Here is a 57,671-nt window from a genome sequence, read left to right on the forward strand (position 1 = left end):
GAAAAAACCCTATATGGATTGTTATTCCATGTCATAGAGTAATTGGTTCGGACGGTTCTTTAACGGGATATGCTGGCGGTGTTTGGCGTAAAAAATGGTTATTAGAACACGAAAGTGGTACTAAACAGCAAACCTTATTTTAGTCTTAGGAAACTAGTTCAAATTTCGTTTTTCAACAAAAAACTTTTTCAATAGAAAACTACATTCCTCTTCTAAAACTCCGGATACTACTTTTGTTTTTGGATGTAATTTAGTTTGTAAAACACTGTATCCTAATTTAGGTTCACTTGCTCCATAAACAATTTTACCTATCTGTGTCCAATAACTAGCTCCTGCACACATTTGACACGGCTCTAATGTTACATAAAGCGTACAATCTTTTAAATACTTTCCTCCTAAATAATCTGCTGCTGCAGTAAAAGCTTGCATTTCTGCATGTGCAGTTACATCATTAAGCACTTCTGTTAAATTATGTGCTCTTGCAATAATTTGGTCTTTATGAGTAATTACCGCACCTACAGGAACTTCTCCTTTATCAAATGCAATCTGAGCCTCTTGTAAAGCTCTTTTCATGAAATAGGTGTCATCAAACGGGTTTATCATGCCTTTTGCTTTCTTTTTTTGGTATAGATATCTGCAATTGTTGGTTGGGTTCTATCTGATTGAATTAATTCAAACACATCATCTTTTTTAACAAAACCTGTTTGTAAAACCTTAAAATATACGCCACTCATTGTTGTATTCCAAAATTGCTTTACAATTTTCATATCATTAAATCGAACTCCTAACTTCATGCAAGGCTGACGTGGTTTGGTTACTTCTAAAATTACTTCTCCCACTTTATATTGGTCTCCCACATGAATTGCTGTTTCTTCTAAATCAGATAGTGTCAAATTCTCTCCAAACATCCCCATTTCCCAATTTAAATCAGGGTACTCTTTTTTAAAGTGATCATAGTGTTTTAAAGAATAGGCATATACGGCTTGGTCAACTCCTCCATGGTATTTTCTATCACAAATTACATCTTCTCTAACCTCTTCTTTATCTAAAAAAATAGGTTGATCAACCGAATACTTAAATATTCCTGTGGTAACCTTTTTACCTTTCCAATCTATCTCTTTTCTCTCTCCTAAATTTACAGATACTATCTTCATATAAATCGTTTTTCACAAAGTTAGACAAATAAAATAGCTATTTTTGATAAAATTTTCTGATTTGATTTCAATTACAACGCAAACCAATAAAAAAGTATATTTTGCCTCTGACCAACATTTAGGTGCACCTACACCTGAGGAAAGTTTTCCACGCGAACAAAAGTTTGTTCAATGGTTGAATGAAGTAAAAAAAGACGCTGAAGCTATTTTTTTACTCGGTGATTTATTTGATTTCTGGTTTGAATATAAAACTGTTGTCCCTAAGGGCTTTGTTCGTGTTTTAGGGAAATTAGCGGAAATTAAGGACAGTGGCGTTCCTATTTATTTTTTTGTTGGAAACCATGACTTATGGATGTCAGATTATTTTGAAAAAGAGTTAAACATTCCGGTATATCATAAACCTCAAGAGTTTTTGATTAATGGAAAAATTTGTTTGATTGGACATGGAGACGGATTAGGTCCTCACGACAAAGGTTATAAACGTATGAAAAAGGTTTTTACATTTAAACCTTTTCAATGGATGTTTCGATGGTTACACCCTGATTTAGGTGTTAAACTAGGACAATATATGTCGGTAAAAAACAAATTGATTTCTGGAGATGAAGATGCTAGGTTTTTGGGAGAAGAGAATGAATGGCTTGTGCAATATTGCAAACGCAAATTAGAAACCAAAAAGTATCATTATTTTATATTTGGTCATAGACATCTTCCACTAGAAATAAAACTAGAGGAAAATAGTTACTATATAAACACAGGAGATTGGGTAAAGTATTTTACTTATGGTGTTTTTGAAAATGACACTTTAAACTTAAAAGAATACTCTTTATAAACAAAAAAGCATCTATTAAATAGATGCTTTTTTTGGTATTATATCTTGATTAAATTCCTAATTCACTAAATGGAGTTGGGAAGGCATCAAGTATATTATCTCCTGCTCTATCTAAAGGAACATAGGTTGTGTTCAATCTATTCAAACGTCTTAGATCTACCCATCTATGTCCTTCCCCTAGTAGAGAATATCTTCTTTGTATTAATACTTCTTCTGTCAAATCATTGTCAGTTGTTCCTCCTGAATAATTTGCTAAACCAGCAGCATTTCGCACTACATTAATTGCAGTAACCACCTCCGTATTATTTGTTCCAATATTGGCTTCAGCATACATTAAAATAAGCTCTTCATTTCTTATCAAATAAACCGGATCAGTATTACTCTTGTAAACTGCAATTTGGTGAGTTCCTGACAATCCATCAAACGAAGCAGGAGCACTTAATAAAAATGATTTATTTGTTACACGGGTGTCACCAGCTTCTGCATCCGCTATCCAACTATTATGAATAACAAATTCTTGTCCAGATTGCCCTAAAACGTAAAATAAACTATTTAATATATCATTACCAGTAGCACCAAATACATGTGCTACTCCTTTATTTAAACTTCCATTTAAATCAAAGAATGATTGATTCAATAAAGTCAACGCTTTAGCCTTATCATCTTGATACAAAGCAACTCTTGCAGCTAATGCTCTATTAAATTCTAAAAAGGTCGAAGGTGTATTAAAACCTGTATAACCTGCACTCAAAGAAAAATCAAAACTAGCTGGGGAACTTCCTAAGTTTCCTGCTGCATCGTCTAATATTCCTGCTATGGCAGTTAATGCTTCTGGATACCCTACAATTGGACCTAAGTTATCAGGATCAGAAACATCTATTCTAATACCATTGGTGTATTGTCTATTAGCTAACATTAATAAAGCATATGCTTTAATCGTTTTTGCATAACCATAATAAGATGCTTTTACAGAATCATTAAATCCTGCTTGAGAGTTCTCAACAGCCGTTATTAAAACATTTGCTGATTTTACCACTCTATACCAAGCGGCATAAGCTCTTGTTGTCAAAAATCCATTATTATCTAATGGCCCTTTTAAAACCTCTCCAGTATATCTAGGATCAACTCCTGAAAGATCGTAGTATTCTCTAGCTAAATAACTAACCGTTTCATAATGAAAATCTAAATCATTTCTCATTATCGCTTCCAAACCAACCGCCAATGATTGAACATCCGCCTGAGAAGCATTATTCGCAAAACTCTCAAGTGTTGGTGCATTTGAATTAGGAATCTCCTCAAGTTCACAACTAAAAAAAGACACCGTCACTAAGACTAATAATATTTTATATATTTTGTTATTAAACATAATTCTCTTTTTTAATTAAAAATTAACATTAAGGTGAAAGTTGATAAACTTTGACGCAGGATATGGAGTTACCTCTACGTTGTTCGCTAATACATTGTTTCCAAAGTTAGATACCTCTGGATCATAACTATTATAGTCGAAAATATTAATTAAGTTTCTTCCTGAAATTCCAACTTTAACTCTTTCTAAGCCTTTAAAGACTCCTTCATCAAAAGTATAATACAATCCTATTTCTCTTAATCTTAAATAACCAGCATCTTCAATTACAGGATCTGGATTAGAGAATGCTTGACTTGCTCTATATGGACCATTTGCCAATTGTCCTGATGGATCTAAACCAGTATCATCATAATCCCATGTAGTTCCAGCTAAATCGTATAATAACGTCGTTAAGTTAATTCCATCTCCTCCTTTTTTCCAGTGCCATAAGAATGATAAATCAAAATTCTTATATCGAATACTATTTTGCCATGACATTTGAAAATCTGGTTCTGCATTTCCGTATACTGCAAACCCATCACCATCTGGATCAATAGCAGCAACTTGTGCTGGTGTTAATGTATTTGGATACGTCCCTACAATTTGTGTTGCACTTTCTCCTTCTTTAATTAAGAAAGTTCCTAAAGAAGCAGCAAAACCACCTGTTGTAAAACTAGGAACATCTAGTCTTGTTACTTCAGATTTATTTTTCCACCATTTTATGTTCGTATTCCATGAAAAATTTTCCTTTTCAATTACTCCAGCTGTTAACCCTAATTCAATCCCTCTATTTTCTAACTCTCCTGCATTTTTAATCTCTCTAGTAAAACCAGAAGATGTAGGAACCTGAGCTTGAATTAATAAGTCGTCAATTTTCTTTTGATAGAATGTAGTTTCTAATGTAATCCTTCCATCAAATAAACCTAAATCAAATCCGTACTCTAATTCTTTTTGTCTCTCTGGTCCAATATTCGGACTTCCTCTAAAAGTATCTGGAGCCAATCCTGAACTCCCTCCAATAAATTGAGCATCTGTTAAAGTAAACCTATCATTGAAATTAGGGAATCTACCCGCTTCACCATACGCTATTCTTGGCTTAAATGTTGAAATTGCTTCAATATTCCAAAAATCAAATTTGTGTACATTGATTGCTAAATTAGCTTTAGGATAGTAGTACATTTTGTTAGCCTGACCATTGTTTGTAGACTTATCTCCTCTAAAACCGATGGTACCAATAATTTTATCATCAAAATTAATCTCTTCTTGTACAAAGAATCCTTTATCTTTTTGTAATCTTTCTACCTGCGAAATATTCTTATTACTAGCCAATGTTAAATTGGTTAAAGAACCATCAAACCCTGTTCCAATAGAAACAACTGTATTCCTATCAAAATCTTGTAAGAAACTACCAAACTGAGTAGTAAACTTCAATCCATTCTCTAATTTTAACTTATGTACTAAAAAAGCAGATAAATTGAAATTTGTATTTACCGTTGTTCCAGATACCGCTGCTCCTCTTAATGTAGAAGGGTCTCTAAAATATGATAAAGCTCTTGGGAAAATACTCGAAGTTCTTAACGTATACTGATCAAAACCTGCTTGTAAAACCAGTTTTAACTGATTACTTTCTTCGTTTAAGATTTGAATGTTTGTGGTAGCACTTCCAATAAATCTATTTACTTTTTCTCTGTTTGTTGTAAGAGCAATAGTTTCTAAAACGTTAGATCCTGCTCCTCCCGCAGGATAAGCTCCATCTACTGGTGATAAGTTCTCCCATGGATAGGTAAACGCTAAGGCATACCCTACTGTTCTGTTTGCATTACCATTGTTAAAGAAACCTCTATCTCCTACTGAGTTTATATAGTTTGAAGTAACATATAAATCTAACCAATCGGTAAATTTTTGTCCTACATTTAAACGGATCGATGATTTTTTATACCCTGTATTCTCTACCAATCCTGGCTCATCTTTGTGAGTAACTCCCAAGAAGTAATCTGTTTTTTCAGAACCTCCAGAGGTAGTAAATCTTGTTGTAGTTGAAATTCTAGTATGGTCAAAAAGTTCTGCTTCATAATCTCTTAACGTAGGATTTTGCGGACCTCCTAATGCAGTTATTTCAGATTGATCCCAATCTCTTAAACCTAATAATCTAGTAGGACTTCTCAATCCTAAAGTTTGAGAGAAAGTAACTCTTGGTTTACCAGTTTTCCCTCTTTTTGTAGTGATAATTACCACCCCTCCAGCAGCTCGAGATCCATAAATTGCTGCAGCAGACGCTCCTTTAAGAATTTCTACATTCTCAATATCTTCTGGATCAATATCTGCAATCCTGTTAGATGCATCATCTTGATTTGTTGCGGCATTTCCTCCTCCAGCGGCTTCACTTACGACATCATTTCCTAAAGAAATTGATTGATTATCAACATAAACTCCATCAACAATAAATAACGGTTGTTGATTTCCAAAAATCGAGGTTACCCCTCTTAATCTCATCGAGATACCTCCCCCTGGGGCTCCAGAATTTGCTTTAATTTCTGCTCCAGCAAACTTTCCAGATAAGGCACTATCAAAACCTGATTGTGAAGTAACTTCTGTTAATTCTGCTGCACTAATGGTAGATACGGTATTTGCCAAATTTGATCTTTTTGTAGAAGTCGCTAATCCTGAAATTACAACCTCATCTAAAATCCCATCTTCTTTCAACACAACATTAACAGATGCAACAGAGTACACAGTTTTTTCTTGTGTTGCAAAACCAATTGAAGAGAACACCAGTGTGGCTGGCATTTTTCCAACAGTTATTTCAAACTCTCCTTGTTCGTTAGTGCTCACACCATTGGCGGTGTCTTTTTCTATCACATTAACAAAAGGTACTGGCTCTCCCAGTTCATCTACAACCTTACCCTTGAGTTGTTGGGCTTGTGATATAGACACAAAGAATAACCCCAACACTAGTAGCATTGCTTTTAAATTCATAATTAATATTTTAAGTTAGTAATAACAATAATAATGATTATTCTCTTAAAATTTTTAAGTTATCTAATTTATTTACAGTTAATAACGCACCAAATTCATTTCTTTAACATAAAAAAAGGTCAAAGAAACTTTCATCTCTTTGACCTTTTTTTAAAAGTTTTACTATGCTATTTACTCAAATAAGACTTGAGTTAAAGACATCATAGCATCTCCAGAAGTTGCATCTGTAGTTTTCGCTATTGTTACAAAATCTGCAATAGTAGTATACCCTAAAAATCCTCCTGGTGTAGCATCACGCAACGTTCCGGTGAACTTTTCAACAGTACTATCGTTTACAACAGTTAGAAAACACTTTATTGCATTACTTTCAACTGTCCATGGTAATACTGCAAATGCATAATTTCCATCTGTGATAGCTTCCGGAAGTCTTACCACTTCAATATTTGTTGTTCCATCTGACAAATCAATTGCAGTAACACCAGTTGGAGTTCTAGCAATAGTAGCACAATCTAAATCACTACTTCCTTCCCATGTTAAAATGAACAAGAATTTATCTGTTCCTTTCACAACATTTAATTCTTTTGATGTTGTAGATACTTCTGGTTTAACATTGTCCGTATCTGCATCGATTATTTTAAAATCAGTTATTTCAACACTTTGAAAAATTGTTGTAGGGCTTGAAAAATCAAGTGGAACTTCTAATTGCGTTGCTCCCTCATTCACATCAGCTTCAAACGCTGTTCCATTTACAGTGTAATACACTCTTGAAAAGTTAGTTACAGCTTGTGAAAATTGTATAACAGCATTATAACTAGTTACTGTAGCATCAATCCTTTCAAAAGTTTTTTCTGTTTGTGCTGTAATTGTCTTTTTAGTTACAGCAACAATTGGATCATCATCATTTACAGCACAAGAACTGAAAAAGATAACTGAGCTTAATATGAACAAAAAGCTTATTTTATGTATATATTTCATCTTATTATCTTATTTTGATTATTGAATAGGTTACCTTATCACCTTCTGTTTTTTTACTAATTTTAAACCATGCATCTGGTGCACCATTTGCAGCAGCTACTTCTGTAGTTACTAAATCAATCATTAGGTCTTGTGATGAGCTATCTGGCAATACAATTTTTAATGTACATGGCACATTGTATGGTGTCGCTAAATTAAAATTGTCTAAACCTAAATAGAAATCTCCATCCGCCATAGCTTCCGTGATATCAACAGATTCTGGTTGAGAAAACCAGCTGTTTGCTATTACCGTAGAGGTTATGATCGGTTCACTTCTTAAATACAAATCTAAATCTTCAGTACCTGGCCATTCTAACACTAATGAAACGGTACCTTTTTGAGTTTCAATAACGGTAGGTAATGTATCATACACATTTACTACTCTACTTGTACTATCTGCAGCTCCATCAGTGGTAACAAAATGAGATACTAAAGTTTCTGTAGTATAAGCGTTTTCTAAACGCACTGTATAGGTTTCTAAAGCATCATCTTTACCATCGTCTACGAATGAAAAGGCAACATCTGCAGAAGTTTGCCCTGCACTAATAACTACTTTTTCTTGATAAGTAACTTCTGAAACCGTATTAGTCATTAAACTTGAATCACTAGATTCTACTTCTAGTTCAACAGTAATATCCTTTGGTAATGCTTTCGAAAGCGATATTTTAAAGCTTACATTACCTCCAGCCTCAAGAACATCTTGATTATTGTTAGTATCTGTAAATCCAATGAACACTTGCGTTGTTGGTGTTACTGTTCCTTCAACCAACTCTGTGGTATTACTGGTACATCCTACAAATGCTATAGATAGTACCAATGCATATATTGATAATTTAAAAATTTTCATAATAGTAAGGGTTAGCTTATTTTAAAACAAAATTTAAACGCGCAAAAACAAATCTTCCGCCAATTCCAAACTGTTGTGATCTCCTTGACCACTCAAACCTTCCTGAACTAAAGTTTCCATTTGTACTATTGGTTCTGTCAGGATACACATCAAAAATGTTATTTGCCCCCACTGTAAATGTCAATTCATCTGTAGCTTTAAATCCAACTGATAAATCTGTTACTAGCTTTCCTCCATATACTTGTTGGTTTGCCGCAACATTACTAGCCTCTGTTACTTCTCCGAAGTAAACATTTCTTAAGAATACGTTGAATTTATCTGTAAGTAATGTATTTGATAAGTTAACTTTTGTTCTAGGCACAGCTTCTTCTAAGTAAATTCTAGAAGCTTCACTAAAATAATTACCTTCTTGACCAGAATCTACTAAAACTTGCGATGAATGAATATCATCTACACGTTTTGTTTGAGAAAAAGTTGCCGATAAATCAGACTTTAAACGCATTGACTCATTCAATTCTGTTTGATGAGTTACAACAATATCCAATCCTTTAGATTCAGTATCAATTGCATTTGCAAAAAAGGCAGCTGCATTTGCATTTGTTGTAAACCCACTAGGAATATTGAAACGGTCTGTTAAAATCACTCTATCTTCGATAGCTACGAAATAAGCATCCGCTGAAACTTTAAGATTCATACTTGGTACCTTAGCGGTAAATCCAAAACTTACACTTGCCGACTCTTCCTCTTTTAATTTAGGAATTCCTAACTGCTTTGCTAAATCGCTATCGTTAGAAAAAGTTCCTACCTCAAATGGCACTCCATTAATAAATTGAGTTGCTACTGCATTGAAGTATCTCTGGTGCAATGATGGTGCTCTAAACCCAGTATTTGCACCTGCTCTTATATTCAAGTTATCACTTAACTTATAACGAGAAGCTAATTTAAAGTTAATGGTAGATCCAAAATCACTATAATTTTCAAATCTAGCTGCTCCATTAATTAAAAACTTATCAGTCAATTCAGCCTCTAAATCAGCATAAGCTGCGAAACTACTTCTATCTCTGCTTAAAGCATTGTCTGGTGTAAATCCAGGGAAAACTTGAGCTCCTCCTGGTCTTGCATTTCCAAAAAAGTCTGTTGATGCCGTTGTTAATGGTGTAATTGGTAATCCGTTAGCATCATATTGAGTATATGAAGCTTCCTCTCCTGCAATGATATCATAAAACTCTGCTCTATATTCTGCTCCTAAAGCAACATTAAGTCCGTTAAAAATATCCTCGTAGTTATTTGTAAAATCAAGGTTTGTCGTATTTTGAGTAAAGGCAAAACCTCCAGCATCAAAACGAGTTGGTGTAGCACTTAACAAAGATGCATTTGCAGTATTTGAAATTTCAAAATCAAAACTGTTTGTTCCCCAAGTATTACTAAAATCAACATCCCAATCTCCTGCTTTACTTCTAATTCCAACCGCAATAGACTTATCTATAATCTTTGAATTGATCTCTGGCAAGAACCCATTAATATACAATGGAGTATATGTTCTTGACTGGTGAGGTAATCTATAGAATCCTGCCGAATTTCCTTTTCTAGAACTAAATCCAGCGAAAGAATACAACTCAGTTGTATCATCAATTGGTAAACTTAGATTCGCAAAGAAACGTCCTCCTCTTAATCCAGACTGACCAACTCTCATGTTAAAATCACTTCTTTCTAAACCTCTTACTGCTAATTCTGAATCCGTAGTATCAAAGTTTAACAACGTTCTTAAATCATCAATAGTTCCTGCTCCATTAATTGATGCTTTCGTTGCTAAATCGAAATGAGTAACTCCTTGCGCAGCGAATTTAATATCATTTAAAGAAAGGTTTGCAATATCTAATCCAGAGTTTCTTGCAACCCATTCAACAGAATTATAAGCATTAAAGATTTGCCCTCTAAACTCACTCATTCTATTATAAGGATCTCTATAATCGAAGTCTCCGGTAAAATTAACATAACCTCCTTTATCACCTAGTTTAATACCATAGTTTGCCGAAACATTAACAGTCTCTCCATCCATTCCTCCAGTTTGCCCGTTAGAATTTGACGAGATATTTGCTCCTGAAGTAACTGAAAGGTTTAACTCATTTGTTGATTTTTTCAACACAATATTAATTACCCCTGCAATTGCATCTGAACCGTATTGTGCTGCTGCTCCATCTCTTAAAACATCAATTTTTTCAATTGCTGCCGCTGGAATTGCATTTAAATCAGTTCCTACACTTCCTCTACCAAAAGTACCATTTACATTTACTAAAGAAGAAGTATGTCTTCGCTTACCGTTTACTAAAACTAAAACTTGATCAGGTCCTAATCCTCTTAAAGATGCTGGATCTACATGATCCGTACCATCTGAAATTGTTTGTGTATTTGATGAAAACGAGGGGGCAACGTAATTTAGGATTTGATTAAGGTTTACCTGAGGAGAAGTTTTAGCTAATTCAGAAACATCGATAATGTCTACAGGAACAGGAGAATCAATTACAGTTCTACCTTTACTACGTGATCCTAATAGCACTACTTCTTCCAAGCTTTCGCTAGATTCTTCAATTTGAATAACAACAAAATTTGTTGAATTCACCGTTTTTTCAACCGTAGTAAAACCAACCGACGACACTACAAGTGTGGAGGGAAGTTTACTAACGTTAAGATTAAAAAGACCTTCATCGTCTGTTGTGACTCCATTCGAAGTTCCTTTTTCAATCACATTCACAAAAGGAATAGGTTCACCACTCTTGTCAGTGACTTTCCCTTTGACATTTTGGGCATTTATAGCAAATGCCATTAATAAAAAACCTACTAAAAGAATTTTTGGTTTTAAATTCATCGTATAAATATTTTGATTAGTTACCAGCAATATTAGTAATAATTACCTTAAATCTTTAGAAAAAATTAACTAAATATGTTAAAACGTTAAGGAAATTTCATTAACAATATTTTAATTACTCATCTTTTTGCTTTAACCTTACTTTAACAATAGTTATTTTCTTATTATTGTAGCTTTGTTTCACTAAAAAATCTAAGACATAATTCTATAACTATGGATGTGGACGTAAGAGTAATAAATGAAAAAATAGAAAGAGAAAGTGCTTTTGTTGATTTACTAACAAATGAAATGAACAAAGTAATTGTAGGTCAAAAACATATGATTGAACGATTGCTTATTGGACTTTTAGGTAATGGTCATATTTTACTTGAAGGTGTTCCTGGATTAGCAAAAACATTAGCTATAAACACTTTATCTAAAGCCGTTCAAGGAAGTTTTAGCAGAGTACAATTTACACCAGACTTATTACCTGCCGATGTTGTAGGTACTATGATATACAATGTAAAAGAAAACGACTTCTCTATAAAAAAAGGACCAATTTTTGCCAATTTCGTTTTAGCAGATGAGATTAACCGTGCCCCTGCTAAGGTGCAATCTGCGTTATTAGAGGCAATGCAAGAACGTCAAATTACAATTGGAGACGAAACCTTTAAACTAGACGAACCGTTTTTAGTAATGGCTACTCAAAATCCAGTTGAGCAAGAAGGAACTTACCCTCTACCTGAAGCTCAAGTAGACCGTTTTATGTTAAAAGTTGTAATTGATTATCCACAATTACAAGATGAACAAATTATTTTAAGACAAAATCTAAATGGAAGTTTTGGAAAAATAAATCCAGTAATTTCTGTTGATCAAATAATTAAGGCCCGCGAAGTTGCAAACGAAGTTTACATGGATGAAAAGATAGAAAAATATATCTTAGACATCATTTTTGCTACTCGTTATCCAGAACGATACAATTTAGAAAAACTTCAACCGTTAATTAGCTTTGGATCTTCTCCTCGTGGAAGTATTGCTTTAGCAAAAGCTGCTAAATGCTATGCTTTTATTAAAAGAAGAGGATATGTAATTCCTGAAGATGTAAGAGCAGTTGTTTATGATGTTTTACGTCATAGAATTGGTATTACATATGAAGCCGAAGCAGAAAACATCTCTTCAATTGATATTATTAATGATATAATTAACGAAGTTCAAGTTCCTTAAAAAACCAACAACACATAAGTATTACGATATAGCTACCCAACCGTGATGATTTATTGCTAATCAACAACTCAACTAAGAAAAAGTTTCACCCCTTAACCCCTTAAATTTAGCTATTAAAATGACATTTAAATTAACAACGTACAAAACATTAACTGGAACGAAAGAAATTTTAGAATTGCCAAGAAGAAAAAACACTGAAGCAGTAGTCTACTTAGACAATCAACCTGCATATCATGTAGATTGCTTTGATTTACAAACCGAATCTAATTTAATTATGAATAGTTTGGTTTTAGCTCAAAAAAGAAGTATTGCCGAAGTTGTAAAGGAGATTGCAGAAAAAAATGAAATAAACTTATCTGTAAAAGATGCTCCTTTATTTTCAATTAAAAAAGAGAGTAGAGTCACTGAAATGGAGTTACCTCCATTACCAGAGACTTGGTTAAACTAATAAATGGACACAAAAGAATTACTCAAAAAAGTACGAAAAATAGAGATTAAGACACGTCGTTTGTCTAATCATATTTTTGGAGGCGAATACCACTCTACTTTTAAAGGGAGAGGTATGACCTTTTCTGAGGTTCGACAATACCAATACGGCGATGACATTCGAGCAATTGACTGGAATGTCACCGCTCGTTATAATGAACCTTATGTAAAAGTTTTCGAAGAAGAGAGAGAACTTACCATGATGCTTATGGTAGATATTTCTGGATCTGAATTTTTTGGTACTACAGAGCAATTTAAAAAGGACACCGTAACTGAAATCGCAGCTACTTTAGCCTTCTCCGCAATCCAAAATAACGACAAGGTTGGATTGATTTTATTTTCAGACCAAATAGAACTCTTTATCCCCCCTAAAAAAGGAAAAAGTCATGTTTTACGTATTATTCGTGAATTGATAGAATTCAAACCCAAAAGTAGAAAAACTGATGTTTCACAAGCTTTTAAATTTTTATCGAATGTGATGAAAAAGAAAGCCATTGTTTTTATGCTTTCTGATTTTATGGATAGCGAATATGAACGCACTTTAAAACTCATAGGGAATAAACACGATGTAACAGGAATTAGAGTGTATGACAAGCATGATGAGGAAATACCTAATCTAGGTATGGTACCAATGCTTGATGCTGAAACTGGAAATGTTCATTATATCAATACAAGCTCTTCTTCTGTAAGGAAACAATATAAAATTAACTCTCTAAAAGTTAGCGATTATTTTAAAAGCGCTTTTAAAAGAAGTGGCGCAGGAACAATCAATATTCGTGTTGATGAAAGTTACGTAAAAAAACTTTTGGGATATTTTAAACAAAAAGGATAATAGTAGGAAATGAAAAAATACTTACTGTACATATGTTTATTTTTAAGTGCTGTTGTTTTTGCTCAAGAATCATTGGTAAAAGCAGAAGTAGATACTACGAATATTAGAATAGGAGAACAATTTGAGTATAAAATTTCGGTAAACGAAACTCAAAACGTAATTATTCCTAAATTAGAAAAACTAACAGGTTTAGAAGTTGTAGACACCTTAAAAATTGATACTATAAACAACAAACTCATTCGAAAATATATTTTGACTGGGTTTGATAGCGGTGCTTTTTATATTCCTCGACAACAAATATTCATAAAAAATCAAGCGTATTTAACAGATAGTTTATTAATCAATGTTGCCACAGTACCTATTGATACAACAAAAATTAAAAAATTTCCTATTAAAGGAATCAAAGGAGAACCATACCGCCTAGATGATTTTAAACATTATTTATGGTGGGCATTGGCCATTCTTATTCTAATAGCTGTATTAGTCTATTACTTCTTCTTCCGTAAGAAAAAAGAAGAAGTACAACAAGAAATCGTACCTGCTTTACCTCCATATGAAGAGGCTTTAGAAAAGCTAAAGAACTTAGATGAAAAGTTACTTTGGCAGAATAATAAAACCAAGCAATACTACTCAGAGTTAACTGATATTGTTAGAGGATATATAGAACGAGAGCTGAAAATACCAGCATTAGAAAACACCACTGATGAACTAATTGGTACTCTTACAGATTTTAAAGAGATTGATACTATTGATGTAGATAAAGAGATTATTAAAAAATTAAAGGAACTATTGCAAGAAGCAGATTTAGTAAAATTTGCGAAGTCAAAACCTTTATCACACGAAATTGAACAAGATAGAAAAGACGCAGAAAGTGTCATTAACAATATTAAAACTAAACCCATAGAAGTAGAAGAAGATGAAGTGGAATAATTTTGAATTTCATAATCCGGAGTTTTTATGGTTATTAATATTAATTCCGTTATTGGCCTTTTGGAATTTCTATACCAGAAAAAAGGACAGTGCTAAACTAAGAATATCAAGTACGCAAGCCTTTGAACTGACTAAAAGCGTTTTACCTAAATTAAAACCTTTCTTATACGTATTAAGACTCCTTGCGTTAAGTGCCCTTATCGTTGCGTTAGCTAGACCTAGAAACGTTGCTGTTAGTAAAAAGACAAAAACAAACCGAGGAATAGATATTGTAATGGCTATAGATGTTTCGGCTAGTATGCTAGCAAAAGATCTAAAACCTAATAGATTAGAAGCTTTAAAAAGAGTAGCTACCGATTTTGTAAATCGTCGTCCAAATGACCGTATTGGAATTGTAGTTTATGCTGGTGAAAGTTTTACCCAAACTCCTATTACAAGTGACAAGTCCATTGTAAAAAGAACCATTTCTGAGATAAAATGGGGGCAACTAGAAGGAGGTACTGCTATAGGAATGGGATTAGGATCTGCGGTAAATAGGCTGAAAGAAAGTAAAGCAAAAAGTAAAGTTATTATTTTACTTACAGATGGAGTAAATAACGCTGGTTTTGTTGATCCAAAAACAGCCACAGAGCTTGCAAAAGGAAATGATATTAAAGTATATACTATTGGAATCGGAACCAATGGTATGGCTCCTTTCCCTTGGGCTAGAGACCCTAGAACTGGAAAACTTTCTTTTAAAAATCAGCAAGTAGAAATAGATGAGGACTTATTAAAACACATTGCCAAAGAAACAGATGGAAAATACTTTAGAGCAACAGACAACTCTAAATTAAAAGCTATTTATGACGAGATAGACAAGTTAGAAAAAACCAAAATAGAAGAGTTTAAATACTATAACTATACAGAAAAATATAGACTTTTAGTGTTTTTAGCTGGAATCTTTTTATTGTTAGAATTTTTATTAAAAAATACTGTATTTAAGAGTTTTATTTAATTATGTATAAGATTGAAGAACCAATATATTTTTCTTTATTTACTATTATTCCAATATTAATAGTTGTTTTCTTATTGGTTATATGGTGGAAAAAAAGAACTCAAAAGAAGTTCGCTAGTTTAGAGTTATTAAATAAAATAGCTCCAAATACTTCTACCTTTAAATCTGTTTTAAAGTTTGTTTTTTTCATTGTTGGGCTATCTTTTTTAATTGTTTCCTTAGCAAACCCTAAAATGGGAACCAAATTGAAAACTGTAAAGCGAGAAGGTGTTGATGTAGTTTTTGCCTTAGACGTTTCTAAAAGTATGCTTGCAGAAGATATTGCTCCAAATAGATTAGAGAAATCAAAGCAAATTATTTCAAAAATAATTGACAAACTTGGAAGCGATCGTGTTGGAGTAATTATATATGCAGGAAACTCATACCCACTATTACCAATTACCACAGATCATGCGGCAGCAAAAATGTTTTTGCAAAACGCTAATCCAGATATGGTATCAAGTCAAGGTACAGCCATTAACGAAGCTTTAGAGTTGGCAAAGACCTACTATAATAATGATGAGCAAACAAATCGATTTTTAATTATTATTTCAGACGGAGAAGATCATCAAGAAGAAACCAAGCAAATTGCTCAAAACATCGCTAATGAAGGTGTAAAAGTATACACTGTAGGAGTTGGAACAGAAAAAGGTGGGCCAATTCCATTGAAATTAAATGGCGCGCTTATTGGTTATAAAAAAGACAACAAAGGAGAAACTGTTATAACACAACGTAAACCAGATGTTTTACAGGATATAGCCGAAGCTTCTAATGGAATTTATATCGATGGAAATAAAACAGAAAAACCTGTAAAGACCATTGAAGATATTATAGCGAATGCTCAAAAGAGTGAATTCGAAACAAAACAATTTTCTGATTACAAAGACCAATTTCAGTGGTTTTTAGGTATCGGATTGTTATTTCTAATTATAGATATGTTTTTCTTTGAAAGAAAAACCAAATGGTTGAAAAAGGTTGATTTGTTTAACGAGGAATCTAAAAAGTAAATGAAGATGAAGAAATTACAAGGGATACTCTTTATAGTTATTTTATTTACGGGAGTTTTTAATGTTACTGCACAACGCGACACATTAAAACTTCAACGTGAAGCGCGTGCACTTTTAAGAGCAGGAAATAAACTATATAACAAACAAAAGTTTGGAGACGCAGCTATAGCCTATCGTAAAGCTTTAGACAAAGACAGTAAATACGAAAAAGCCAATTATAATTACGGAAACGCACTTTATCAAGATAAAAACTATAAAGAAGCTGTTGGGCAATACGAATTAACTACAAAGACCTCAAAAGACAAATACGAAAAGGCTCAAGCATTTCATAATATTGGAAATGCAATGATGGAACAAAAACAATATCAACAAGCGGTAGATGCGTATAAAAACTCATTACGTAACAACCCTAATGATGATGAAACTCGATACAACCTTGCTGTTGCTCAAAAGAACTTAAAAAAAGAGCAACAAAACCAAAAAGACAACAAAGACAAAAACAAGGACAAGAAAAATAAAGATCAGCAAAACAAGCAGGATCAACAAAATCAAAAGGACAAAAACAAAGACCAACAAGACAAGAAAAAAGAAGGCGACGATAAAGAAAAAAAGGATCAAAATAAAGATCAAAAAAATGATGATCAAAAAGATAAACAAGATCCTAAAAAGAATGACAAAAAAGATAAAAATCAGCAGCCTAAACCTCAACAAGGTAAATTAACACCTGAGCAAATGAAACAGTTGCTAGAAAGTTTAAACAACGAAGAGAAAAAGACTCAGAAGAAAATGAATGTTAAAAAATCAAAAGGAAGAAAAGTAAAGCAAGAAAAAGACTGGTAATTTTTAATTTTTTAAAATCTTAGTATTTTTACGCGACTTAAAAATAACATGAAGTTAAAGTTTTACATATCATTCATTATAGCATTAATAAGCTTTAGTATTAATGCACAAGACGCTGTATTCAAAGCAACCGTTAGTAAAAATAAACTAGGGGTAAACCAACGTTTACGCGTAGAGTTTTCTATCAATAAACAAGGAGCAGATAATTTTAAAACACCAAAATTTAAAAACTTTAAAGTTGTTGGTGGCCCAAGTCAATCGATCAGTGAATCATGGGTAAACGGAAAAGCAAGCTTTTCTCAAAAGTATACCTATATTCTTCAACCTAAAAGAAAAGGAGAGTTTAACTTACCTTCAGCAAGTATTGAACTTGATGGAAAAGTTATTCAATCAAACACTGTTAAAATCATTGTTCTAGATGCAGTTGAGTTACCTAAAGACCCTAATGATCCTAATTATGTAGCTCAGCAAAACATACATTTAGTTGCTGAAATTTCTAATGGTGGTCCATATGTTGGCGAAGGAATTTATGTTGAGTATAGATTATACGTTAGTGAAAATGTAAATGTGTACGATTATGCAGTAACAGAAGCACCTCAATACAACGGATTTTGGAACCAGGATATCAAAATTAACGGTATGCAGGTGAAAATGGGTAAATACAACGGAGAACGTTATCGTTATGTTACCCTGCAAAAAGCCTTATTGATTCCTACTAAAGACGGGAAATTGACCATAGATCCTATGAAAATGGATATTATAGTAGGTGTTCCTGTTGGACGTACTGATTTTTTTGGAAATCCGATCACAAAACAACTGCGTAAAGAGTTCGCTTCTGCAAGGAAAACGATTAGAGCGAAATCTCTTCCTTTAGCAAACAAACCAGAAGATTTTAACGGAGCTGTAGGACAATTTTCATTTGATGTATCACTTAGTAAAACGGCATTAAAAGCAAATGAATCTTCTCAAATAACTGTAAGCGTAAAAGGAGAAGGGAATTTAAAGCTATTTGAACTTCCTCAAATTGAAACACCAAAAGAACTCGAAGTATATCAACCTGAAAGAAAAGAAAAGGTTAAAGTAACTTCTAAAGGTCTAAGAGGAAGTGTTACCGACAATTATACGGTTGTTCCAGAATATAAAGGAAAATACAAAATACCTAAGGTTAGTTTTTCTTACTTCAATCCGAAAGAAAAAGTATACCAAACAATTACTACAGAAGATTTATACGTGGATGTTTTACAAGGAAAAGAACTTGTTACAAATTCAGATGATAATGCTGTAGTAAAAAGAGATGTAAAAGTAACCGGAAATAATTTTAGATATATTCAAAACGCTACTAGTTTTGAGTCTAACAAGAAGTCAGACTTTTTCAAATCTGGATTATTCTATGCATTATTGTTACTACCTTTAATTTCAATTCCAATTGGTATTTTCATCAACAAAAAGAGAGAAGAAAGAGCCGGAGATGTAGTTGGTAATAAATTACGTAAAGCAGATAGGTTAGCTAAAAAGTATTTATCTCAAGCGCAAAAACAATTAGGAAATAAAGAAGCTTTTTATGAAGCTTTAGAACGTGCTTTACATAACTATTTAAAGGCTAAACTGGGGGTTGAAACTTCAGATATTAGTCGAGAAAAAATAACACAACTATTACAAGATAAAAAAGTGACTCAAACAGATATAGACAACTTTATTTCTGTTTTAAATGATTGTGATTTTGCGCGTTACACTCCTATTGACAATGTGCAAATGCACCAAGAATACGAAAAGGCAAAACAAGTAATTACGCAATTAGACAAGCAATTATGATGAAGAAAACACTTGTAATATTACTATTGTTTATAGCGAATTTCGCTAATGCTCAAAATGCAAATGTTTTGTTTGCAGATGCAAATATGTTGTATAAAGAAGGTAAGTATACAGAAGCTATTGAAAAGTATAATCAAATTATAGCAGAAGGAAATGTTTCTTCAGAATTGTATTACAACCTTGGTAATTGTTATTATAAACTAAACAAAGTTGCTCCAACTATTTATAATTATGAAAAAGCACTTCAATTAAACCCTCTTAATGAAGATGCTCAAAATAATTTGATTTTTGCTAAAAGACTAACCTTAGATAGAATTGAAGCACTACCTAAAAGCATATTTCAGAAAATTAATGAGAATTTTCTTCAAAAGTTTACATATAATTCTTGGGCTATTTTTAGTATTTTATTTTCTGTATTAGCATCAGTATTATTCTTGCTTTTTTATTTTTCATATTCACCTAATCAAAAAAGACTTTACTTCACTACTAGTATCATCTCTTTTATCCTATTAGCTATTACCTTAGTAATAACCTTTAACCAATACGATCAAGAGAAAAATAATATTCAAGCCATTGTTTTTCCAGAACAAATTGAAATTAAAAACGCACCTACGAAAAATTCGGATGATGTTTTTACTTTACACGAAGGAACCAAGGTGAAAGTATTAGATACAGTTGACAATTGGAAAAAAATCAAACTTGCTGACGGAAAAATAGGCTGGACACTTGCTGCCAATCTAAAGGAATTCTAAAATTTTTAAGCTTCTTTAACAAAAAACAACGGTTCAACTGCTTATATTTGTGTTTTTTGATCAAAAAATGCTTAAGAGCTTATTTACATATTCACTAACTTTATTACTGTTATTTAGTATAACGGTGCCTACAATTGTGAGCTTAAGCGATTATGATATTTGCGAAACTTCTTTACTTCTTGACATAGAAGAAGATACTGATTCAAATGAAAAATCGGAAGAAGTTAAAGAATTAAAAATCTTAAATACTGAAGTTGCACACATTAATGTGTCTTCTACAAATAATAAAGCAACGATTACTACGTATAATTCAGAATTATACCAAACAATCTATCATAGCTTAGAATCTCCACCTCCGGAGCTTTCTTAATAACCTCATTCAACTTTTCCCTTATATAAATAAGTATTCGAAATACTTATTAAGGATCAACAAATATTTATTAAAATTAAGTTTATCAGCTAATTGAACAAGTTAGCTTAAGAAAATTATTGTGTATGTTTAAAACAATCAAAAACGACTTACCAGCTAGTATAGTTGTGTTTTTTGTTGCATTACCGTTATGTTTAGGTATTGCACTAGCCAGTGGAGCCCCTTTATTCTCAGGTTTAATTGCCGGAATCGTAGGAGGTATCGTAGTAGGAAGTATTAGTGGATCTAAAATTGGAGTAAGTGGTCCTGCAGCCGGATTAGCTGCGATCGTATTAACTTCAATTGCAACTTTAGGCGGTTTCGAAAACTTTTTAGTAGCCGTTGTATTAGGAGGAGTTATTCAATTAATTTTAGGTGTATTAAAAGCCGGAGTTATTGGATATTATTTTCCTTCATCTGTAATCAAAGGAATGTTAACAGGTATTGGTATTATTATTATCATGAAACAAATTCCTTTTTTCTTTGGATATGATAAATCTGCCGACTTTTCATTAGATGCTATTAGCGTAGGATCTACATTAGTAGGGGTTTTAGGTTTAGGTATCTTAATCTTATGGCAACAAGTACTTTCTAAGAAAGGAAAGATTTTCCAATTAATTCAAGGACCATTAGTAGCTGTTGTAATGGGAATCATCTACTATATTGTTACTCAGGGTAACGAGCAATTAGGTATTAACTCTTCTCAATTGGTAAGTGTTCCTGTACCAGATGGAATAGATTCGTTTTTAGGTCAATTTACATTCCCTAACTTTGGAGCAATTGGTAACAAAGATGTATGGATTGTTGCTTTTACTATTGCCATTGTAGCTAGTTTAGAAACTTTATTATGTGTAGAAGCTACAGATAAATTAGACCCAGACAAAAATGTAACACCAACCAATAGAGAATTATTAGCACAAGGTGTTGGTAATATTGTTTCTGGTTTAATCGGAGGTTTACCAGTTACTCAAGTAATTGTACGTAGTTCTGCTAACATCCAATCTGGAGGTAAAAGTAAAATGTCGGCTATTGTACATGGTTTCTTCTTGTTGATTTCAATCATCTTAATACCAACATTATTAAACAAGATTCCTTTATCGGCTTTAGCAGCAGTATTATTAATCGTTGGATATAAATTAGCAAAGCCTGCTACGTTTATAAACATGTTCAAATTAGGAAGAAAGCAATTTATTCCTTTTATGGCTACTGTAGTACCAATGGTTGTAACTGGAGATTTATTATTAGGTATTGGATTAGGATTAGCAGTTGGAATTGTAGTAATCTTATTTAAGAGCTACCAAAATTCTCACTTCTTACATATCGAAGATAAGAGTAACGGACAACACAAAATTAAAATGACTTTAGCTGAAGAAGTTACCTTCTTTAACAAAGGAGCCATTTTAAAAGAATTAGATAATCTTGAAGAAAATTCATATTTAGAATTAGACGTAAGAAAAACAAGATTCTTAGATCATGATATTATTGAAATTTTAGAAGACTTTGCTCATAAAGCAAGAGAAAGAAATATCAATATTAAACTTAATTCAGAAAGAGGAGTTGTAGAAAACCCGGATAGCTTTATTGAGTTCTTCAAATTACGTCCAAAAGCAGCATAAAATTAAAAGAGAGTGTCGTATATCTAGTACCAACACTCTCTTTCCTTACGTGCTATTATACAATGAACAAAAACAAAAAGATTAAAGCAATCAAAAAAAATTAGTATTTTTAAGTACTAATCATCTTTACATATGAAAAAACTATTTTCTAACGTTCGTGGAGACATATTTGGTGGTGTAACTGCCGGAATTGTGGCTCTGCCTCTTGCTTTAGCTTTTGGTGTATCATCTGGTTTAGGTCCTAGTGCTGGTTTATATGGTGCTATTTTAATTGCATTCTTCGCAGCACTCTTTGGAGGTACCGATACCCAAATTTCTGGTCCTACTGCTCCTATGACTGCAGTGAGTATGGTAGTTATTGCTACTATTATTGCAGCCAATGATGGAGATATTAATAAGGCAATGCCTATTATATTAACTGTTTTCTTATTAGCAGGTTTAATGCAAATAGGTTTAGGTGCAATTGGCTTAGGTAAATACATTCGATATATTCCTTACCCTGTAGTTTCTGGGTTTATGACAGCTATTGGTGTAATTATTTTGGTAACACAAATACTTCCTTCTGTTGGATATTATGCCAAGGAAGATGCTTCATATGTAGAGCAATTTAAACCTTTAGCTGAGGAAATCATATTAGAAAACATTCTAAAAGAAGAAGCTGATGAAGGTATTTTAGTTCTTGAAGATTTCAAAGAAACAATTAAAAGAGCCGAAAGAATTACCCAAGAAAACATCTTAAACGAAAGTAAAACACTTGCAGGAAAAGAAGCTTCTGGGGTAATGGGAACTTTTAATGTACTTCCTAGAGCTTTAAAAAATATTAGCTGGTTAGAATTAGCCTTAGCACTCGGAACTATATTTATTATTTATGGTTTCAAACGAATAACAACTGCTATACCAAGCACCCTAGTTGCTTTAGTTGTAATGACTGGTATTGCTGTAGCTTTTGGCTTAGATTATAGACCAATTGAAGAAATCCCACAAGGGTTTCCAGCGCCAAATCTAGAAATATTCACAGGATTTCAACTCTCCAATGTTACTCCGTATTTCTTTACAGCACTAACCTTAGCGCTATTAGGAGCCATTGATTCCTTGTTAACATCTGTTGTTGCAGATAATATGACCAAAACCAAACACAAACCTAATAAGGAATTAGTTGGTCAAGGTATTGGAAATACTATAGCAGCAGTTTTTGGAGGAATTCCTGGCGCAGGAGCAACTATTAGAACGGTAGTAAATATTAACTCAGGAGGTAAAACCAAATTATCGGGTATGATAGCAGGTGTTATGCTATTAATTATCCTTTTAGGTTTAGGACCTGTAGCTTCTAAAATCCCAGCCGCAGTTTTAGCTGGAATTTTAATCACTGTTGGTATTGGAGTAATGGATTATAAAGGATTAAAAGCAATTCCTTCTTTACCTAGAGATATTGAATTAGGACCAATAAAATTAAGCTCAGAAGTATTAATTATGCTAGTGGTATTGGTATTATCTACTTTCTGGAACTTAGTATATGCTGTAGGAATTGGTTTAATCATTGCTTCGTTAATGTTTATGAAGAAAATTGGTGATTTAACCGCAGAACGTTCTGAAGTATTAACTTTTGAAGAAGCTTGGGACGACGAGGTTGATTTCCCAATAGAGTTAAAAGAAGAAGTTTTTATCAAGCATATTAAAGGACCTTTATTCTTTGGATATACAAGTGATTTCCAAGCAATGGCCAAACAGATTCCTAAAACTGCAACTACCGTAATTATGCGTTTAGATCTTATGCAGTATATGGATCAATCCGGTCTCTATGCAATGGAAGATATGATTCAAGATTTAAAATCTAATGGAACTCATGTTCAAGTATTATTTGTTGGCTTACTAAGACAACCAAGGTATATGATGGAACGTATTGGTTTAATTCCAGATTTCATTCCAGAAGAACATATTTTTAGCACATTTAAAGAATGCCAATCTTGGGCAAAAGAAAATATAAAAGACATTTATTAAAAAAATTAACTTAAAAACAATTATGAGAAATACAGCAATTACAAAAGAAGTTCAATCAGGTTTCACAGCAGATTCTGTATTACAAGATTTATTAGACGGTAACAAGCGTTATGTTGACAACAACTTAACTTCTTCAAATGTTTCAGATTTAGTTCAACAAACAACTGGAGGACAATTTCCTAAAGCAGTTATCTTATCATGTATCGATTCACGTGTACCAGTAGAAATGGTTTTTGACCAAACTATTGGAGATGTTTTTGTTGCTCGTGTAGCAGGTAACTTCGAAAATGTAGATATTTTAGGAAGTATGGAATACTCTTGTGCAGTTGCAGGAAGTAAATTAGTATTTGTAATGGGACACGAAAGCTGTGGAGCTGTAAAAGCTGCTTGTGATGGTGTTGAATTAGGAAATATTACTGCAATGTTAGACAACATTGTTCCTGCTGCAAAAGCTGCTTCTGAAGAAGTAGATGGAGAAGCGAATTCATCTAACAAAGCATTTGTTGACAAAACTATCGAAAACAATGTAAAAATGACGATCGAAAGAATCCGTGAGAGAAGTAAAATCTTGCAAGAAATGGAAGACAACGGTGAAATTAAGATTGTTGGAGGAGTATATTCTTTAACAACTGGTAAAGTAACTATGTTATAAGATTAGCATTTTATATATACACAAAAAAACCGAAGCTCTTCGCTTCGGTTTTTTTTATATCATTATGTTAATTAGCTCTATTCTGCTCATCATTGTTCCCAAACCCTCTGTCTTTTACTTTTATCTTTTTATTTCCGAAACTATAAGAAAGAGAAAAACGAATATGCCTGCTGTTATAATTTTGACTATACACATTTCTTACTCCATTAATCTCTGAAACTAAATTGTTTAAACTTGCCGTGTTAAAAACATCATTAAACAAAACAGATGCTTGTATTTTCTTATTAAAAAAACTCTTTTTTACACCTACATTTAATCCATACATAGTTCCTAACGTATAAATATTCGCAGATGATTTTGGTTGATAAAAGAAATCTACTTGTAAACTTGTATCATTAGAAACCGTAAAAGTGTTATTTGTAGAAAAATTAAATTGAATTCCATTTTTTACAGGAACGTCAAACTCATCGAAAACTGTAGAAGAATTTCCTGAAATATGAACATAATTCTGACTTTTCCACCAAGAAAAAGGTTTTACATTATACAACTCTGAAAGTTGCCAATAGATTCCTTTATAATAATTCCTTCTTATTACCGCTTGAATATTATTCTCTGGTTCTGCTGAAAACAATGTTCCAAAACCATTATCTATACTATGAAAATATAAGGTAGTTATCAATTTCCCTTTATAATTATGAATCAAATTAAAACGATCTACAAAAGAAGGTTGGATAAATGGATTTCCTTCTGAATAAACATTACTATTCAAGTAATTCCTAAATGGGTTTAAATCTCTAAAAACAGGACGATTTATTCCTCTTCCATAATTAAAACTAAACGTGTTACTTTCATTTTTCTTATAACTAACATATAACGATGGAAACAACTTCACATAACTATTTTCATTGATTTGATTCAACGTTTTTGAAACCCCTCTGGTTTCTGTATTTTCTAAACGCAATCCTCCTTGAAAACTCCATTTTTCATTTATTTTTTTTGAAGCACTTATATAAAAAGCTTGTACATTTTCTTCATACTCAAACTCATTAGATAAATTAGTATCTAGAATAGGTGCTCCAGTAATTGTATTGAAGTTTTCTAACCTATTTTTAGTAGTCACAAAACTAAACTTAGCTCCATATGATACATCTATCTTTTTAAATGGGTGATGCATATCTAGCTTTACATTATAATTCTTTATTTGTTGATTACTGTAGTTTCTCACAGATTGATTAATATTTAGCAATTCGTTTTGCGGAGAAAATGCATTTACTAAAGCATCTGCATCTAAAGTGTTTTCATAATCAAAATAATCAAAGTCAAGTGATAATTTTCTTCCCAAAGTATCTAATTTCAAAAGGACATATGAATTCAATACATGACTAAAAACTCGTGTCTTTCGAGGTTCAGTTTTCACCAATACACTGTCTAATTGATTTGCTAAATTGTAAAATTCTGTTCTTCCTGGGGCATCTGCACTTGGCGTATTAAAATTACCCAGATACTGACCCCCTATTGCTACATTCTTAGACAATTCATAATTTAAAGACAATCTAGCAGCATTATTTTTGCGTTTTTCTTTAGTCTCAATATCAACTTTCCATGTAGTTGTAGGAAAATAAGCAAAACTCTTTTCTGCATTTGGCAAAGCTCCTCTAATAGTACTAACAGAAGCATTTAGCTGTAATTTATTCTTACTAAATGAAAAGTTGTTTCGTAACGTTAAGAACCCGTACTTATTTGCATTATACGTCAGTGAGGTAGTATTCTTCCAAGAATTTTTCCTACCCTTTTTATAAACAATATTTATAATTCCTCCATTACCAACTGCATCGTATTGCGCCGGTGGATTTGTAATAATTTCAACAGATTTAATATCTTCAGCTGCAATTGAATTTAAAAAGTTTATCAGATCTTCACCAGAGAGCTGCATCATTCTTCCATCTATCATAACTCTAGTTGCCTCTCCTCCTACCATACTAATAGCATTATTTTGTACCGAAACTCCAGGAGCAACTTTAAGCACATCTACCGCATCTCCTCCACTAACAGATACACTATTCGCAACATTAAAAACTAAACGGTCATTTTTTTGTTCAATTAGTTTTTTCTCAGAATTAATAACAACCTCATTTAAAACATTTTCTTCTTCCTTAATTTCTAATACTCCAAGGTTTTGGGACTCTTTAATAGACAACTCTTTCTCTAAATTCTCATAGCCAATAAAACTAATTAATAAACGATAATCTCCTTGGTTACTTGTTAAACTAAAATCTCCTTCATCATTCGATGTAGTACCTGTAACAATTTTTCCTTCTACCGTTGTAAGAATAACATTAGCAAAAGGTATTGCTCCATTTTTATCTTTAATCTTTCCGGAAATTGTTACCTGTGCAGACAATATTGCTGTATATAGTATTGCCATTATTACCAAGATATTTTGCGTTCTCATAAATAAAATTTTAATTCGAGAACAAAAGTGCTATATCAATGGAAACTATGCGACTGATTACATAAAGTCGAACTCTTTTTTACAAAAAAAATGCGTTTGAGTATCTACAGCAAACGTTCGACTTTGTTATAACCCACTGACTACAAAGGGTTTTTACGAAATTGTGTTGGAGTGAGTCCTGTTTGTTTTTTAAACTCTGTATTAAAAGAAGATTTAGAATTAAAGCCTACATCATACAAAACTTCTAATACTGTTAGCTTTTGATTTGATGGATTTTTAAGTATTGTTTTGGCCTTTTCTATTCGATATCCATTTACAAAATCAAAAAAATGTTGTTTCAAATGATGATTGATTAATACCGATAAATCTCTGTAGGGAATATTCATTTGGTTTGCCAAATTATGAATTGTAAGCGAAGAGTTTAAAAAAGGTTCTTCTTTATCCATATACTTCTTTAAAGTACTTATCTGTTCAGAAATTTCATCTTCTCCTTCCTCTTCATCATTCTCAAGCATATTTTGCACCAATTGATGTTTGGTATCTATGCCTCTAAACAATTCTGGTTGCAACATACTTTTTAATACAATCCAACATAAAAACCCAAGTAATAAAAGTGTTGTAATAATTCGCATCATATCTAAAATAGCATCATCACTATCAAACAATTTGTAAACACTTTTTATGCTAGAAAATAGTAGTAACACTAAACTTATAACCGCTAATTGAAATAACCATTTATAGTTATAATTTTTTGTAGATGAATAACTTTCCAACAGCAGTTTTCTGTATCTTCTTAACTCAATAAATATCAATACCAAATAAAACAAGGCCACCAAAATTCCATAAACTAATGATGCTTTAACTTCTGGATAAGAATAATAGTTTTCATAAAACTGAATCTGCTGATCATGCGAAGCCAAATAAAAGTTAGGAAAATACATAAACAGTTCAATAGCAAAAGGAACAAAATGCAAAAGATGCTTGGGCTTCAACTTAAAATCAGAATAAATACAAGACAGCACATACAAGTATAAAAGTGGACTAGCAAAAAAAGCTATTTGATCTCTAAGTCTATCTAAAACAATTGGTATCTCTATATAATTTGCATAAAAAAATACACTGATATGAATTGCAAAAATTATAAAGTAAAGAGCCATTAATCTATTACCAACCTTATTCTTTGTTTTTACAGATAACAAAAAAACTGACAATAGTATTGCAATGGAAATTAGAATTAAGGTAATAAAACCACGAATTGACGCACTATCCATTATTCAGTATCGACATTAGTTGTAGTGTTCTCTTCTTCAACTTCATTATCATCTTTTATGATAGACGGAAATATTGTTGGAGCAATCTTTTTTACGGGTTTGTATAAAATAGACTCACTTAAACTTTCCTGAGATACAAATGGAATGGTATCGTTCATCTTTCCGAAGAAAATAAAAATAACACTTAAAATTAAACCAATTTTTAGCGCTCCAAATACACCTCCCAATATTTTATTCAAAATTCCAAGTGAGGCAAAATCTGCAATTTTTGTCAAAATTTTCCCCAATAAAGCTATGACTACAATAATAACAACAAAGGTCCCGGCAAATGCTGCAAGGGAAATATATCTTTCATCCCAATCTACACTGTCCTTCAACCAATCTCCAATAAAATAAGAAAAGTGAATAGCCCCATACACTCCAGCTATTAGGGCTACCAGGGAAGCAACTTCTACAAACAGCCCCTTCATTAATCCACGTACAAAACCAAAAAGTAATAATGCTGCAATAATTATATCAAATGTATTCATAGTCATTTATATATTTCAATGTAAATATACGTAACTCATTTGTATCTTTGCTTTTCAAAAAATTAAATGAGTACTTCAAATAACTTAAAAGAAAGATGGGATGTTGTGAATCAGAAATTATCACAACAATTTGCCGAAGGAGATGAACTAACCATAGATGCTATCATCTATTTAATTGGTGTTCAAGAATTAGGACAAGGACAACGAAAGTTTAAAAAAGACGAAAAAGTGAACTTAATGCATATTGCAATTTGTAAACTTCTAGAACCATATGGCTATTATGAGTTTGACTTTTTTGACGACGATGGTTGGCCTCACTATAAAACCTTAACGGAATTACCTAGTCTAAAACCAGGAGAACAAACGGTACTTATGAAAGAAGCTATTATTAACTATTTTGATGATATCAATTTCTTTGATTAAGTAACACTAAGTTTACGAATCATTTTTGATAATAATTTAGGATAGAAACGTTTGGCATAAACCCCTAATTTTTCTTTAGCTCCAGCAATATAAACCTCTTCTCGTTTTTGCTTAATAGCTTTAATCATCAGTTTTGCAAAACGATCGGGATGTATTCCATTTGCCGTTGCCGAATCCATTGAGTTTTGCGGACTCCCATCACCAGTTAGTGCATTCTTTGAAACATTTGTAGTTACAAAACCAGGACACACCAAAGTAACACTTATATTGTCTTTATAGTGTTCGGCACGTAAACTATCAAAAAAACCATGCAATGCATGTTTTGTTGCTGCATAAGAAGATCGTAATGGAGTTCCTATTTTCCCCACAATACTCGTGGTTACTACAAACTGCCCGGACTGATTCTTTATAAAATGAGGTAGTAAAGCTTTCGTTAAAGCAACGGTTCCTAAATAGTTTACATCCATCAAACGTTTATCAACTTTAATGTTTGTATCCTTCACTAAAGAACGTTGACTAATTCCTCCATTGTTTACTAGAATATCAATACTTCCAAAAAATGAAAGCGCCTTTTCTACTCTTAACTCAAGAGTTGCATAGTCTTCTAAATCTAAAGGCAACACCCTTATGTTTTCTTGATTTTTACATTCTTGAACTACTTCTTCTAACGTTTCTTTTCTTCGAGAAGACAATATAATATTCACATCGAGTTTAGAAAACTCTATTGCAAGTGACCTTCCTATACCAGAAGATGCACCTGTAATCCAAACCACTTTATTTTTAAAGCTCATTTTCAACTGTTAACAATTTACGATGAGACTAAAATAATGAAGAAAAAATAAAATCGGCATACTTCTTGGATAGTAGTAGGTAAATAACTAGTTTTAAACCTTTAAAATAACCCTTTTATATCATGATGATGAGAAAATTACTTGCTTTATTAATATTTGCAACATCAGTAGCGAATGCTCAATATACCATAAAAGGTACGATGACTCCACCTGAAAAAAGTGACTTTGTTATGTTACATAAATTAGAGGGAGTAAAACCTAAATTTATTGGACATACTACGATCAAGTACGATACAGTTAAAGTAGGAGGAGAACAACAAGCTTTAGGTAGATTTACCATTCAATTACCAGCTAATGCAAAACCTGGAGCGTACAGAGCAACCTATAGAAACCAAGGTTCTGGATTTATTGACTTCTTATATAACAAAGAGAATATTGAGTTTATATTTAACCCTAAATTCCCAGATCAATCGGTTGTATTTACTTCTTCTCGAGAAAATAAATTATATAATGATTACTTACAAGCTTATGCTAAAACACAAAATAAGTTAGACTCTTATTTACTTAATTATATAAAAACTCCAAGTAAAGAAATTAAAAAATCTTACAAGAAAACTTTAAAAGAATTAAAAGAATTACAGGAGATTTACGAAACAAAATCTGAAGGAATGCTTACCCATCATTTTATCAAAGCTTCTCAAAGATATAATCCATCAAGCCTTTTTGAAAGTGTTGATGAATTTTCGAACTTTACTATTGAAAACTTCTTTAAGTATGTAGACTTTAGCAGTCCACAATTATATAATTCTTCTTTTATTATTGATAAAGTAAACGATTATATTTTCTACTTAAACACTTCTGAAGATCCAGAGGCTCAAAAAGATATTTATAAAGAATCTATCAATACCGTTTTATCTAAAGTTTCAAAAGGTAAATTAAGAAAAGATCTAGTTCAATTTTTAATCACTTCTTTTACTGATAAAAGAGATGGTGAAATGGTAGATTGGTTATTTGCTGAGCATTATAATGATTTACCGTCTGAAGATCAAGACGAAGAATTTAAAAGTGAAAAACTTCAAATTTTAAATGCTACTGTAGGTAGAACTGCTCCAGATTTCTCATGGAAAAAAGGAGAAACAGAACACAAATTATCTTCTTTAAATGATGGTGATAAATACTTATTAGTATTCTGGAGTACTAGCTGTCCTCACTGTGTAAAAGATGTACCAGAATTACACAATTTTATGCAAAGTCATAAAAATGTTTCTGTGATTTCTTTTGGTATTGAAAACGAAAGTGATAAAGATGCGTGGGTTTCTTTTACAACAAACAAACTTCCTAATTGGCACAATGCAATTGGAACACACCCAGAGCACAAATGGAGTAATGAAACTGTTCAAAAATATAACTTATTAGGTACACCTTCTTATTTCGTATTAGATCAAAACAAGAAGATCATTGCAATGCCTGATCAATTTGAAGACGTTAAAAAATATTTCGAAAGTCACTAAGATTAATGACTTTTAAAGAAAAGAAAACCCAACTAAAATTAGTTGGGTTTTCTTTTCTTTAAAATTTAAAAATGCAAAAATGCATCTTCTATATGCTCTAGATTTTCCTTGTTATTCTTTATAACTATAGCTATAATATCAAAGCGAACTTCAACATCTAAATTCTTTTCAATTACATAATGATCTATTGCTGAAACTAGTAGTTTTATTTTCTTTGGACTTACGAAATCTTGTGGATCACCAAACTCAATAGATGATCTTGTTTTCACTTCTATAGCTATTAACAAATCATCTTTTTTAGCTATGATATCTACCTCTGCTTTTTGAAATCGGTAATTTCTCTCTATAATCTGAAACCCTTTTTCTAATAGATAATCAACAGCAATTTTTTCTCCTTTTTTTCCTAGCTCATTATGTTCTGCCACTATTTAAATATTACGTTAGACGTATTTTCACCAATCTGTAACTCCACTTCCCTTCCCATAATTAATGCTCTATTATCTGGTTCATGACCTGCAGGAAAGTTAAATAAAACAGGAATCTCATTCGGAACAACATCTAAAATCAATTGCTCTATTGAGCTTCCCCAAGGAGTTGTATTTTTCTTTATTTTAGTCATATCTCCAACTAAAACTCCATTTACTCCATTAAAATACCCAGCTCTTTTTAAACTCTGCAACATTCTATCAATCGAGTATTTATATTCTCCTATTTCCTCAATAAACAAAATCTTTCCTTTGGTAGACATTTGACTATCTGAACCTAACATTGATGCTAAAATTGCAATATTACCTCCAACTAACTCTCCACTAACATCTCCTTCTCTATTATACTTCGATGATTGAATTTCATACCTTAAACTTTCTCCAAACAAGGCTTTTCTAAAGGTTGTAATAGTTTCTTCTATATCTTCAACTTTATCCTGCATACTCGTACCCATCATAGCGTGTAATGTTTCTATTCCTAAATTATGAATATGGTTATGAAACGCAGTGATATCCGAATATCCAATGATCCATTTCGGATTTTCTAAAAACTTTGTAAAGTCTAATCTATCTAAAATTCTAACAGAACCATATCCTCCTCTAGCAGACCAAATTGCTTTAATATTCGGATTGTCCAATGCCTTTTGAAAATCTTCGCATCGTTGCTCATCGGTTCCTGCAAAATGATGCTCCTGATTAAACATATGCTTTCCATACACCACTTTTAATCCCCAACTTTCAGCCAAATCCTTTGCTCTATCAATTACATGCTTCCTGTTTTTTAATATTCCTGCAGGAGCTACAATAGCAATCGTATCACCCTTTTGTAAATATGTCGGTGTTTTTAATTTCATTTTGTCTTGTGAATTAACTGATGAAAATATCAGAAAAAAAAGTATAAAAATTGTTCTCTTCATTTAGCTTGTTTTAGAAAGTAATAAAACTCGTTGTGCATATTGCCCTTCTTTATTACACCAGTGATACTTTTCTATGATTTCTTTTGGAGCTACTACATTGTTACTACCAAATCCAAATTGCTGATAAAACTGTTCCAAGTTTTCAAAAGGTAAGCACCATATTGTTTTGTTTGAAAATGGGTTTTGCTTACACAAATAACTTACAATAGCATTGGCTACTCCAATTTTTCTAAACTCTTTAAAAACATAGATTCCTCCTAGTTCAACATTTTCATCATCTATTTGAACTAATCTTCCTAGTCCTGCTTTTGTCTTATTTACTTCAGCGATTACTATAAATTCATTCTCAAAATGAGACGGTTTAAAATCTACTTTTTTGTACATTGTGTTTATCCAATCAAGTTGATCTTTTCTTGCAATTTTTATTGCTATTTCATTCATAAAAATACTGCAGAATTTAAGATGTAGTAAATTTACAAAATCAAAGTGTGTTTTGTACTTTTGTATCCTTAAAAATAAATCTTAATGAGTACACCGAAAAGATATACAATTACCGCTGCATTACCATATACAAATGGTCCTATTCATATTGGTCATTTAGCAGGGGTATATGTTCCTGGAGATATTTACGCGCGTTATTTACGTCAAAAAGGTAAAGATGTAGCCTACATCTGTGGTTCAGATGAGCACGGAGTAGCTATTCCAATGCGTGCTAAAAAAGAAGGTGTTACTCCTCAAGACATTATTGATAAATACCACGGAATCATTAAAAAATCTTTTGAAGATTTTGGTATTTCTTTTGACAATTATTCACGTACCTCAGCTGAAATTCATCATAAAACAGCTTCAGATTTCTTTACAAAGTTATACAACGATGGAGAATTTATTGAAGAAGTTACAGAACAATTATACGATGCAGAAGCAGATCAGTATTTAGCTGATCGTTTTGTAATTGGTACTTGTCCTAAATGTGGGAATGAAGAAAGTTATGGAGACCAATGTGAAAAATGTGGAACCAGTCATAATGCAACAGATTTAATTAATCCTAAGTCGGCAATTACTGGTAATGTACCTACATTAAAAGAAACAAAACACTGGTTTTTACCCTTAGATAAACATGAGGCTTTTTTACGTGAATGGATTTTAGAGAGTCATAAAAACGATTGGAAACCTAATGTACTAGGACAATGTAAATCATGGATTGATGACGGTTTAAGACCTCGTGCAGTAACCCGTGATTTAGACTGGGGAATTCCAGTTCCAGTTGAAGGAGCAGACGGTAAAGTGTTATATGTATGGTTTGACGCTCCTATCGGATATATTTCTGCTACGAAAGAATGGGCGGCTAGAGAAGGAAAAAACTGGGAAGACTACTGGAAGAAAGACGACACAAAATTAGTGCACTTTATTGGTAAAGATAACATTGTATTTCACTGTTTAATTTTCCCATCAATGTTGAAAGCACATGGTGATTATATCTTACCAGAAAATGTACCTGCTAATGAGTTTTTAAATTTAGAAGGAAACAAATTATCTACTTCTAAAAACTGGGCTGTTTGGTTACATGAATATTTAGAAGAGTTCCCTAATCAGCAAGATGTATTGCGTTATACTTTAACAGCTAATGCACCTGAAAGTAAAGACAATGATTTTACTTGGAAAGATTTTCAAGCAAAAAACAACAATGAGTTAGTAGCTATTTTTGGTAACTTTATTAACCGAGTAGTAGTATTAACTAACAAATATTATAATGGTGTCGTACCTACCGCAGGTGATTTAACCGAAGCTGATGAAGATGCTTTACACCAATTACAACAATTTCCAGATGTGATTGGAAAATCTGTTGAACGTTATAGATTTAGAGAAGCTTCTCAAGAGTTAATGAATTTAGCTCGTTTAGGTAATAAATACTTAGCAGATGAAGAGCCTTGGAAAGTTATTAAGGAAGATGAAGAGCGCGTAAAAACTATTATGAATATAGCGCTACAAATTGCAACTGGATTAGCAGTATTATCTGAGCCTTTCTTACCATTTACTTCTTCGAAGTTAAAATCAATTTTAAACATTGATAACACATTAACTTGGAATGATATTTCTGAGAAAGAGGTGTTACTTTCTGCGGCACATCAAATTAATAAAGGTGAATTGTTATTCTCTAAGATTGAAGATAAAACCATTGATGGTCAATTAGAAAAATTAGAAGCAACAAAAAAGGCAAACGAAGCAGCAAATAAAGTTGTAGAGCCACAAAAAGAAACAATAGAGTTTGATGACTTTACTAAAATGGACATGCGTGTAGGAACCATTTTAGAAGCTGAAAAAGTAGCGAAAGCAAAGAAGTTATTAAAGCTAAAAGTAGATGTGGGTATTGATGTACGCACAATTGTTTCTGGTATTGCTGAAAGCTTTAAACCAGAAGATATTGTTGGTCAACAAGTAACTGTATTATGTAATTTAGCTCCAAGAAAAATTAGAGGTGTAGAAAGTCAAGGTATGATTTTAATGACGGATACTCCAGATGGAAAATTAGCTTTTGTACAACCTTCTGAAAAAGTAAAAAACGGAGAGTTTATCGCTTAGAATTCAAAAACAAATTTCTATATATTTGCAAAGCCTCACTTTTTCGTGAGGCTTTTTTTAAATTAAAAAAATAAAAACATGAAAAAGAATTCCCTACTAGTTCTTCTATTAGGATTAGTATTTAACACCCTATGTGGTCAAGTAAAAATTGCTAGTTTTAAAAATCATTTAAAACAAAACTCAACAAACATAAAAGATGTCATTCCTATTATTAATAGTGAAAATGATGAGTTAGCTATATTTATAGCTGATGCTAAAAATGTATATGGTTATAAATTAGATGACCAGTTTAACGTAAGAGGAGAAGTTTCCTCTTTAACAAAAGAAAGAAAATATAAGGTATTGTTAGGAAGCAGTATTCAAAACAATACATACAAATTATACCTAACGAATAAAGATGAAAATAAGTTTGCTTTTATAACCTTTTCTTTTGATTCTAAGGAAACATCTATTCATGAGTTCATTTTACCATCAGGTCAAACATTTATTCAGACAATTTCTTATAAAAATAAATTTTACATCTTATCTGCAAACAAGTTAACAGGAAGTGTTTTTTTAAATTATTTTAATGATGAAAACATACTACAGTATCAATCAATTGATACTAGTGAATTTTCTTTTCTAAATAAAAGTGGTAGAAAAATTTCAATTACCGAATTGCTATTGCCTTTTAATAGCACCCCGATAAAAAAGTTTGAAAAAGACACTCCTAACTCTATAGAAACTGCTTCAGAAAGCACCAAAATGTACATGCGTGATAATAGTGTTGTGCTTACTTTTGATAACAACAATAATGTAACACAAGTATTAACCATAAACCTAGATACTTTTGAAGCTACAAATAAGAACTTTGAAAAGCCGCTATCTCAAATAAAATCGGGAAGAAAAAAAACAAACTCTTTTATTTATGATGATAAAATTGTGATTGTTGGAGCAACAAAAAATATCTTTTCCATGCATATTCTCGATTATGAAACAGGAACTTTTATAAAAGAATATGCCGCAAGTAAAGATGAAGATATCCCATTTAAAAATTCTGCAATCGTCCAAAAAGGAGGTTATTATAATAACTATAGAAAACTAGATAAAACAAAAAAATTCTTAAGAAAAATCACTTCTAATAAAATTGGAGTTTCGGTTATTAAAAATAAAGGTGATTATCATTTTTCTATTGGAGGTTATGTTGAGCAAAGAGCAGCAGGACCGATGATGATGGGTGGTTTTGGAGGAATGCCAATAGCTAGTTTTGGTAATGTATCTTTTTTCTTTAATCCTACTATGTTAGCTTATGACTCTTTTTCAAATACTAAATCTACACAAATTGAGTGTTTGTTTGATGAAAACTTTGATCACATTAAAGATGCTACTCCTAATGATAATGTCTTTGATAAAATGAAAAACATTTCAAAAAGAGGAAAAACTGGAGTAACTGTATTCAAATATAAAGATCATTTTGTTCGAGGGTCATATAACCCAGAAACAAAAATCTACTATCTAAGAAAATTTAAAAAATAAAAGTCGATAACATTAAATATTAAGAAAGCCTCACAAAAAGTGAGGCTTTTCTTTTTACCCCAATTCAATAAAGACTTAACTATTGTTTTGTTTTACGAGAACAAGTACCGTAAATAGCTTTAACAACAATCTACAGATTACAACTTAGATTTTTAGGCATAATTCTTGATGTGTTTTTAAACTCAAATTGCTCAAAAAAAACACATGAAAATCAACCACTTAACTACGAAAAAAGTGCTACATGAAATTTTTAAACCTATTGTATTATTTTGCTTTCTGCTTCTCACCTCCTCCTCTATTGCTCAACAAAAGAAAACAAACTCTGTAGTCGATAGTTTTAAAAATTACACTTCTAACTATAAAGAAACTGCATACGCGCAACTCAATAAATCTACTTATATAAAAGGAGAAACATTAGGTTTTTCTAGTTATATAATTAATAAAGCAACAAAAACACCCTCATTTCTAACTAAAAATCTGTATTGCGTTATTACAGATAACAACAACAGAATTATTAAAAGTAAGTTGCTTAAAGTTGAGAACGGAATTGCGTACAACTCTTTTGACATTGACAGCTTATTTACTTCTGGAGTATACACTTTTAAAGCATACACCAATTGGATGAAAAACTTTGACGAACCCAATGCATTTATTGAATCTTTTAAAGTTATAGATCCTACAAAAAATTCCACACAACAAAGAGAACAACTTTCCAATACTATAGATGCTCAATTCTTACCAGAAGGAGGACATCTTATATACAACGTAAAAACGAATGTTGGGGTTACAATAAAGGACAACAGAGGTTATGGTCTTTCTAATATAGAAGGAAAAGTTTTCAACCATAAAGACAGCTTAATTACTGCATTTAAAACCAATTTTTTGGGAATAGGTAATTTCTTGCTACTTCCAAAAACAAAAGAGTATTACACTGTTAAATTCAACTACCTAGATAAAGAATATAACTCCCCTCTTACAAACGTTAAAGACAAAGGAATTTCTATCAATCTAAACCAATCAAACACAAAGATTATTGTTGAATTAAACACGAATGAAGAGACTTTAAAAGAAATAAAAAATGAACCTTTTAAGTTAGTTATTCATAACGGAGATTCTATAAAAGAAGGGGCTGTGAAGTTTGAAAGCACAAACTTTGTAAAAGTCATTGATCAAAAAAAACTACTATCTGGAATCAATATCTTTACGCTTTTTGATAAAAATAATAACCCTATCCTAGAGCGTCTTCTCTTCAATTATAATGGTATTCACACCATTAGTCTGAAAAAATCAAAAGCAGCAAAAAAAGGAGATTCTTTATTGGTAACGATTCCTTTTGCCAATGCTACCAATTTTCAGAAAGAAGATATCCACCTCAGTTTATCTGTATTACCAAAAGGAACAAAATCATATCAAAAAAATCACAATATAATTTCACATACCTATCTACAGCCTTATGTTAAAGGATATATTGAAAATGGAGGGTATTACTTTACCGATGTTGACAGAGAAAAAAAACATCATTTAGACAATTTATTAATAACGCAAGGGTGGAGTAGCTACGATTGGAATGCTATTTTCCAAAGCGATACTCCAAATAAATATATTTTTGAAAATGGAATCATCATCAAAGTCAATAAAAACAGCGATTTCGATTCTGACTTCTTTATTCATCCTTTGAAAAATGGCAACCCGAGTATTATAAGACTTGAAGAAGATGAAAATTATCTTGTAAAAGAAGGTTTATATCCATTGGGCGAAGAACCTTTAAACTTGAGCTCTTTAGATAGAACTGGAAAACTTGTAAAACCAAATTTATACCTTCAATTTCATCCTAGAAAAGCACCCGATTTTAATGAATTCCCAAATTTAATACTATCTCCAAAATCGTTATTCTATTCGTACGAATCTAAAGTAAAACCATTTACTAAACTAGAATTAAATCAACAACAGGAGTTAGATGAAGTTACTATTAAAGGGAATTTAAGAAAGAAAAAATTTCAAGAAATTAAAAGAGATGGCTTTTCAAAAGTATATGGAACTAAAAAGTCTGTAAACGATTCTTTTTTATCATTAGCACAATACATAAATGCCTACGTAACGAGCTTCGGTGCAAGAGAAGAATTAGGAAGATTTAGTATAAGTGGGCCATTTAAAGAACCTCCTCTTGTTTACTTAGATGATATTCCTCTAGCACGAAATGATTTACTTTTCAATTTTAGTATGAATCAAGTCGATTACATAGTTACCAATCCTAGAGGCTATGGAGAAGGTTTAAGAGGTAGTTACGGCTCTATAAAGATCTACACTAAAACAGTTTCAGACTTTGCAATAACAATTGAAAACAACAGAGAATTTAAGTTTCCCTTGTCGTTTTCCAAGAATAAGAAATTTTATGTACCTAAGTATCATACTTATGATAGCTCTTTTTACCAAGAATATGGTGTTATTGATTGGATTCCAAATGCCACATTAGATGCTCATGGAAATATAAGCTTTACAATACATAATCCTGCAAATACAAACATTACTATTTTTATTGAAGGGATAACTCAAAATGGTAAGTATATAGCTGCTACTAAAGTTCTTAACTTTAACAAAACCCCTTAATTATAAATTGTATATTTCAATAAATCAAAACTTTAACCTAAATTTAGGCATAGTTTTTGATATATTTTTAAACTAATTGCTAATAAAAAAAACACATGAAAACTAGCTATTTATTAAACAAGAAAACGCTCAATGAAACAGTTAAATTATTTTTATTTACAAACCTCATTCTAGCAACTGTGCTGTCTTTCGCACAACAAAAGAAAACCAATTCAATAATTGAAAATTTTCAAAACTATGCGTCCAATTACAAAGAAACCACTTATGCGCAACTTAACAAGTCTACCTATATAAAGGGAGAAACTTTAGGTTTTTGTGGATATGTAATTGACAAAGCAAAAAAAACACCGTCGCTTTTAACTAAAAACTTGTATTGTGTAATTACCGATGCAAACAATAAAATTATTAAAAGCAAACTACTTAAAGTAGATAAAGGAATTGCCTATAACTCTTTCAAAATAGACAGTCTTTTTACTACCGGTACTTATACTTTTAAAGCATATACCAACTGGATGAAAAACTTCGATGAGCCTAATGCTTTTATGGAATCTTTTACTGTTATCGATTCTGAAAAAGACACGCACGTAAAGAAAGAAGTAGCCTCTAATTTAATTGATGCTCAATTTTTACCAGAAGGAGGTCATTTTGTTCATAATGTAAAAACAAAAGTAGGAGTCGCTGTAAAAGGTGCTAACGGATATGGTATCCCTTATGCAAAGGGGAAAGTTTACGACACAAACAAAAACTTAATTACCACCTTTAAAACCAATTTTTTAGGAATAGGAAACTTTTCGTTGACACCAAAAGCAAAACAAAACTACATTGTTGAAATCAATCATTTAGATACAGACAACCACTTTGCTATTAGCGGAGTTAAAAGTAAAGGTATTTCTCCTCGTTTAATTCAATCAAATGCTAAAGTTGTTATTGAATTAAACACCAATAAAGAGACCTTAAAAAAGATCAAAAACAAACCATTTAAATTAGTAATACACAATGGTGATATTATAAAAGAAGGACTTGTTGAATTTAGTGAAACAAGTTTTGCTAAAACCATTGATAAGAAGAATTTACTTCCTGGAGTTAATATCTTCACACTTTTTGATAAAGATAACAACCCAATATTAGAACGTCTTTTCTTTAATTATAAAGATGTAAAAACGGTTGGTTTGGAAAAATCAAGGGTTTCTAAAATGGGCGATTCATTACTAATTAATATTCCTTTTGAAAAAGCAGTAAATATGCCTCACTTGAGTGTATCTGTGTTACCTAAAGGAACAAAATCTTATCAAAAAAATCATAATATCGTTTCATATACATATCTACAGCCATATGTTAAGGGGTATATTGAAAATGGAGGGTATTACTTTACCAACGTTAACAGAGAAAAAAAGCATGATTTAGATAACTTACTAATTACGCAAGGATGGAGTAGTTATGATTGGACATCTATTTTTAAAGATGACAAGTCGAACCCTTATACTTTTGAAAATGGAATTACGGTAAAGGTAAATAAGAACAATGAACCCAACTCTACTTTTTTCCTTTCTTCAATGAAGCATAGTAACCCTAGTATTATTAAAGTACAAGACAATAAAAATTATTTTGCAGAAGATGGTCTATATCCACATGGAAAAGAACCTTTAAGGTTGAGTGCTTTAGATGAAAAAGGAAAATTGGTTAAACCTAATTTATATGTTCAATTTTACCCGCAAAGAGTACCTGAATTCAATCAAAGTTCAACGACTACTTTAGCACCAAAACCATTGTTTTATTCTTCAGAATCAAAAGTAAAACCTTTTACTAGTTTCGATTTAAACGAAGAACAAGAATTAGATGAAATTACCATCAAATCTATTTTAAAGAAAAAAAGGTTTGATAAACTTACGAGAGACAATATGATGTCTCGTGTATATAACGTTGACAGGTCTGGAGGAAACCAATTTTTAACCTTAGGGCAATACATAAACATCTATGTACCTGGGTTTACTGTTAGAGAAGAATTGGGAACCTTTGTTGTAACCAATCGTCGAGCAGTAGGTTTAAGCGGAGCTGCCTTAAATCCAAATAGTGTAGTAGCTCAAGACCCATCATTAGCAGGTCCACTTATTATTGTAGATGACATTCCAATGTTAAGCACTCATTTATTATATAATTTTCAAATGAATCTTATTGACTACATTGTAGTTAGCCCAAGTGGAATGGGATACGGTTTAAGAGGAGCAAATGGAGTCTTAAAGATTTATACGAAAACAGGAGTAGATAATGTTGAAGAGGTTAAAAACACCAGAAAGTTTAAATTTCCTTTATCATTTGCAAAGAATAAAAAATTCTATGCTCCAAAGTATCAGAATTATCACAACACCTTTTACAAAGAATACGGAGTTATTGACTGGATTCCTAATTGTAAATTCGATAACAATGGAAACTTAAGTTTTAAAATAAGTAATCCTGCCAATACAAATCTTACACTTTTTATAGAAGGAGTAACTCAAAATGGAGAATATATAACTACTACTAAAGTTTTAAACATTAATGAGAATCTATAAGAGTCTCTAAAATTTAAACAATAAATAACCTCGTTTTTTACGGGGTTATTTTTTGCAATAAAACTTTCTTTTAACAGCATAATTTCATCTGCTTTTAGATTATTTTATTTCTTATTTTTGCTAGACTCCACTAAGAATTAAAAATAAACCTTTGATAAAATACATTACCCATCGTTTAAACATTTCAGAAAAATCAATTCAAAATACCATTGAATTATTAAATGAAGATTGTACGGTTCCTTTTATTGCCCGTTATCGTAAAGAAAAAACAGGAAATTTAGATGAAGTAGAAATTGGTCAAATTGTACAATTAAAAGAGCAATTTGAAGCACTTGAAAAAAGAAAAGTTGCTGTTTTAAAAGCGATCGAAGAGCAAGATCTTTTAACCAAAGAATTAAAGGAGAAAATAGAAAAAGTAGAAGATCTTACTACACTAGAAGACATATATCTTCCTTATAAGAAGAAACGTAAAACCAAAGCGGAAACCGCTCGTAAAAATGGATTAGAGCCTTTGGCTAAAATGATTATGAGTCAACGTGTAAATGATTTAGACTACACTGCTTCTAAATACACAAATAACGAAGTTGAGTCTGAAGAAAAAGCTTTGGAAGGTGCACGACATATTATTGCTGAATGGATTAATGAACGAACCGACATTAGAAATAATATTCGTTATCAATTAGAACGTTTTGCAACCATAGCTACCAAAGTGGTTAAAACAAAAAAAGATGATGAAGGGGCTCAAAAATTCAAAGATTATTTTGATTGGGAAGAGAACTTAAGTCGCATTCCATCACATCGCTTATTAGCAATTTTACGTGCCGAAAAAGAAGGATTTATTCGTGTAAAAATTGAAATCGATAACGAACGTGCCTTGCAAAAAATGGAAGATCGAATTATTCGTTCTCATAATGAATGTGCAGATCAAATTGAATTGGCTATTGCTGATGCTTATAAACGTTTGTTATTACCTTCTTTAAGTACAGAAGCTCTTAATATTGCTAAAGAAAAAGCAGATGAAAATGCTATAAAAGTATTTGCAAAAAACTTACAGCAATTATTATTAGGAGCTCCATTAGGTGAAAAACGAATTCTAGCTATTGACCCTGGATTTAGAACAGGATGTAAAGTAGTATGTTTAAATGAGCAAGGATATTTATTACACAACGAAACAATCTTTCCACACGCACCTCAACATCAATCTACAGAAGCTATAAAGAAAATTAGTTCTTTAGCAGATGCTTATAAAGTTGAAGCTATTGCTATCGGAAATGGAACTGCTTCAAGAGAAACCGAACAATTAATCAAACGAATTCATTTTAAAAATGCAGTAGAAGTTTTTGTGGTGAGTGAAGCAGGTGCTTCTATTTATTCTGCCTCTAAAATTGCACGTGATGAATTTCCTAATTACGATGTAACCGTTCGTGGAGCGGTATCTATCGGACGTAGATTAGCAGATCCTTTAGCAGAATTGGTAAAAATAGATGCAAAATCTATTGGAGTTGGGCAATACCAACACGATGTAGAGCAATCTAGCTTAAAGAAATCGTTAGATACTGTTGTAGCACACTGTGTAAACAAAGTAGGGGTTAACATCAATACCGCTAGTGCTTCTTTGTTGAGTTATGTGTCTGGTATTGGGCCAAAACTAGCAGAGAATATTGTAAACTATAGAAATGAAAATGGTGCATTTACCAATAGAACCGCTATTAAAAAAGTACCTCGATTAGGAGGAAAAGCTTTTGAACAATCAGCTGGTTTCTTACGTATAAAAAACGGAGATAATATATTAGATGACTCTGCCGTACACCCAGAACGTTATAGTTTGGTGAAACAGATTGCCAAAGATTTAAATACTAAAGTTGATGGATTAATCGGAAAATCAGCTGTTTTAAATCAAATCAAATTACAGCAATATGTAACCGATTCTTATGGTTTACCAACTTTACAAGACATTATTAAGGAATTAGAAAAACCAGGATTAGATCCTAGAGAAAAAGCAAAAGCTTTTAGCTTTAATGAGCATATAAAAACTATTGATGATGTAAAAACAGGAATGATACTTCCTGGAATTGTAAACAACATTACCAATTTTGGTTGTTTTGTAGATATAGGAATCAAAGAAAGTGGACTAGTACATGTATCTAATCTAGCAGATACTTTTGTAAAAGATGTAAATGAGCATGTAAGCTTACATCAGCATGTACAAGTAAAAGTTTTAGAAGTAGATATTTCTAGAAAACGAATTCAATTAAGTATGAATTTTTAACATAAAAGAGCTCCAATTGGAGCTCTTATTTATTTACTGCAAAGATTTCTTTCAATTGTTTAATTACATTTCCGTTTCCAGACACAGTAATTTCTCCAATCTTATCAGCAATCTTTTCTACGTATTCCATTTCCTTTAACTTGAACAACATTTCGTTGTCTTCCATTAATTTGGCGGTATTTAGCAAGCTTCTTGTAGAAGCAGTTTCTTCTCTTCTGGTAATAATATTTGCTTGTGCTTTTTTCTGAGCTACCAGTACCTGATTCATAATTTCTTTCATTTCTCCAGGTAAAATAACATCTCTAATTCCACAACCTTTAATTACTACACCGAGCTTTTCAGCGCCTGCTTTTGTTTCTTCAAAAACAGCTTTAGAAACATCTTCTTTGTTTGCTAGTAACTCATCTAGTGAATACTGCCCTACATACTTTCTTAGTGCCAATTGCATGCTTACATACAACTGCTTTTCATAATCTTTGTTTGCTAATAGAGCTTTTTCAACATCAGTTACTTTATACTGCGTGTAAAAGTTTACTCTTACATTTGCCTTATCTTTTGTAAGCAATTCCTGACCTGCAATTTCTAATTGCAATTGTCTGGTATCGACTTTGGCAATTTTAATCGTTGTTTGATTTCTCCAGAATCTGTAGGTACCACCTGTTAAGGTTTTAGTATACACATCATCTACTAAAAGCACTGCCTTTTCATAGGCGGCAACTTCAAAAACTCTTACATACTTATTTACTTCATAAGCAGCAAATAGAGATGTATCAATATTCTCAGTAATATAAATTTTGCTCGTATCAATTCTTTGAAAAGTTCTATTGATTAGTCCTTTCCAAAAAACATGTCTACCTGCATTTAAAACGCTTTTAAAGTTCTTGTTTTCGTACATAAAAACCAACTCGTTATCTTGTACCTCAACAACTTCCAGCATTGCAGCCAATTTTTCATCTTTTAAGAGTACTTCTAAAGGAATTGATGAATAAAAATCTTTGGTAACATCATATTCTAATGCATTTTCATTAAACCTCAACCAATACACACCTGAAGTAATTACCCTTTTGTAATCACCTTTTTTAAGTACCAGTCCAACCTTTCCTTGGTTAATTCTTACTCTTTTCATTTTTCTTTTCGTTTTAATTTTAGTTTTCTATTTCATTCTTTACTCCTTATGGAGAAATTTGTTTGTTTTTCTTTAAAAGTTTTGAATGTGAATGCTTACGCAGATACGGAAATAATAAGATGATATAGCTTCAGTATCATTATTTAGTAAATGGATTACATCACATAATGACATAACTGACTTACTAAAACCAGATACATGGTGTATACAATGGTTATTATTTCAAAGTACGTTTGTAAGTGTTCATTTAAAAACTCATTACACATTCAATACTTTTGGTCATCAGTTTTACAAGATGATGAGCTTAATGGTGACTTCCTCAAGTCAAGAGACCGGATTCGAACCGGCACGCCTTTCGGCTTACCATAATTACCAGATTAACAGTCTAGCGCGTTTGACCACTCCGCCATATCCTTTCGGATAGTGGGATTCGAACCCACGAATTAAAAATCTATTGTTCTAACCAACTGAACTACATAATCGTTCGATTATGACGGGATTCGAACCCGTGACCTATAGAGTGAGATTGTTTTTTGGTAAACAATCAAAAACCTTCAAGACTAGTTGCACATACTTATCTAATACAATACTGTAAGAAAGTACACAATGGTGCTATACAGAAACACGCAACAAGACTTGCTTGATATTTTTATGAATGTCATAGAAGAACAGATTATTTCGTTCCTCGTAATGACCTTAATATGTTTATGAACTTAGTTCCTCTTATCAGATTCGAACTGACACTCCTTAATCATTTAAGGCAGATTGGCTCTAAATGCGCTTCCCTACTTTTAATCCTGTTAATTTCGGTGCTTCTGCAAAATCTATTCATTAATAAGCGTGTTATTAACGACATCATCCAATCACTCCATGGTTGCGAAAATCTTTTACCACAGCTCTTCCTTTTAAGCTAAAGAGGATTTTTGTAATGGCCTCATTATACGCCTTGTTACAATGAGGCTTTTCTTAGCAATTCTCCCACTATTCGGATTTCTTTTTCAATTACACTACAAATATTTAACTGTAATACGCAACCTTTTTGCGTAGTGTAATTTTATTTTAAAAATTTACGACTAAACTACTCTATCGGCACAAGATGAACTTGCAAATGCAAAAGGTTTCGCTTTAAATTCAAACCCCATTCCTAAGATGTAGCCCATAGCATCTTTTAATGCTACACTCGATTGAAACTTTGGATCTGTATTAATATCTGCATGAACCTCTAGCGCAACATTATGCTTGTCTAACATATCGCAAATTGCATAGGCAATATTTACAGACATTGTTACCTCTTTAAGCATTCGTTCTTTGATAGATATTTGTTTGGTTCCCTTTGTATTTCTAACAAACATAAATCCTCCTTTACCTTCTCTCAATACAACAATTGCTGTTGCATATTCAATATGCGATTTATAAGCTTGAGAATCTGACCCAACACAAACCTTTAAACGATACCCATCTTTCTTTTCCTTTACAATAGCTTTTTCAAGCACATTTAGAATAGATTCATCAAATACTTTTCCACTAAAATTTCTCCATTTTTGATCCACAATTTCTTCTTTTTCTATTTTATTTCTACTTTTTAGGGTGACTTCGGGGATCGAACCCTGTTCTTTTCAACCACAACGAAATGTTTTACCAAATAAACTAAAGCCACCATTTTCAATTATTCAGAAATCACTGATCATTCTTCATTAATTACTGATTATTGTTTTGTACAGGAAGAGAGATTCGAACTCTCAAAATTCTGATTCTAAATCAGACACGTATACCGTTCCGTCATTCCTGCTATTTGTTGAGGCATTGGGATTCGAACCCAAGACTCCCGTGTTAAAAGCACGGTACTCTACCAGCTGAGTTATACCTCAATTTTGGTGACTTTAGGGGTTACTTTTTCTTTTTACAACTATGAACTATTCGTATGCCCCTTAGTCACCTTGAACACACACCTTTCTAGGTTTTGTCTGGGAAGCAGGACTCGAACCTACAACCTCCTGCATCCAAAGCAGGTAAACAACCAATCGTTATCTTCCCAGTAAAAGCGGTTCATACGAGAATCGAACTCGTATCTCCCGAGAGACAGTCGGGAAGGATAGCCATTACCCCAATGAACCATTTTGTACTCCACCTTGGATTCGAACCAAGACTGAACTGGGCTTAAACCCAAACTTCGTTTCTGCCTTCATAAAAACAGTGTTTTTAATTCACCAATCTTTTCCATTTGGGCTAGTGGAGCATTTTTGTGGAAGTGGTAGGATTCGAACCTACACGCTTAAAAAAGACCAGAGTTACAATCTGGCGAGCCAACCAATTGCTCAACACTTCCTTACTATGTCATTACGAATGAAGTGAAGTAATCTCTTTTAGGAGATTCCTTCAGTCGTTCCTCCTTCGGAATGACGATATATTTCTTTATTTCAAAGATCCTCGAGACAAGAATGAGAGTGATGCGCCTTCTCATCTAGCCACAAAGTGGATTTCCGCAATTCTCAAACAAGTTTGAATTGCTTCAATCATTGAGACAAGGATGAGATTACTGCGTGTTCTCATCTAGTCACAAAGTGGATTTCCGCAATTCTCAAACAAGTTTGAATTGCTTCAATCATTGAGACAAGGATGAGATTCGAACTCATAAAAAGCGGAGTTGCAGTCCGCTGCCTTAACCTTTCAGCCACCTTGTCTTTTTTGCGGAGAGTAAAGGAATCGAACCCACACGAGTCGTTAACTCCGAACAGTTTTCAAAACTGTGGCCACCACCAAATTGGCTTGTCCTTCCTGGTTTTATCGCATAAAAAAAAAGCATCTCGTATAAGGAGATGCTTTAATGCTTTTTAAATGATGAAATACTTAACTTATATTTCCATCATCTATCTCCTTTTTATAAATGAACCCAGCTTCTCCTCCACATAATAGTAGATCATTTTTCGGCGAGCGAAATTGATTATGATAGGTTATACTATGTTGTAAATACTGTTTCATTTTATATTGTTTATACGATTCTTTTTAATTCGTTTTGACGTTGCAAATATGAATGCTATTTTTTAATTACACAAGGAAAATTTTAATTTATTTTATTGATTATCAGGTAGTTATACTCGTTTTAAAGCAATAGATTTCCTGTTCGTATTTAAACGAATTTAGTTCCTATTTACAAATGTCTGTCTCTCAATTGTTTTCAGTTTTAGCTCTTTATTTTAAATCTTATTAGTCTAACATTTTTCCTTTTAATTTTTTTCATAAAAAAAGCGTCCAATTTACATTGGACGCTTGTATTTGTATCTCTTTTTATTAATTTCTATCGATTGTTATTCTTGAAATTAGTATACATAGCATCCGTCTCGCCAATATCTGGGCAAGTTCCATACGAACAAAGTTCTAATTGTTTATTGATATGTATAAATTTTAATTTCATTTGTGAGTACAATAGTAATCAATTTTTAAATACGTTCAGCTTCCTTTTTATTTTTTAAACTCCAATGCAAAACCTTTGCTATATTTTTTGCATCATCTACACCTCTATGGTGTGTTCCTTCTAAAGGTATATTTAGTATAGCTAAAGCTCCTTTCATTCCTACTTTTCTAGACATTCCTTTTACTTCTCTAAACAACTCTTTTACATTTATATGTTCTTGCGATAAAGGGTACTCAATGTTTCTGATCTTACATTGGTTTTTAATCATTTTCAAATCATACAAACCGTAACTTGCCCAAACATATTCTTTTGAATTGTATGTTTTTCGTAATTGATCACAGGCTTCTTTAAATGAAACACCTTCTTTATCTAGTAAGTCTTGTGTTATTGTAGTAAGGTCTGTACAAAATGAACTTACTTCAGATCGTTCTGGCTTTACTAAAATTCCTTTATTCTTTTCTATTTCTCCAGATTCAGTATCTAAAACACAAATACCAAATTCTATAATTTCACTTACTTGTCCTGGTGGAGTTTTTCCATCCCAGCAAGTAGCTTCTATATCTATTACAATTATTTTATTCTTATTCATTATTTCTATTCAAAAAGTTTAATAAAACTATCTTTTTCTAGTAGATCTAAAGAAAAATCGTGATTTGCTTCTTCTTTATTCTTTACTATTCTTGCTCCTAACAGTTCAACAATCATTTTAAATGACAACGGGTTACTCCATTGCTGATACAATGCTTTTGTTGCTAAAGTTGATACTTCTGAATTTCCTGAAACTCTTGTATGCCCGGCTCCAAAGTTTAACAATACAAAAGATTGTTTCGCCTCACTTTTTATTGAAATTCCAAAGACCTTCTGTTCTATGCTTTCAGGTAAAAACATTCCCAAAATAGTTTGATGTTGTACCGAGTTACATTTTATTTCGGCAAATAACTTATTAGGATTCATCATAAAATCTTTACTAATATGATCTCCTTGACCGATTACAATTTTATATTCACAATCTACTTTTCCTGAATACACATTATTATTTACCAATGTAGGAGCCTTTAAACCATTTGCTGCATATAAATATTCAACAGCTCCACTTGGTGCTGAAGTAATATCTCCAGAGTACATCAAGCTTCCATTGCCTTGCTTATAACTTGTATTCCAACCTACTTTACCTCCAATATTTAAACCAGATAAATCTAAATCTCTTGCTCCCCAATCATTTTTCCAATAAATACCAACTGCCATTTTCTTTCCAAAAAATTTAGTTCCTGTAGGGATGTTTTCTACATACATTTTTTCAGAAGTTGGTAAAGCATATTCGACATCATCAGGTAAAAATATTTTAGCATTTGATAAATCAAACCTATTCTTCATATAGTTTACTATGAAACTGTAATTCATTTTACTTGCATATGAAGTATTACCTGATTTTACCCAAGACTTTCCGTTTCTTACGCTATACAAAAAAGTATCTTGACCATTTTTTCGTATATAACAAGCATTCAACGCTTTAAATAAAGCAAATGGAGTTGCATTATCTAACCAATGAATATCTTTTTCTGTTAACAATGAATACGTAACTTCATTTAATGGGTTTGAAACCATTGGTTTATGAAACTTCTTAGACAACTTACTTATCTTGTTAATTACTTTTGGTGCTCTATTTTTATACGCTAAAAACAATGGTTTGAATCGATTAAATATCTCAGCCAGCTTCTCTAATCCGTACTTATTAAATGCTAATGTTGGATTATACGAGCTATTCTTAATAGCATCAATCAATTCTTCATTTTTAATAAGTAACGTTGAATCAGTAGTTCTATAAATAATATATCGAAAGAACTCCACTACATTTTCAGGATATACATGATATAAATCGGCTATTTTAACGGTAGCTTCCTTATTTTTAATATTTTCTTTTCCCGTAAACTCATAGTTTAATTCATCAACTAATATTGATATTACATCATTTACAGTTTCTTCCTTTAAGGCAATACCTGATTGAAGCAAAGACAAACACTTCTGCGTCATTCCCTCCACTGTATACGCCTTAATTACTTTGTAAACCAACTTTACTTCTGGAATATCAACAACTTCTATAGGTATATACACTTCACTATTGAAATTACTACCATAGGTTGAAATATAATGTTGAATTTGGTCAACATACAATTGGGTTCTAGAACTAAATTTAATTTTGCTCCATGACTTATGAAATGTTTTGTTTAGATCATTTCCACTCAATCGTTCTTTCTCATAATATGCGATAATTCTTTCTTTTACCCATAAAGCATTCTTTTCAATAATAAATCCATCTTTCGAGATATATGGGTTTTCTTCTGATGTTGTGTCTTTAGCAACTACTGCATTAAACAATTTTAACGTTTTCATTTTTCATAATTTTTAATAAGTGAGGTGTGTTTTTAAAATTTATAGGAACACCATTTACCTATTTTTTAAAAAAGACGAAGAGTAAACAGACCAAACGTATACCGGAGTCGAACCGATTTATAGGAACTCTTGTTGTCTTTTTCCCAACGGAAAGTAAGATCTATATGATGATTTATAGGAACTTTCTTTGTCGGTACATCTTTTTTGTGACTCAGACAGGACTCGAACCTGCAACACCCGGATCTTGAATCTTTTATAGGAACCATTGTTGCCTTTTCATAGCGAATAGTAAATAACGGTGCTCTACCCTTTGAGCTACTGAGCCATATAAACTAACGGAAAGTATTTCTAAGTGACAGTTAGGTGTATATAGGAACTTTCTTTGTCAGTTTATTGCAGTTCGGGCAGGAATCGAACCTGCGACACACAGTTTTGATCTTTCTAGGAACTATCTGTGCTTTTTCATAGCGAATAGTATTTTCTGTTGCTCTAACCACTGAGCTACCGAACTTTTATTTTAATGAACTTTTGTAATAGCCCCATTATACTCCTTGTTATAATGAGGCTTTTCTTAGCAATTTTCCCACTCTTCGAGTTTTCTTTTTCATAATTACACTGCAAATATTCGACAGTATTACGCAATCTTTTTGCGTAGTTATTTCTTTTTCTTCTTTTTTTTACTTTTTTGCTTCTTTTTCTTAGGAATCTTGTCTTCTACTCTTGTAATATGCTCTTTAATCGTATACATATAACTTTCATTATAGATATACTTCTTTGCTACCTTTAAAAGCTTTAATGCTTTTTTATAGCTTTCTTTTTGCTCATGCAATTGTGCCTTTGCAACATGCAATACTCCTTTATCGGCTCCTTTTAAGGTCAATGCAAAATCGATTAATCGCTCTGCTTCATCGTAATCTTCATTCCATAACAATACATTGATGTAATGCGGATATACATGAAACGCATTGATGTTTTCGGCTAAGGCTTCCATATAATATTGTTTCGCTTGTTCAAAATCACATAAATGTTCTGCATATATGCGTCCCATTAAACACAAAGCCATCACATTTTTTTCTTCATATGCCAATGCATACGTCAAAGCTTCCATAGCCTCTTCTAAATCATATGGAAAAGCATCTAATGCTTTAAATATGTAATTGTTTGCTAGTGTTTTCATCTTTCTTTGTTTCGCTCATCCTAATGACGAGTACTTTGTTATTCTAATTCTTTACGTAAATCTTTCTTCAATTGATTTCGTTTAGATTTATAGGATATTTTTTTCTTTTTCTGATGTTTAAAATCGGTTCCTTTAAATACTTGAACTGGATTTCCTCTTTCTAAATTCAAATGGTTTTCCCATTCTTGCTTAACCGCATTTTTTAATTGTTCAATATTATATACAGCAACTAAATTCTTTAAACGTTCAATCGCTATTTTTTTGTTTTGATGTTGTGAACGACTTTCTGAAACCAATACTTGGACTCCCGTTGAACGATGTTTTGCTCTAATTGCAGAACTTACCTTGTTTGCATGTTGTCCGCCTGGGCCTGAACTTCTAATTGCTTGAAATTCGATGTCTTTTTCAGCAAGTGTTAATTCACTTGTGCATTCCAATTCAAAACAGCCTATAAACCAATTTTTACGTTTGTGGTATTTTCTAAATGTCGATTTTCCAATCCATTGAATAGTGCCTAACCAGTTTTTTAAAAATGCCGATAATTCTTTTCCTTTGAGTTGAATGGAAACGGATTGTACCGTTCCATTTTCAACTCCTTGTTCTTTGTAAAGAACTTCATAGCTAATTTTATTCTCTATAGCATTTTTTATAAAAACCTTTAAAACTTTTGCCACTACCCAAGTACATTCAACAGGACCACGACCTGCGGTAAACTGAATTACTTTTGTTTCCATTTTTTATGTTATTCCCATTAACGGGATTTTTGACAACAATGGATTTCCAATTAGGTTTTCTCCCTTTTCTAAAAGCTTAACAGCTGATTTTACTGCCCAACATTTATCACTTGTGTGAATGTTTGCATAAAAACCTAACAAGGTCCTTGGTTCAACCACATTCCAACCATTTACCTCAACACTTTCAATTGTCTTAGATTCGAAAAAATCAATCGTTACTCTAACTTCTTTTCCTGTTGGTAACCATTCTATTTTTTCATAGCGTCTAAAATTTTCATTGCTTGGCATATGGTCATATTTAGTCCAAACTTTTTCGAATCCGTCCTCTAGTAAAATTTGCATTACAATTCCTACATTTTTCGGATTCACAAAAATGTCTATGTCCTTATGGTCATGTGCATGTTTGAACTCTTTGTGGTTCATTTCTGACATAAAATGCCAAGCCCAACCTCCTGAAACCACAATCCATTGTTTTAATTTTTCTAAAATTTTAAGACCAAACTCTATTTTATAATCTGGCCATACCTCTCCATATCTTTTTATATTATAATTTGCTCCCATAACTTTTTCCTTTTTTTTAACTGAGTGAAACGAAGCAATCCCCTATTTAATCAACAGATTACTTCTTCGCTTCACAAAGTTTTGCTCATCGTAATGACGATTCTTAATTCATAATTACTTATCCATTCTTACAATCTTTGGAGTAAAAGTTCCTACTACCTCAACCAACTCTTGCTGATTTCCCATTACTTTTTTAATATTCTTATAGGCCATAGGTGCTTCATCTACTCCACCTCCAATTAAACTTACTCCATTCATCTTTAATTGATGTTTGATATCGCTTTTGGTAAATTTCTCTTTACATTTTCTTCGAGAATGTTTTCTCCCTGCTCCATGTGAAGCTGATTGTAAACTTTCTTCATTTCCTAATCCACGAACAATATATCCTGGTGCGGTCATAGATCCTGGAATAATTCCCAATGCTCCTTTATTAGCAGGCGTTGCTCCTTTTCTATGTACAATACGTTCCGCTCCATTTACCTCTTCTTTCCATGCAAAATTGTGATGGTTTTCAATCATTGTTAATGGTTTTACTCCTAACAATTTTGCAATTCGTTTATGAATATTATCATGACATGCTTTTGCATAATCTCCAGCTAAGTTCATAGCTAGCCAATACTCTTGTCCGTCGTGCGTGTCCATATCCAACCAAGCTAAATGCTGTACGTTTTTGGGAAGCGGACATTGCTTACTTGCTAAATAGGTATAGTGTTTAGCAATGTTTGCTCCCAAAGCTCTAGAGCCACTGTGCGTTAAGAGTCCAACATATTCACCAACTGGAACATTGAATTCATTGTTTTCATCAGAGATATTTACAATTCCGAATTCTACAAAGTGATTTCCACCACCTGAAGTTCCTAGTTGATTATATGCCTTCATCTTTAACTTCTTCACCAAAGGAATGTCTTGAAACTCTCTACGCTCGAATATTTCATGATCTTGTTTTTTAGCATGGGTTTCATACATTCCAAACTTGGTGTGCTCTTTTAATATGTTTTCCATTTGATGTTGCTTCCCTTTTAAATAAGAAGCCTTCATCGGAAATATGCTTAATGCCATTCTACAACCAATGTCTAATCCCACTCCGTATGGAATTACAGCATTTTCGGTTGCTAATACACCGCCTATAGGCAAACCGTACCCTGAATGTGCATCGGGCATTAAAGCTCCTTGCACTGCTATGGGTAATTTTAAAGCATCGTATAACTGATACTTTGCTTGTTCATCAATTTCGTTTTCTCCATAAATTGAAAATGGAGCTCTTGTATTTCGCAATTGATGCATTTTAACTTCTACTGGTTTGGTTAAACCTTCTGCAACTTTCCCCCAAATCGCATTTCCTTGATATTTTTCTGGATGAAGCAATACGTCTTTTGCTTCTTCTAAAATGCGTTCTTTCTTTTCCTTTTTTCTATATCGGTTAATTTGCCCTAAGGCGATGTTTATGCTATTATTCTTTGGAAAGCCTAAATTGATTAGGTCTTTTCCTTTTAATTTCTTTCCCATGTTATTTTTCCATTTAAAATTGCTGCTATTGGATATTTTTGTAAAGCTTTTAATTGTTTTTTAACTTTAAGTTTATCCTTTTGAAAATCTTGTGTTGTCCAATAATCTTTTCGATTCCAACCACAAAATTTTGCATTTGCTTCATAGTATCCTTTTTGTAACAACTTGTTGTCGAGTAAAGCATCTTCGCTTTCCAAAACTGGATCAATTCTTTTAGAGTGTGTTACATATGCTCTCGTATATTTTATACGATAGGCACCTTTAGGAATTCGTACATAAAATCTTTTTCTAAGTTTTTTATCCCTAGTTCTGTACGAATACACAGTACACATTTTTTGTGCTTTATAACTTAACCGATTAAATTGACGCTTACTTATTGTTGGAAAATCTTTATAAATCAGATATTTCGAAATTTGACGAAACCAATGTTTATCTGCTTCATCTTTAGTCCTACCCCAATATCTTTTTTCTATGATATCATATAATTCAAGAATATGTTCTTTGGTCTTATATCTATCTACGTTTTGCGTTATAACAATCTCTTTAAACCAACCATGTCGAATTGGTTTTTTAAGTTTTATATAACCTAAACTTTTCTTTTGTTCCCAAATTTGATGTTGTCTTTTCCAGATACCACGAACCTCTTTAAGTCTCTTCGACTTTTTATGTTCTGGTTTCAATTATTTTCCTATTAAACGTTGCTTTGTTGTTTCGGAAATGGTAAATAAACTAAACGGAATTGTGTAGTATTAAAAATCCGAAACTTTGTTGGTTGCTTCGGACTTTAATCATATTGAAATTTTATTTATGAATGAAGTCGCGAAGCATGTGTACGAAAGAACCTGGTTCTATTACTGTACTAATGTTGAATTGATATTTTAACATGTTTACTTCGTTTTAATGTGTTAAGCTTTACTTTCTATTTTTCTTATATAAAAACCAGACTCCCCTGATAATTATAAACATAGTAGTTAAAACTGTACTCTTGTTTTGCTTGAATTGCGATGCAAATATGAAAGAGATTTTTGAACTACACAACTATTTTTTGAGTTTATTTTTCTGATTTCCAGTCACTTACCTTATATTTAAAGTATACGATTCCTGTCCGAATTTCTTCAGATTAGTAACCTACTGGTAGTTAGTTATGTAGTACGGGCAACTCTTTTTTCAACAGCCTGAAAATTTTTCATAAAAAAAGCGTCCAAATTTTAAACTTGGACGCTTTTTAGTGATTTTATACTACAATAACCTATTGGTAACGACATAAAAATCGCTTTTCAGCGTCCGATATGTGTATTAATTGCATGCGCATAGGTTATATTTTGTTTTTATTATAATTTATAAAATGTGTGAGAATCTATATTCTCTATTATCTTTCTTTTCTGAAATGCCTATGGCATTGATAATATTTCTACTACAATTCCATATACATTTTTAGTCCATCCATTAATTCTTCCATGGTTATTTCCTATTAATAAACCTCTTTTATTGTTCTTTCCTTTTACAAGATGCGTAAAGCAGTTTCCACGAACTTTACAGTAAACAATATCTCCAACCTCACATTCTTCCCAACTAATTGGTTTTAACTTTACCGGTTGTTTTGATTTTAAAATAGGTAACATCGAATTACCTGGCTCTTTTGAAATAATGGTTTCTCCATTACTCAACTTTTGAATTTTCCAATTCATAATAATTACATTTTATAAATTATGTAAAACACTATTGTCTTACATATCTCATAAAATGAGAAAGCCATTTCAATGAACTATTGCAAATATGATATTTTTATTTGATTTTTTCTATTAGATTGATTTTAAATAGGAATTATTCTTTTAATTCATTCCAAACATTCCTTTAAGCAAATTACCTATTTTTCGAAATACACTGATGTTTTCAGAACTTTTTACTTCCAAAGAATAACCTTTTATTACTTGCTCTTTCTTTTCTTCTTCTTTTTCTATTACACAATTTAAAAAACCAAACCAATCTTCTTCTTTATATACATTAAATTCTGAAATAACTTTTTTAGAAAAAGACTTAGCCCTACTCGCAACTTCTTCTTTTGTTAATGAATAATAATGAAACCCATCCCCTAAAGTATTATCATTTAGCATATAGAACTCATACAATATGTCATACTGATAATCAGTTTGCCGATTTAAATCAGATAATAAATTAACGACATCTAAAATTTCTATTTGATTATCTGAAGTTGACAACTTTTGACATAGAGTATAAACTCTTAAACTTAATAGTTCTTCTT

At 32.0% G+C, this 57,671-nt stretch carries 48 protein-coding genes and 10 tRNA genes (2 of these 58 running past the window's edge); 22 read left to right on the forward strand and 36 right to left on the reverse strand.

The window, feature by feature from the left end; genetic code table 11:
• Positions 1-143, forward strand: partial view of a methylated-DNA--[protein]-cysteine S-methyltransferase gene (locus Q0873_RS06230; RefSeq protein WP_299105125.1) — the 3' end only. The gene continues 349 nt to the left of window position 1, outside the view; 143 of the gene's 492 nt are visible here — the last part of the coding sequence; its start codon lies beyond the left edge, outside the window; it ends in the stop codon at positions 141-143.
• Positions 144-153: 10 nt separating this feature from the next.
• Here Q0873_RS06230 and Q0873_RS06235 read toward each other — a convergent pair whose 3' ends face one another.
• Complete coding sequence (locus tag Q0873_RS06235; RefSeq protein WP_299105127.1) at positions 154-603, reverse strand: nucleoside deaminase; 450 nt, start codon at positions 601-603, stop codon at positions 154-156.
• A complete protein-coding gene (locus tag Q0873_RS06240; protein WP_299105128.1) occupies positions 600-1,154 on the reverse strand; it encodes an MOSC domain-containing protein in 555 nt (184 codons plus the stop codon). Before Q0873_RS06240 ends, Q0873_RS06235 begins: the two co-directional genes overlap by 4 nt.
• Positions 1,155-1,215: 61 nt before the next feature.
• Between Q0873_RS06240 and Q0873_RS06245 the strand changes: the two genes are divergently transcribed.
• Complete coding sequence (locus Q0873_RS06245) at positions 1,216-1,983, forward strand: UDP-2,3-diacylglucosamine diphosphatase (protein ID WP_299105130.1); 768 nt, start codon at positions 1,216-1,218, stop codon at positions 1,981-1,983.
• Positions 1,984-2,032: 49 nt separating this feature from the next.
• On the opposite strand, the gene Q0873_RS06250 is transcribed toward Q0873_RS06245, so the two are convergent.
• The 5 genes from Q0873_RS06250 to Q0873_RS06270 form a co-directional block, all read right to left on the reverse strand.
• Positions 2,033-3,349, reverse strand: coding sequence for a RagB/SusD family nutrient uptake outer membrane protein (locus tag Q0873_RS06250; RefSeq protein WP_299105131.1), 1,317 nt, complete (start codon positions 3,347-3,349; stop codon positions 2,033-2,035).
• A gap of 15 nt (positions 3,350-3,364) precedes the next feature.
• Positions 3,365-6,304 carry a SusC/RagA family TonB-linked outer membrane protein gene (locus Q0873_RS06255; RefSeq protein ID WP_299105132.1) on the reverse strand — a complete coding sequence of 980 codons (2,940 nt, stop codon included), beginning with the start codon at positions 6,302-6,304 and terminating at the stop codon, positions 3,365-3,367.
• A 171-nt stretch (positions 6,305-6,475) separates the two neighbouring features.
• The gene (locus tag Q0873_RS06260) at positions 6,476-7,279 is read right to left on the reverse strand and encodes a hypothetical protein (protein WP_299105133.1); all 804 of its coding nucleotides are present in this window, start codon (positions 7,277-7,279) and stop codon (positions 6,476-6,478) included.
• A gap of 4 nt (positions 7,280-7,283) precedes the next feature.
• A complete protein-coding gene (locus Q0873_RS06265) occupies positions 7,284-8,165 on the reverse strand; it encodes a hypothetical protein (RefSeq protein WP_299105134.1) in 882 nt (293 codons plus the stop codon).
• 16 nt (positions 8,166-8,181) lie between these two features.
• Positions 8,182-11,031 carry a TonB-dependent receptor gene (locus Q0873_RS06270; protein WP_299105135.1) on the reverse strand — a complete coding sequence of 950 codons (2,850 nt, stop codon included), beginning with the start codon at positions 11,029-11,031 and terminating at the stop codon, positions 8,182-8,184.
• A 213-nt stretch (positions 11,032-11,244) separates the two neighbouring features.
• Between Q0873_RS06270 and Q0873_RS06275 the strand changes: the two genes are divergently transcribed.
• From Q0873_RS06275 to Q0873_RS06335, 13 genes are all read left to right on the forward strand, one after another.
• The gene (locus tag Q0873_RS06275; protein WP_299105136.1) at positions 11,245-12,234 is read left to right on the forward strand and encodes an AAA family ATPase; all 990 of its coding nucleotides are present in this window, start codon (positions 11,245-11,247) and stop codon (positions 12,232-12,234) included.
• Between the two features lie 118 nt (positions 12,235-12,352).
• Complete coding sequence (locus tag Q0873_RS06280; protein WP_299105137.1) at positions 12,353-12,682, forward strand: hypothetical protein; 330 nt, start codon at positions 12,353-12,355, stop codon at positions 12,680-12,682.
• A gap of 3 nt (positions 12,683-12,685) precedes the next feature.
• Positions 12,686-13,552 carry a DUF58 domain-containing protein gene (locus Q0873_RS06285; protein ID WP_299105138.1) on the forward strand — a complete coding sequence of 289 codons (867 nt, stop codon included), beginning with the start codon at positions 12,686-12,688 and terminating at the stop codon, positions 13,550-13,552.
• 9 nt (positions 13,553-13,561) lie between these two features.
• Complete coding sequence (locus Q0873_RS06290) at positions 13,562-14,482, forward strand: BatD family protein (RefSeq protein ID WP_299105139.1); 921 nt, start codon at positions 13,562-13,564, stop codon at positions 14,480-14,482.
• A complete protein-coding gene (locus Q0873_RS06295) occupies positions 14,469-15,476 on the forward strand; it encodes a VWA domain-containing protein (RefSeq protein WP_299105140.1) in 1,008 nt (335 codons plus the stop codon). The genes Q0873_RS06290 and Q0873_RS06295 overlap by 14 nt, the downstream gene beginning before the upstream one ends.
• 2 nt (positions 15,477-15,478) lie before the next feature.
• The gene (locus Q0873_RS06300) at positions 15,479-16,522 is read left to right on the forward strand and encodes a VWA domain-containing protein (RefSeq protein ID WP_299105141.1); all 1,044 of its coding nucleotides are present in this window, start codon (positions 15,479-15,481) and stop codon (positions 16,520-16,522) included.
• A gap of 6 nt (positions 16,523-16,528) precedes the next feature.
• Positions 16,529-17,362, forward strand: a complete 834-nt coding sequence (locus Q0873_RS06305) for a tetratricopeptide repeat protein (protein ID WP_299105142.1) — start codon at positions 16,529-16,531, stop codon at positions 17,360-17,362.
• Positions 17,363-17,410: 48 nt separating this feature from the next.
• Positions 17,411-19,174: a BatD family protein gene (locus Q0873_RS06310; protein ID WP_299105143.1), complete on the forward strand. Its 1,764-nt coding sequence runs from the start codon at positions 17,411-17,413 to the stop codon at positions 19,172-19,174.
• Positions 19,171-19,926 (forward strand): tetratricopeptide repeat protein, encoded by a 756-nt coding sequence (locus tag Q0873_RS06315; protein ID WP_299105144.1) that lies wholly within the window; start codon positions 19,171-19,173, stop codon positions 19,924-19,926. Before Q0873_RS06310 ends, Q0873_RS06315 begins: the two co-directional genes overlap by 4 nt.
• 67 nt (positions 19,927-19,993) lie before the next feature.
• Complete coding sequence (locus tag Q0873_RS06320) at positions 19,994-20,296, forward strand: hypothetical protein (protein WP_299105145.1); 303 nt, start codon at positions 19,994-19,996, stop codon at positions 20,294-20,296.
• A gap of 125 nt (positions 20,297-20,421) precedes the next feature.
• Positions 20,422-21,951, forward strand: a complete 1,530-nt coding sequence (locus tag Q0873_RS06325; RefSeq protein ID WP_299105146.1) for a SulP family inorganic anion transporter — start codon at positions 20,422-20,424, stop codon at positions 21,949-21,951.
• A gap of 132 nt (positions 21,952-22,083) precedes the next feature.
• On the forward strand, positions 22,084-23,949 hold the full coding sequence (locus tag Q0873_RS06330; protein ID WP_299105147.1) for a SulP family inorganic anion transporter: 1,866 nt from the start codon (positions 22,084-22,086) through the stop codon (positions 23,947-23,949).
• Positions 23,950-23,953: 4 nt separating this feature from the next.
• Complete coding sequence (locus tag Q0873_RS06335) at positions 23,954-24,601, forward strand: carbonic anhydrase family protein (RefSeq protein ID WP_299105942.1); 648 nt, start codon at positions 23,954-23,956, stop codon at positions 24,599-24,601.
• 67 nt (positions 24,602-24,668) lie between these two features.
• On the opposite strand, the gene Q0873_RS06340 is transcribed toward Q0873_RS06335, so the two are convergent.
• The 3 genes from Q0873_RS06340 to Q0873_RS06350 all read right to left on the reverse strand — a co-directional run bounded on the left by Q0873_RS06340 (position 24,669) and on the right by Q0873_RS06350 (position 28,854).
• The gene (locus Q0873_RS06340; protein ID WP_299105148.1) at positions 24,669-27,053 is read right to left on the reverse strand and encodes a TonB-dependent receptor; all 2,385 of its coding nucleotides are present in this window, start codon (positions 27,051-27,053) and stop codon (positions 24,669-24,671) included.
• A gap of 140 nt (positions 27,054-27,193) precedes the next feature.
• Positions 27,194-28,324: a helix-turn-helix domain-containing protein gene (locus Q0873_RS06345; protein WP_299105149.1), complete on the reverse strand. Its 1,131-nt coding sequence runs from the start codon at positions 28,322-28,324 to the stop codon at positions 27,194-27,196.
• A complete protein-coding gene (locus Q0873_RS06350; protein ID WP_299105150.1) occupies positions 28,324-28,854 on the reverse strand; it encodes a CvpA family protein in 531 nt (176 codons plus the stop codon). The genes Q0873_RS06345 and Q0873_RS06350 overlap by 1 nt, the downstream gene beginning before the upstream one ends.
• Before the next feature lie 66 nt (positions 28,855-28,920).
• Between Q0873_RS06350 and Q0873_RS06355 the strand changes: the two genes are divergently transcribed.
• A complete protein-coding gene (locus Q0873_RS06355; RefSeq protein WP_299105151.1) occupies positions 28,921-29,277 on the forward strand; it encodes a hypothetical protein in 357 nt (118 codons plus the stop codon).
• On the opposite strand, the gene Q0873_RS06360 is transcribed toward Q0873_RS06355, so the two are convergent.
• Entirely contained in the window at positions 29,274-30,068 is a 795-nt protein-coding gene (locus Q0873_RS06360; protein ID WP_299105153.1) for an SDR family oxidoreductase, read from the reverse strand. The genes Q0873_RS06355 and Q0873_RS06360 overlap by 4 nt on opposite strands.
• A 122-nt stretch (positions 30,069-30,190) precedes the next feature.
• Between Q0873_RS06360 and Q0873_RS06365 the strand changes: the two genes are divergently transcribed.
• Positions 30,191-31,579, forward strand: coding sequence for a TlpA disulfide reductase family protein (locus tag Q0873_RS06365; protein WP_299105154.1), 1,389 nt, complete (start codon positions 30,191-30,193; stop codon positions 31,577-31,579).
• A 65-nt stretch (positions 31,580-31,644) separates the two neighbouring features.
• On the opposite strand, the gene Q0873_RS06370 is transcribed toward Q0873_RS06365, so the two are convergent.
• The 3 genes from Q0873_RS06370 to Q0873_RS06380 are packed head-to-tail and all read right to left on the reverse strand — an operon-like array spanning position 31,645 to position 33,422.
• Positions 31,645-32,004: a YraN family protein gene (locus Q0873_RS06370; protein WP_299105156.1), complete on the reverse strand. Its 360-nt coding sequence runs from the start codon at positions 32,002-32,004 to the stop codon at positions 31,645-31,647.
• Positions 32,004-32,981: an LD-carboxypeptidase gene (locus tag Q0873_RS06375; RefSeq protein ID WP_299105158.1), complete on the reverse strand. Its 978-nt coding sequence runs from the start codon at positions 32,979-32,981 to the stop codon at positions 32,004-32,006. Before Q0873_RS06375 ends, Q0873_RS06370 begins: the two co-directional genes overlap by 1 nt.
• A complete protein-coding gene (locus tag Q0873_RS06380) occupies positions 32,982-33,422 on the reverse strand; it encodes a GNAT family N-acetyltransferase (RefSeq protein WP_299105168.1) in 441 nt (146 codons plus the stop codon).
• An 84-nt stretch (positions 33,423-33,506) separates the two neighbouring features.
• Between Q0873_RS06380 and metG the strand changes: the two genes are divergently transcribed.
• The 5 genes from metG to Q0873_RS06405 all read left to right on the forward strand — a co-directional run bounded on the left by metG (position 33,507) and on the right by Q0873_RS06405 (position 44,501).
• Positions 33,507-35,561 (forward strand): methionine--tRNA ligase, encoded by a 2,055-nt coding sequence (gene metG / locus Q0873_RS06385; protein WP_299105170.1) that lies wholly within the window; start codon positions 33,507-33,509, stop codon positions 35,559-35,561.
• 78 nt (positions 35,562-35,639) lie between these two features.
• Positions 35,640-37,076, forward strand: a complete 1,437-nt coding sequence (locus Q0873_RS06390) for a hypothetical protein (protein WP_299105172.1) — start codon at positions 35,640-35,642, stop codon at positions 37,074-37,076.
• A 204-nt stretch (positions 37,077-37,280) separates the two neighbouring features.
• Positions 37,281-39,683 (forward strand): hypothetical protein, encoded by a 2,403-nt coding sequence (locus Q0873_RS06395; RefSeq protein WP_299105174.1) that lies wholly within the window; start codon positions 37,281-37,283, stop codon positions 39,681-39,683.
• Positions 39,684-39,778: 95 nt separating this feature from the next.
• On the forward strand, positions 39,779-42,232 hold the full coding sequence (locus Q0873_RS06400; protein ID WP_299105176.1) for a hypothetical protein: 2,454 nt from the start codon (positions 39,779-39,781) through the stop codon (positions 42,230-42,232).
• A 151-nt stretch (positions 42,233-42,383) separates the two neighbouring features.
• Positions 42,384-44,501, forward strand: a complete 2,118-nt coding sequence (locus Q0873_RS06405; protein WP_299105178.1) for a Tex family protein — start codon at positions 42,384-42,386, stop codon at positions 44,499-44,501.
• A gap of 25 nt (positions 44,502-44,526) precedes the next feature.
• On the opposite strand, the gene Q0873_RS06410 is transcribed toward Q0873_RS06405, so the two are convergent.
• The 22 genes from Q0873_RS06410 to Q0873_RS06515 all read right to left on the reverse strand — a co-directional run.
• Entirely contained in the window at positions 44,527-45,627 is a 1,101-nt protein-coding gene (locus tag Q0873_RS06410) for a slipin family protein (RefSeq protein WP_299105180.1), read from the reverse strand.
• A gap of 326 nt (positions 45,628-45,953) precedes the next feature.
• Positions 45,954-46,044, reverse strand: a tRNA-Asn gene (locus Q0873_RS06415).
• A gap of 656 nt (positions 46,045-46,700) precedes the next feature.
• Positions 46,701-47,177 (reverse strand): ribonuclease H-like YkuK family protein, encoded by a 477-nt coding sequence (locus Q0873_RS06420; RefSeq protein ID WP_299105182.1) that lies wholly within the window; start codon positions 47,175-47,177, stop codon positions 46,701-46,703.
• Positions 47,178-47,213: 36 nt separating this feature from the next.
• Positions 47,214-47,284 (reverse strand) — tRNA-His (locus Q0873_RS06425).
• Between the two features lie 59 nt (positions 47,285-47,343).
• Positions 47,344-47,416 (reverse strand) — tRNA-Leu (locus tag Q0873_RS06430).
• A gap of 6 nt (positions 47,417-47,422) precedes the next feature.
• Positions 47,423-47,495, reverse strand: a tRNA-Lys gene (locus tag Q0873_RS06435).
• 95 nt (positions 47,496-47,590) lie between these two features.
• Positions 47,591-47,663, reverse strand: a tRNA-Pro gene (locus Q0873_RS06440).
• A 207-nt stretch (positions 47,664-47,870) separates the two neighbouring features.
• Positions 47,871-47,953 (reverse strand) — tRNA-Tyr (locus Q0873_RS06445).
• 282 nt (positions 47,954-48,235) lie between these two features.
• Positions 48,236-48,308, reverse strand: a tRNA-Cys gene (locus Q0873_RS06450).
• 7 nt (positions 48,309-48,315) lie between these two features.
• A tRNA-Ser gene (locus Q0873_RS06455) sits at positions 48,316-48,399 on the reverse strand.
• A 75-nt stretch (positions 48,400-48,474) separates the two neighbouring features.
• Positions 48,475-48,606 (reverse strand): hypothetical protein, encoded by a 132-nt coding sequence (locus Q0873_RS06460; protein WP_299105184.1) that lies wholly within the window; start codon positions 48,604-48,606, stop codon positions 48,475-48,477.
• Positions 48,607-49,064: 458 nt separating this feature from the next.
• The gene (locus Q0873_RS06465) at positions 49,065-49,628 is read right to left on the reverse strand and encodes a 3'-5' exonuclease (RefSeq protein ID WP_299105186.1); all 564 of its coding nucleotides are present in this window, start codon (positions 49,626-49,628) and stop codon (positions 49,065-49,067) included.
• A 5-nt stretch (positions 49,629-49,633) separates the two neighbouring features.
• On the reverse strand, positions 49,634-51,430 hold the full coding sequence (locus Q0873_RS06470) for a hypothetical protein (protein ID WP_299105188.1): 1,797 nt from the start codon (positions 51,428-51,430) through the stop codon (positions 49,634-49,636).
• 207 nt (positions 51,431-51,637) lie between these two features.
• Positions 51,638-51,755, reverse strand: a tRNA-OTHER gene (locus tag Q0873_RS06475).
• A 71-nt stretch (positions 51,756-51,826) separates the two neighbouring features.
• Positions 51,827-51,941 (reverse strand) — tRNA-OTHER (locus Q0873_RS06480).
• Positions 51,942-52,085: 144 nt separating this feature from the next.
• Positions 52,086-52,607, reverse strand: coding sequence for a hypothetical protein (locus tag Q0873_RS06485; protein ID WP_299105190.1), 522 nt, complete (start codon positions 52,605-52,607; stop codon positions 52,086-52,088).
• Positions 52,608-52,645: 38 nt separating this feature from the next.
• Positions 52,646-53,341 carry a peptide chain release factor H gene (prfH, locus tag Q0873_RS06490; RefSeq protein WP_299105192.1) on the reverse strand — a complete coding sequence of 232 codons (696 nt, stop codon included), beginning with the start codon at positions 53,339-53,341 and terminating at the stop codon, positions 52,646-52,648.
• 3 nt (positions 53,342-53,344) lie between these two features.
• The gene (locus Q0873_RS06495; RefSeq protein WP_299105194.1) at positions 53,345-53,902 is read right to left on the reverse strand and encodes a hypothetical protein; all 558 of its coding nucleotides are present in this window, start codon (positions 53,900-53,902) and stop codon (positions 53,345-53,347) included.
• A 114-nt stretch (positions 53,903-54,016) separates the two neighbouring features.
• The gene (locus tag Q0873_RS06500; RefSeq protein ID WP_299105196.1) at positions 54,017-55,408 is read right to left on the reverse strand and encodes an RtcB family protein; all 1,392 of its coding nucleotides are present in this window, start codon (positions 55,406-55,408) and stop codon (positions 54,017-54,019) included.
• On the reverse strand, positions 55,393-56,088 hold the full coding sequence (locus Q0873_RS06505) for a hypothetical protein (protein ID WP_299105198.1): 696 nt from the start codon (positions 56,086-56,088) through the stop codon (positions 55,393-55,395). The genes Q0873_RS06500 and Q0873_RS06505 overlap by 16 nt, the downstream gene beginning before the upstream one ends.
• Before the next feature lie 711 nt (positions 56,089-56,799).
• On the reverse strand, positions 56,800-57,096 hold the full coding sequence (locus tag Q0873_RS06510) for a S26 family signal peptidase (protein WP_299105200.1): 297 nt from the start codon (positions 57,094-57,096) through the stop codon (positions 56,800-56,802).
• 144 nt (positions 57,097-57,240) lie between these two features.
• Positions 57,241-57,671: the 3' portion of a hypothetical protein gene (locus Q0873_RS06515; RefSeq protein ID WP_299105203.1), read on the reverse strand. It continues 214 nt past the right edge of the window; the window shows 431 of its 645 coding nt (coding positions 215-645); its start codon lies off the right edge, out of view — the gene reads right to left on this strand; the stop codon is at positions 57,241-57,243.

The organism is uncultured Tenacibaculum sp. (assembly GCF_947498805.1).
Classification (GTDB): Bacteria; Bacteroidota; Bacteroidia; order Flavobacteriales; family Flavobacteriaceae; genus Polaribacter.

Excerpts from the sequence above, each read along its gene's own strand:
- Q0873_RS06500 (WP_299105196.1), bottom strand. The coding sequence starts at position 55,408 with ATGGGAAAGAAATTAAAAGGAAAAGACCTAATCAATTTAGGCTTTCCA.
- Q0873_RS06320 (WP_299105145.1), top strand. The coding sequence starts at position 19,994 with ATGCTTAAGAGCTTATTTACATATTCACTAACTTTATTACTGTTATTT.
- Q0873_RS06345 (WP_299105149.1), bottom strand. The coding sequence starts at position 28,324 with ATGGATAGTGCGTCAATTCGTGGTTTTATTACCTTAATTCTAATTTCC.
- Q0873_RS06295 (WP_299105140.1), top strand. The coding sequence starts at position 14,469 with ATGAAGTGGAATAATTTTGAATTTCATAATCCGGAGTTTTTATGGTTA.
- Q0873_RS06380 (WP_299105168.1), bottom strand. The coding sequence starts at position 33,422 with ATGAATGAAATAGCAATAAAAATTGCAAGAAAAGATCAACTTGATTGG.
- Q0873_RS06270 (WP_299105135.1), bottom strand. The coding sequence starts at position 11,031 with ATGAATTTAAAACCAAAAATTCTTTTAGTAGGTTTTTTATTAATGGCA.
- Q0873_RS06250 (WP_299105131.1), bottom strand. The coding sequence starts at position 3,349 with ATGTTTAATAACAAAATATATAAAATATTATTAGTCTTAGTGACGGTG.
- Q0873_RS06260 (WP_299105133.1), bottom strand. The coding sequence starts at position 7,279 with ATGAAATATATACATAAAATAAGCTTTTTGTTCATATTAAGCTCAGTT.
- Q0873_RS06510 (WP_299105200.1), bottom strand. The coding sequence starts at position 57,096 with ATGAATTGGAAAATTCAAAAGTTGAGTAATGGAGAAACCATTATTTCA.
- Q0873_RS06465 (WP_299105186.1), bottom strand. The coding sequence starts at position 49,628 with ATGAATAAGAATAAAATAATTGTAATAGATATAGAAGCTACTTGCTGG.
- Q0873_RS06460 (WP_299105184.1), bottom strand. The coding sequence starts at position 48,606 with ATGAAACAGTATTTACAACATAGTATAACCTATCATAATCAATTTCGC.
- Q0873_RS06235 (WP_299105127.1), bottom strand. The coding sequence starts at position 603 with ATGATAAACCCGTTTGATGACACCTATTTCATGAAAAGAGCTTTACAA.
- Q0873_RS06325 (WP_299105146.1), top strand. The coding sequence starts at position 20,422 with ATGTTTAAAACAATCAAAAACGACTTACCAGCTAGTATAGTTGTGTTT.
- Q0873_RS06315 (WP_299105144.1), top strand. The coding sequence starts at position 19,171 with ATGATGAAGAAAACACTTGTAATATTACTATTGTTTATAGCGAATTTC.
- Q0873_RS06240 (WP_299105128.1), bottom strand. The coding sequence starts at position 1,154 with ATGAAGATAGTATCTGTAAATTTAGGAGAGAGAAAAGAGATAGATTGG.
- Q0873_RS06350 (WP_299105150.1), bottom strand. The coding sequence starts at position 28,854 with ATGAATACATTTGATATAATTATTGCAGCATTATTACTTTTTGGTTTT.
- Q0873_RS06485 (WP_299105190.1), bottom strand. The coding sequence starts at position 52,607 with ATGAAAACACTAGCAAACAATTACATATTTAAAGCATTAGATGCTTTT.
- Q0873_RS06395 (WP_299105174.1), top strand. The coding sequence starts at position 37,281 with ATGAAAATCAACCACTTAACTACGAAAAAAGTGCTACATGAAATTTTT.
- Q0873_RS06375 (WP_299105158.1), bottom strand. The coding sequence starts at position 32,981 with ATGAAGAGAACAATTTTTATACTTTTTTTTCTGATATTTTCATCAGTT.
- Q0873_RS06355 (WP_299105151.1), top strand. The coding sequence starts at position 28,921 with ATGAGTACTTCAAATAACTTAAAAGAAAGATGGGATGTTGTGAATCAG.
- Q0873_RS06280 (WP_299105137.1), top strand. The coding sequence starts at position 12,353 with ATGACATTTAAATTAACAACGTACAAAACATTAACTGGAACGAAAGAA.
- Q0873_RS06300 (WP_299105141.1), top strand. The coding sequence starts at position 15,479 with ATGTATAAGATTGAAGAACCAATATATTTTTCTTTATTTACTATTATT.
- Q0873_RS06255 (WP_299105132.1), bottom strand. The coding sequence starts at position 6,304 with ATGAATTTAAAAGCAATGCTACTAGTGTTGGGGTTATTCTTTGTGTCT.
- Q0873_RS06400 (WP_299105176.1), top strand. The coding sequence starts at position 39,779 with ATGAAAACTAGCTATTTATTAAACAAGAAAACGCTCAATGAAACAGTT.
- Q0873_RS06330 (WP_299105147.1), top strand. The coding sequence starts at position 22,084 with ATGAAAAAACTATTTTCTAACGTTCGTGGAGACATATTTGGTGGTGTA.
- Q0873_RS06290 (WP_299105139.1), top strand. The coding sequence starts at position 13,562 with ATGAAAAAATACTTACTGTACATATGTTTATTTTTAAGTGCTGTTGTT.
- Q0873_RS06305 (WP_299105142.1), top strand. The coding sequence starts at position 16,529 with ATGAAGAAATTACAAGGGATACTCTTTATAGTTATTTTATTTACGGGA.
- Q0873_RS06265 (WP_299105134.1), bottom strand. The coding sequence starts at position 8,165 with ATGAAAATTTTTAAATTATCAATATATGCATTGGTACTATCTATAGCA.
- Q0873_RS06360 (WP_299105153.1), bottom strand. The coding sequence starts at position 30,068 with ATGAGCTTTAAAAATAAAGTGGTTTGGATTACAGGTGCATCTTCTGGT.
- Q0873_RS06285 (WP_299105138.1), top strand. The coding sequence starts at position 12,686 with ATGGACACAAAAGAATTACTCAAAAAAGTACGAAAAATAGAGATTAAG.
- Q0873_RS06365 (WP_299105154.1), top strand. The coding sequence starts at position 30,191 with ATGATGATGAGAAAATTACTTGCTTTATTAATATTTGCAACATCAGTA.
- Q0873_RS06340 (WP_299105148.1), bottom strand. The coding sequence starts at position 27,053 with ATGAGAACGCAAAATATCTTGGTAATAATGGCAATACTATATACAGCA.
- Q0873_RS06390 (WP_299105172.1), top strand. The coding sequence starts at position 35,640 with ATGAAAAAGAATTCCCTACTAGTTCTTCTATTAGGATTAGTATTTAAC.
- prfH (WP_299105192.1), bottom strand. The coding sequence starts at position 53,341 with ATGGAAACAAAAGTAATTCAGTTTACCGCAGGTCGTGGTCCTGTTGAA.
- Q0873_RS06495 (WP_299105194.1), bottom strand. The coding sequence starts at position 53,902 with ATGGGAGCAAATTATAATATAAAAAGATATGGAGAGGTATGGCCAGAT.
- metG (WP_299105170.1), top strand. The coding sequence starts at position 33,507 with ATGAGTACACCGAAAAGATATACAATTACCGCTGCATTACCATATACA.
- Q0873_RS06310 (WP_299105143.1), top strand. The coding sequence starts at position 17,411 with ATGAAGTTAAAGTTTTACATATCATTCATTATAGCATTAATAAGCTTT.
- Q0873_RS06410 (WP_299105180.1), bottom strand. The coding sequence starts at position 45,627 with ATGAAAAGAGTAAGAATTAACCAAGGAAAGGTTGGACTGGTACTTAAA.
- Q0873_RS06275 (WP_299105136.1), top strand. The coding sequence starts at position 11,245 with ATGGATGTGGACGTAAGAGTAATAAATGAAAAAATAGAAAGAGAAAGT.
- Q0873_RS06470 (WP_299105188.1), bottom strand. The coding sequence starts at position 51,430 with ATGAAAACGTTAAAATTGTTTAATGCAGTAGTTGCTAAAGACACAACA.